The sequence below is a fragment of the Pseudoalteromonas simplex genome (assembly GCF_015278155.1).
In the GTDB taxonomy this organism is placed as follows: domain Bacteria; phylum Pseudomonadota; class Gammaproteobacteria; order Enterobacterales; family Alteromonadaceae; genus Pseudoalteromonas; species Pseudoalteromonas simplex.
Genome location: NZ_JADILN010000011.1, coordinates 57,672 through 113,662 on the forward strand (window position 1 = coordinate 57,672; position 55,991 = coordinate 113,662).

Sequence of the window (55,991 nt, forward strand, 5' to 3'; positions counted from 1 at the left end):
AATGCCCGTGTAAACAACCTATTAGACGAAGATTTCACCTCATATAGCACTAGCTATACCGACCTAAATGGCGATGGTGAGTACGAATACCTAACAGGTCGCGGTGTAGTTAGCGAAGTTACATTCACAGACGACTACAACGTTAAAGATAAAGGCCGTAACTTCTGGATTGGCGTTACCGCTTACTTCTAAGTAAACTCCCTGAAAATAGACAGCATGTAGTCATATGCTGTCTATTTTCCTTACCGTCCCTATTATTGCTCCTGTTATCAGTATTCTTTTTACTGTCACTAAATTGCCAACTTCACACATTAAGCTGATGGTACCTGCGTAAGCCTATTTGTCAGTCTATGGAACATATCCTTACAGCCAGCGGTATCTGTATTAGTTATCAAGATGAAGGCGATAAAAATGCGCCGGTGATCATCTTAATTATTGGCTTAGGTGCTCAATTTACCGTTTGGCCAGAGTCGCTATATTTTGGCTTGGTCGAAAAAGGCTTTCGGGTTATTCGTTTTGATAATCGTGATGCAGGGCTATCCTCATCGTTAGATGAGTTAGGCAAGCCGAGTCTCGTAAAGCATTGGCTTAGCCGCCGATTACCCATTCGCGCAAAACTGCCCTATTCGCTCGATGACATGGCTCGCGATGTAAAAGAATTAATGGATGCACTGGCTATCAAAAAAGCGCACTTAGTGGGGGCGTCGATGGGTGGCATGATTGCGCAAATTGCCGCGGCAAAGTATAAAAAACGTGTACTGAGCTTAACTTCAATTATGTCGAGTAGCTCGCCGTTATCGTTTTCGGGATCAAACATTAACCTTTTGGTAAAGCTCGCAAAAATACGCCCCCGAAGCAATAATAAAGAAGCCGCGATTGATTACAATGTTAGGCTCAACCAACTCATTGGCAGCCCAGCCTACCCACAAGATGAACACGCTTTATACGCCAACGCTGAACGCTATATTGAGCGGGCCCACACAAATCAAACAGGCTTTAAACGTCAGCTTGCAGCCATTGCCGCAACGCCTTATCGCGAGCAATTACTAAAAAAGATTAAAGCGCCCACGTTAGTAATTCACGGCAGTGCTGATCCTGTTATGCCGCTGTCTGCGGGTATTAACACCGCCCTGTTAATAAAGCGCAGTAAGTTAAGAGTCGTGCCCGGAATGGGCCATGATTTTCCACCCGCTTTAATGAAAAAAATGACTAAGTGGATAGCTAAACATGCCGCTAAAGTCAGCGCCAAAAAAGCCGCTAAAAAACCCTAAAAGCATGATAGAATTATCATACAATTTATAAGGTTAGCGTTTTATGTTACGTGTATTTTTTAGTCTATTTTTAATCATCCCTTGGTTAAGTTTTGCCGGTGTGTCACTGAGCGAGCAGCGCATTATTTATCAAGGCGAAATTAATGCCAAAAACAATCAACATGTTGCACAGCTTTTGGCTGAGCAGCAAAACATAAACAGCATACAAATCACCAGTGGTGGCGGAAACATTGATTTAGGTATGGATCTCGCCGAATTGATTTTGGCGCATAATTTAAAAGTTCATGTAAAACAATTTTGCTTTTCGTCGTGTGCTAATTACGTATTACTTGCAGGAAACCCTACCACCATAGCTAAGAACGCCATTGTCGGTTGGCACGGCGATGCCGCTTCAGCTCGCTGGCGAGATAGCGATATTGATGCCATGGTAAGCCATTTAAAAGAGCCAGAAAAAACAACCAAGTGGCAGGCTTTGCGCACTCAATACGATGAAATAATCGCAAAAGCCATGGCTCGTGAAAAAGCCTTTTATGCAAAACGCGGAGTTAATCATGACTTGCTAACGATTGGTTTATCTAAAGAGCTAAAACCTGCAGCTGTGGCACAAAAAGCCAGAGGCTGGAGCTACTCAAAAAAAGCACTCAATACACTGAATGTGAGTAATATTGAGTTTGCAGATTGGCAGCCCCGCTCAGCAAAGAACTTTCCGTTACTAATAATTAGTGACCTTGGGGATTAGCTTTTGTAATCACGGATATAACGGTAATCAAATTCGGTGTCATCTAGAATGTCGCAATAATCACGAAAATCATTACTCTGCATTTGCTGAATATCGATGATCACCGACTGCTCTGTTACGAGTTTTTTAAAGCTTTGCAATAGCGTACGTCCTTGCTTTGCATCTATATGGCAACCGAATTGATAAATGTCATATAGCCGAGCGAACTGATCACCGCTCTGCCTTGAGCTTGCCATGAGTGCTTCACCACGCTCAAAAGCAAGCATTCTTCCCAGAATAAATTGCGCTCTAGGTTCATTTTTATGTTCAACGAGATAACGTAAAATAGTTTCTGATTTAAATGTATCTTGTGGAAAATTCCCCTGATAAACGCCTCGCTCATCAAAGTGACGACCCGAATAGTAGGCAAAAGCATAGCTAAATGCTTTTTTGTCAGACAAGGTTGCAAGAAACTCATCATCTGTTGGAATATGTTTTGCTCTAAACTTAGCTGCTTGATGTTGCTCTTGCTCCACCTGTTTTTCAACAAACAAATACTGCTGGTGAGCAAATGCACCAACGGCGCCTGCAAAACTCAAACATGATGTAGCAATTAGGGTACTCGGTAATACTACCAACCAATGATTTTTAATTTTTTTATACCCTGCCAGCTCCCCCGATTCATACACCTCAGCAAATAACTTATGGTCAATAAATGGAATGCTTTTACGTGCAATAAATGCTGCTGACCAAGAGCCAAGTGCAAATAACAAAGCATAAATTGATAAAGACAATGTACCGCTGATCAAAACCTCTGAACTGAGCGCAACAGCGATTACAGATAGGTATGCAATAAGTGAAATAACTGAAAAGATACGATCATAGCCACGCCCATGAATACGAACGGCTAGGCCAACGAGTACGCCGCTAATCACTAACATTACTGGCCCAATAGCACTTTTAATTGAAAATACTGTGATCCATAAAATAATGATTGGGATACTCCAGCACGCTACGCCGATTGCGGCTGCAAGTGGACTTTGCTTAACTAGTTTTGCTTTAACTTGCTCTCGACTCTGCTCAGTAACAGACATATCAACTCCATTTTCGTTTTATTATTATTTTCCTGTGAAACAAAGTGATTCTAACTAGAACAGCTGATTATAAAAAGAGGAACAAAAATTTCGTGATACAAAAAAAGCCACCTCGCAGTGGCTATTTAAAATAGACTTTAATTAAACACTAAATTGATGCCATGGGCCTGTTATAGCAAGTGTTTTTGAAGGTGAGTAAACGTTCACAAACAAAGTGCTACCATCGGGTGAAAAACAGGCACCAGCCAGCTCAGTTTGCGCCACTAAGCGGGCAAAATTATAAACTTGGCCTTGGGGTGTCACACCACGAAGATGATTATCAACCACATCGGTGTATTGGTCTTCACAAACAATTAAGTGACCATTAGGTGATACGGTTAGGTTATCGCCAAAGTTGTAGAGAGTTTTGCTAGTACTTTCTACAAACAACGAGATCTTACCAGGTTGCTGTGCTTCTTTATCTGTGCCCTCAAATTCTGATGGCTGATATTTCATAACCTGACCAAGTTGTTTTTTACCACCATTGGTACAGCAAAAATAAAGCTCTTTATCACCCCAGTGAATACCTTCACCGCGAGCAAACAGTGCTGCACCTTGTTTGTATCCGCGCAGGCGTAGGTCGTCTTTCGGGCTTTCAGGATTATCTAGATTGACCCACTCAACCTCAAGCTCTTGATGTAGCCCCATGGCTTTATTATTCCAGTTACGGCTATCGAATTGTGGCTTACCTTTTACCACCATCGCTTGTAATTGCCCGCCTTTATGCAGCTTGCCATATTCATTTGGAATAAAACGATAAAAGACGCTATCACCTTTATCTTCAGTTAAATAAACAATGCCCGTACGCGGATCAACGGCAGCCGCTTCGTGGTTAAATCGACCCATGGCTTTTAATGGCTCAGGTTTAATTAAGCCTTTGCTATTTGCGGGTACTTCAAAAATATAACCATGATCTTGGTTAAATCCATCGGCTTTAGTATCTGTGGTTTCTTCGCACGTAAGCCAGGTGCCCCATGGCGTAATACCGCCAGAACAGTTACGAATAGTGCCGACCAATGACAAGTACTCTTGCTCTTTTTGATGGGTTTTTAAGTTATAAATGATATGACTTGTGCCACCCGGTAACGCCACACCGTCACTGTTAGTATCAAAAGCCAGAGGTGTTTTATGATTGGCAATACTTGCTTCAGCTTTCGCTAAGTCTTTTGGTTTCAGCTCATGGTTTCGCACTAATGCAACACGGTCATTACCAAGCGCTAGACAGCCCATGCCATCAGCTTTGTCCGGTACTGTAAACCCATCAGACATTTTCTCACCTAGGCTTGAAACTACTTGATAACTAAAGCCCTCGGGTAAGTCGAGCAATTTATCTGGATCAGGAATTAACGGACCAAAGCCCACAGCCGTTGTTTTTAAATCACCTAACGACACTTTACCTATGGCACTTTTTGATAATCCTAAAAAGGCTAATGTGCCCGCCCCTACTAAAAATTCTCGACGTGAAACCATGCTAACTCCAAGCTCAAAACCAGCTTTATCATACAAATAAAAAAGGCATTATATAGCAATGAAACTATAAAAAGTTACATTATCACAATATTCACGAAATTGTCATAAAGCACTACTCTTTGATGATTGCTAGTTGCTCATTAGGTAGCAGCACAATTAAGTAACCACGCTGCTCTAAGTTACAAAAATCAAATTCAAAACCGGCAATTTGTAAGTCACTAGCGCAATGAGTTAACGGTATATAAGCTGTTGCTGTTGCTTTAGTTAATTCACTATTAGCAAGTTTATAGCTGTAGTTCGTATTGCCGATAAAACTAACCAGCCTAACCACAGGGTAATCACCACTATCTACAGCCTCAGTGCGTGCTAAAAAAGCCAGTTTCAGCGTTTCGCCATCCATATAAATGATCACATAATTAGCTATATCACTAACAACCCACTTTTGTAGATGAGCTTTTATTTCAGCATCATAAAAAGCTGCAAAGCCAACCTTTCCGACCACAGAACGCTTAAAGTTAAGCTTTTCAAAACCACCGTAGCCATCGATTGATTGTTGGAAGTTCTGCTCCTTATAAATTGCGCTTGTTGGTGTGTTGTTTCGTAGGTTCATCATATAAAAATCAACCGGGTACTCGCTAAAGTTATAAACATAATAGTCACTTTCATAGACACCTTGGTATAAATCGTCTTCGTCAAACACTTCCTCTTCAGCGCTATTGCAACCAGTTAGTAAGAGTAAAATGCATAATCTCAGTAGATAATTCATTGCTCATCCCTTTTTCTAAAAACGATAATTTATAGTTGCAGTGAATTGCTGCTTGGCAGTTTCTCCCACGAGCGGGCTTTTTTTGATAGTTGAGTCAAGTTGCTCATACCGCAAGCTCGTAAAAACAGACCACTGCTCATTAAAAACATAAGTCAGGTTTAGCGAGGTGAATGGGTTAAGGGCTGCACTTGGCTGATATTCATATCTGCCAAACTCAGGGGCGATATTGCCATTAGCTATGCCATACAGGTATTGAGTGTATTTTTTATCTTGCCAATAAAAACCGAGATCAGCACTTAGCTGTAACCCTAATCCTTGGCCATAAATCGGTAGGTTATAGCGGGCAAGAAACGTAAGTCCATCGGAGTGATTCGAAATATCTTGCGCTAAACGAACAAAAAGCTGTTTATATTGCAGCTGAGTTCTGAAAGTTAGCTCACCTTTGCCGTCTTTATAGTCAGTGAAAACCTCATCATCCGACAACTCATCACTAAAGATTAAACTGCTATCGTAGGTTTCATCTCGGAGACTAAGCCCCATTGACGCTTCAAATTCTGCGCCTTGTAAAAAGGCATATTGCACTAAGCCATATTTAGGCCCTATGCGCCAGTTGCCTTTTCGGGCGTTGAAGTATGGCAAGACCATGGTTTGAATATCGTGATCTCGCCATGCTGTATCAATAGCCAATTGTGCAGCACCGACCTCCATTTGCCATTGCTGTGATTGCTCATCGGCCTTGGCATCATCAACAAATAATGCTGCTAAACAATAAGTTGCAATCAACAGATAAGAAAAAAGACTATTTCGCAGAAATTCATGTTTGGTCATGATAATGTCCCTATATTGGTGTTTTAATGCAGTTTAACGCCTCACCATTAGGACTGACTTGCTGCAAATGTCACATATTTAATCGTGACATTTGTCATATACATAAACGAATAATTGCGGATTAAACTAAGCGTATGAACAAACTCTTGCAAACGTTGATACATCGAAGCGATTTTATACTCTCAGCAATCACCTGGGGGTTTGTGTTTATTTATACTCTGCACGCTTGGTCGCAAAGAGCAGAGTCAGCGCAGCTAAGTTTTAGTACAATAAATACGTTTTTGATCAGTGTGTTATTTATAAGCTTTTTTGCTTTTTTAATTTATTTTGAGTTTTTCAGATCACGATTTAAGCACTATCAAACCCGTATTTTGAACTTCACTATCGCTAATGTTGTGCTATTGATGTGGCTATTTAATATTGGCTTTGTTGCAATTCTATTGATCATCTTCTTAGTTAAATTCAGCGATTACGAGCCAAACAAAGCCAGCCTCTATTTACTCATTTGCCTGCCTTTTTTGATGGCGCTGACGCTTCACTATGGCTTTGATAAGCAATTTGTATTGCTCAACGGGTTGGCTTTCACTTTATACAATAGCTTTGCCTATCGCTTTGCTACTCGGCTTATTTCTGAGCGTAAAGCCAAAGAACAAGCAGCCCATTTATTACGTGAATTAAAAGCAACTCAAGCGCTTTTAAACGATACCGCAACTCGCGATGAACGTATTCGTATTGCCAGAGATTTACATGATACCCTTGGCCACCACCTTACAGGACTCAGTATTCACTTAGAAGTCGCCAATCACTGTGCTAATCATGAAGCACCAAAACACATAACTAAAGCACAGCAAATTACCCGCTTGTTATTAAATGATGTGCGTGACTCTGTCTCGTCAATGCGAGAAAACCAAACCATTGATTTACATGCATCGCTTAATTCACTGTGCAGCCATGTTACAGGCTTAAATGTCACACTCAATTACGATGAAAATATAAAAATAAGTGATACGTTATTGGCACAAACGTTATTTCATACTGTGCAAGAAGCGATTACGAATTGTATTAAACACAGTGATGCGACCGAGCTGTCGGTAAGCTTAGACCTCCAAGCTGATTCAGTGCATCTCATTATTTATGATAACGGCGGCGAAATGCCCAAGCTGAACTTAGGCAATGGCTTAACAGGCATGCAAGAGCGCTTAGCTTTAGTGCGAGGGGCAATCGAGTTTGAACAAAATAATAATGGGTTTGCGATTGCTGCAACGTTACCTCATAAACTTAATCCACATACTTTGGCGTAAAAAATGATTAGGGTATTACTCGTTGATGACCAAACATTATTAAGAGAAGGCTTAAAAAGCTTACTCGCCCTTAAAGCAAGTATTCAAGTCGTGGCTGAGGCTGACAATGGCCAAACGGCTCTTGAGATGCTCAAGCAACATTCTATTGATGTTGTACTCCTTGATATTCGCATGCCTATTCTAGACGGTATTGGCGTACTGAAAAGTATGCAAGCACAACAGCTGAGGCAACCAGTACTGGTACTCACGACCTTTGATGATAGTGAACAAGTGCTAGAATGTATTCGCTATGGCGCTAAGGGTTATGCGTTAAAAGATATTAATTTAGAGCGCTTGGTCAGCGCCATCGAAACACTTGCTAAAGGTGGCTCAGCGCTAGCTCCTGCGATCACCGAGCGAATTTTGAATAAGCCCACTAAAACAACCGATACTTCTTTAGCAACTCCTGATAAATTAAGTAAAAGCGAGCTTAGAGTGCTCAATTTAATCGCTGCAGGCTATTCAAATAGTGAAATCGCCGAGGCACTTTATAAGTCTGAAGGGACTATCCGTAATCAAGTGTCTTTTATTCTCAGAAAGCTAGATGTACGTGATAGAACCCGTGCAGCATTAAAAGCAATTGATCTAGGCTTGATATAATTGCAAATCATTTTTAATCTCATTAAGCTTTAATCATACACATAAATCGCTTAAACTAAGGCTTAATTTTATTTCAAGAAGCAACCGCTATGTTCCTAAAATCAAAAACATTTATTGCATTTTCATTGGCGCTTTTAAGCTTTAGCCAACACGCCTTTAGCTTACAGTTTGGCAATCCAGTCGACAGTGACAAACTCATTAAAATTTCGACGGTTATGGCCTCACCTGACGATTACCTTGCAAGTCCAATTACCGTGGAAGGGACTATCACTGGGGTTTGCGAAAAACGTGGTTGTTGGATGACGCTTGCATCTGACAAACGCTTTGAAAACTTACGTATCAAAGTTGAAGATGGCGACATGGTATTCCCGATGACGGCTAAAGGCAGTAAAGCTATCGTAACTGGTAAGCTCGATAAAATTCAGCTTAGCCTTGGCCGCACTAAAGCGCTACTTGCTCACAAAGCGCAGCAAGCCGGCGAAAGCTTTGATGCAAACTCAGTGACTGAAGCAATGGCTATTTATCAGCTCGTACCGAGCGGAGTTGAAATCATTGAGTAATAAATCAAGTATCAACTGGTTTAAGTTAAACAGAAACTTACACCGCGATATTGGTTACTTTTGTGTTGGTTTAGTGATTATCTTTGCGGTTTCTGGCATTGCAGTGAACCACAAAGATGATTGGAACCCAAACTACAAAGTAAGCCACCAGAAAATCAGTGTGAACGATGAAACTTGGCAATTAGATAATGACGAGTTGTTGATTGAGCAAATTATCTCCCATGCTGATGTAAGCGAGCCGGTAAAGGCCTCTTATTGGGTGTCGCCGCAAGAGTTTAAGGTGTTTTTAAAAAACGGTAACAACCTCAGCCTTAAACTCAATCAAGATATCATAAGCTATGAAGCCATTGAGCCTCGTCATGTATTTCAAGCATTTAACCGTTTACACTTGAACGAGACAAACGAATCGTGGGTTATTTTTTCTGATATTTTTGCTGGGCTGCTGCTGTTTTTAGCAATCAGCGGCTTGTTTATGATCAAAGGTAAAAATAGCCCATGGGGCAGCCGCTCTGTATTAGTCATTAGCGGTATGCTGCTCCCCGCTGCTTATGTGTTTTTATAAGCTGAAGTTCCTGTTGCCATTCTCGTAAAGAGCAATGGCAAGATTATTTTCAATTAATTTAATCCTCACCCACTTTTTGACACAGTCTTTCTTAAAATAACTATTCGCAGAACCCTCCCTTTGCTTACGCATTTTATAGCAGCTCAAAGTGTGTTTACTTAGCTCTTAAAACCTCTCACCTACCTATTATTGTTTTTTTAAATGATGGCTTTATTGCTTTTATTTGTGAGCATTTTCATCGAAAAAGCAAAAAACGCTGTCAAATAGAACCTGAAAAAGGGACTAACTTAGTCATAATTTATGACTAAATTGCAATTATTTATTACTAGATAAATTTGAAAATAAAACACCTTCAACTTACAAAAAGTAATTAAATTGTAAAGCAAATTAATAATTTATTATTATTGATATTGATAATCACTATCATTACGATCACGATTCAAATTAACCAAGAAGGAATTGAGTCGTGAATCAATTAGCCCCCGTGCTTAATGCTCATTCATCAATAAACGTTGATGAACAGCCCCATGCGTTTATTTTTAACGAAAATAATTTACTCAAATATGAGATGGCTTCAATGCAAACAATGTCGCTCATCCATCAAGCGCTGCGTTCTGCAAAACAAGTTCATTCTGGCGTCTGCCACAAAGAGCTCAGTAAACAAATAGCCAGAGTAGAACTAAATCAACCTCTCAATAACGTTGAGCAAGCGCTAAATGAAGTAAAATCGTTGTATTTAGATCATGCTGTCTACTTTCATCATCCAAAGTATATTGCCCATCTAAACTGCCCCGTTGCTTACCCTGCGGTGATAGCCGAACAGTTATTAACTGCTATAAATTCTTCGTTAGACACCTGGGACCAAAGTGCTGGCGGGACGCTCATTGAGCAAAAGTTAATTGACTGGAGTATCGAACGCATTGGCTTAAGTGATACTGCCGATGGCATATTCACAAGTGGCGGCAGTCAATCTAATTTAATGGCATTGTTACTTGCTAGAGACCATGCAGCAGAGCGCTTATCAGGGCACCTTATTCGCGATTTTGGTTTAGGTCCAGATGCTCATCGCTACCGTATTTTTTGCTCTGAAGTCAGCCATTTTAGTATTCAAAAGTCAGCCGCTTTACTGGGTCTTGGCTATAACGCGGTTGTTCCGGTTACAGTTGATAAAGAGTTTAAAATGGACCTAGCCGCACTTGATGCAGCGATTGATGAATGTAAAGCACAAGGCAATATTCCGATAGCACTTGTTGCCACCGCAGGCACAACTGACTTTGGTTCAATAGACCCTATCGATAAGCTAAAAACGCGGTGCAAAGCTGATAATTTATGGCTTCATGTCGATGCCGCTTATGGCTGTGGACTACTTGCCGCTGACGATCACCGTCACTTACTCAATGGCATTGAACAGGCTGACTCGGTGACGTTAGATTACCACAAATCATTCTTACAACCTGTCAGTAGCAGTGCTTTTATTGTTGCTGATAAAAAGCAATTTAAACATTTAACTCATCATGCTGATTATTTAAATCCGTTTAACGACAACCCACAAGCAGCGCCAAACCTTGTTGATAAAAGCATTCAAACGACTCGCCGTTTTGATGCCTTAAAACTTTGGCTAACTTTACGCATTATGGGCCACGAACAAATTGGCAAAGTGTTTTCTTCTGTTATGGCACTAGCCCGTAGTAGTTATGTGGCACTCAAACAAGACCCTGAATTTGAGCTAATTCATCAACCTGAACTCAGTACCTTAGTGTTTCGCTTTAACGATAAAAACCTCAGTGATGAGCAATTAAACCTGCTTAATTATCAAATTAAAGATGAGCTATTCAAACAAGGTGAGTGTGCCATTGCTCGCACCAAATTTAGAGGTATCAACTACTTAAAGTTCACGCTACTTAATCCAAACACACAGATTGAAGACATTAAAAGTATTGCAGCTGATATTAAAGCCTGCGCCTACAGCATCAAGGCACGCCTAAAAGTTGAGGAAACTAGCCATGAATAAAGTATACGATTTAATTGCCGTGGGTCTTGGTCCGTTCAACCTCAGTTTGGCATGTTTAGCTGAGCCAATTGAAAAACTTGATTCGTTATTTTTAGAACAACGTGATGAATTTAATTGGCATCCAGGGCTGATGCTCGATGGCGTTACATTACAAACACCGTTTATGTCGGATTTAGTCACATTGGCAGATCCAACCAATCCATACAGCTTTTTAAACTATGCGAAACAACAAGGTAAGCTGTATCAGTTTTATATTCGAGAAAGTTTCTTTTTACTGCGCGAGCAATACAACCAGTATTGCCAATGGGCAGCAAGCCAATTAAGTAACATACAATTTGGTCATAAAGTCATTCATAGCCAATTTGATCACACTAAGCAGCTCTATGTACTCACTGTCGAATCTGCAAAGCAAACTAAAACGCTTTATTGTCGTCACTTGGTACTGGGCACAGGTCCCTCACCTTATTACCCACCCGCTGTTCAGGCAGAAGATACACAGCTCTGCCATGCCACTGAATATCTGTATAAACGAGATGAATTAGTAAATAGCAAGAGCATTACTGTAATTGGCTCAGGGCAAAGTGCTGCTGAAGTATTTTATGATTTGTTGTGTGATATTAAACAACATAACTACCAACTCAATTGGGTAACGCGAGCGCCGCGTTTCTTTCCTCTTGAGTACACGAAACTCACGCTAGAAATGACCTCTCCTGAGTATGTTGATTACTTTTATAACCTAGAACAGACCACCAAACAGGAGTTACTAGCCACGCAACGTAATTTATACAAAGGTATCAACTCAGAGTTAATTAATCAGATTTATGATCAGCTCTATCAACTTGATATTCAAGGTGTGAACCGTGCAAGGTTACTAACCAACAGCGAGCTCATTAAAAAACAAGGCAGTAAACTAGTTTTTAGACACAGTGAACAGCAGGCTGAATTTAGCTTACATAGTAATCAGGTCATCATGGCTACGGGCTTTAGTTATCAGCTACCCGATTTTCTAAGTGGCTTGATGAGCGAAATAAATTGGCTAGATAACGGGTGCTTTGCTGTTGAGCGAAATTATAGTATCGACAAGCTACAAAGGTTGTTTGTACAAAATGCTGAGCTGCACAGTCATGGTTTTGTAACGCCAGATCTGGGCATGGCCTGCTATCGAAACAGCCATATTCTGCGCTCAATCTTAGGTTATGCACCCTACCCTGTTGAAACACAAATTGCCTTTCAAGAGTTTGGTTTACCCGATGTTGTCAACGAAAAACAGAAGCAAATAGCATGAAACAACCCGCATTAAAGTCAAGCTTGGTGCTGCTGACGATTATATCTGTTGTTTGCGACACCATGATTTTGCCCTTTTACCCGCAGTTTTTTAGTGCCCAATTTGGTTTGCAATCAAGTAATCACATTGGTGCCTATATCGCTGTTTGCTGCATCACTGTGATGTGTGCTTTCCCTGTATGGGCGAAAATAGCGCAGCACGTGCACGAGCTGTATTTATGGGTGATCACCCAGATAATGGCTGGGCTATTGGGTGTTGCGTGCTTTTACAGCGAAAACGTGTGGAGCTTTTGGCTGTTATCACAGCTGATGCTGGTATTTAAAGCAAGTTACCTGCTTATTTACCCCTTTGTTCTAAGTATCGAAGAAAAACAACAGCACCTCGGTGTCGTTGCTTTATTTAGTGTGCTTTTACACTTTGGTGGTATTGGCGGTGCTTTATTAGGTGGCTTAATCATTCAAAGTATTGAGCCGCGCTTTTTATATTTAGTGATGGCTGCGGGCGACTGCTTACAGGTTATGCTCTGCTTGTATTTAATTTACTTATTAAAAGTAAGCTACAAGCCACGGGAATTAACCGCATCATCAGTAAAACGAAAGCGTTTCCCTGGCTACATTATTCGCTTAGGGGTTATATCTATGGGCGTGTACTTCAGCATGTTCTTAGCAACGCCATACTTTACGCTACTTTGGCAACAAGTAAGTGATTTCAGCAATGCACTGTTAGCTGGCGCTGTGTTTGCTATCCCTGCTTGGGTTGCACTTGTCATTTTGATTACAACCAAAAACAAACCTGCAACCAATCAACACAGTAAAACAATCGCCTATGCACTTGTATTAAGCTGTATCGGCCTATTTATACAACTTAGCTCACACTGGCAATGGCTTGTGTTCGGCCGTGTTGTATTTGCTATTGGGCTATTTTTACTGACCGTGCGTCTGCAAGTCATGTTGTTTGCAATGAGCGAACCACGCTTTTACTCAAGCGACTTTGCCAAGCTTCATTTTATGCAAAATATCGGCGTCATCTGCGCCTCATTTTTAGCGGGAGATTTAGTCTCTCGCTTTGAACTAAACACCCCATTACTGACGGGCTCTGTTGGCTTTGCCATCACTTTATGTTTGTTTTATCTGCTTTTTTTACGCAACAAACATACCTCAACAGACCCTATTCACAGTTATTAATTTTTAAGAGAACACGACTATGAAAAATATTACTGAAACTCATATTAAGCACGCTTTGCTTGGTGATGTAAAAATCAGAACATTAAACCCTGAACACGATCTAACGACGATTACCCCTTGGCTTAAACATCCCCAAGCTCAATTTTGGGGAGCAATGGAACATTCTCCCGAAGAGATTTTAGATTTTTATACAACACTTAATAAAGATGAGGCTCAACAAGCCTATTTGCTTGAAATAAACCAAACACCGATTGCTTTAATTGAGATTTACAAACCACACATACTAAAACTTGAGAACCACCTAGCGCTTAAAAACGGCGATTTAGGCATGCATATTTTACTCGCTCCAAAGCAGTTCTCTGTGGCAGGGTTTAGTCTTGCTGTTATGCAGTCGGTGTTAGAGTTTATGTTTAATACCCTCTCATGTGAGCGAGTGATTGTGGAGCCAGATGTAGCCAATCATAAAATTCATCGCCTTAACTTAAAGGCAGGTTTCAGCCATCATAAAGTTATTAAATTGAGTGAGAAAACTGCATTACTAGGTAGTTTAGAAAAAGATCATTTTAATTACTTACAGCATCTTTCGTCTCGCTTCGACACTTCACAGCAAGGTCCCGCAGTGCAACAAGCAACGCCATCTTGCAGTACCTCACATCTAGACCAACAAGCGTGGCAATACGCAAACCGTTTACTGATTGCCAAAATGCTCAGTGAGTTTTATCACGAACGACTATTTAGCTACGACAGTGAAAAACCAAACCATTACGTGTTGCATACCATGGGTGGGCAAAGCTATCAGTTTAAAGGTGAATCAATGCTGCTTAATCACCTACAAGTTGAGCCAAATAGCATTACTAAAATGGCGCTTAACCACAGCCAGCCATTAGACGCTATCGCGTTTGTACTTGAGTGTAATGACAAGTTAAACATAGATAAATCAATGCTTGGCACCTATCTCGAAGAACTCGCAAGTACACTCAGTGGCTTTGCATTTAAATTTAAAAATAATCGCTATAGCGCTCAGCAATTAGCAGACGCAGATTTTCAAGTGATCGAAACCCAAATGACCATGGGTCACCCAAGCTTTATTGCCAACAATGGCCGCATTGGTTTTAACTCACAAGATTTTCACCAATATACCCCAGAAGCCGCAAACCCATTTCAAATTATATGGCTTGCCTGTCACAAACAGCACACCACCTTTAAAAGTACCGATGATTATAAATACGAGAGCTTGATTGCCGATGAGCTTGATTTAGCTGAGCGTTTACGCTTTGAAAAAGCACTAACTGAGCAAGGTTTAAAGCCAAGTGACTATCTGTTATTTCCTATGCACCCATGGCAATGGTTTAACAAATTAGTCCATGTTTATAGCTATCACATCTCGCAAAAACATATTGTCTGTTTAGGCTACTCACAAGATAGTTATTTACCGCAGCAATCAATTCGTACCCTGTATAACATCAGCAAACCGCACAAATGCTATGTTAAAACCGCCTTATCGATTTTAAATATGGGCTTTATGCGGGGCTTATCGAGCGCCTATATGAAAGTAACTCCGGCAATAAATCAATGGTTGTTCGACTTAGTAAACCAAGATAGCTATTTAAAATCTCTGAAGTTTCAACCTTTAAGAGAAGTCGCAACCCTTGGCTTTGATGAGCAGTATTACACTCATCCAGCGCTTGGCGATAATCCTTATAAGAAAATGATGGCGGCTCTTTGGCGTGAAAATCCAGCTCAATACATGGACGAGAATGAAAGCCTTGCCACTATGGCAAGTCTGCTTCATATCGATAGCGAAGGCCGTTCATTTGTAAGCGCTAAAATTGCCAAGTCGGGGCTAAGTGCTGATAAGTGGCTAGCCCACTACTTACAGGCTTATATGACACCATTGCTACATTGTTTTTACCAGTATGATTTAGTCTTTATGCCACATGGTGAAAATCTCATCGTTCGATTTAACAATCATGTTCCGGTAGGCGTATTCATTAAAGACATTGGTGAAGAAATTGCCTTATTAAATAGTAATATCGAGCTGAATGATGAAATAAAGCGGATTAAGGTAACCATTCCAGAAGGCGTTGCCGTGTTGTCTATTTTTACTGATATTTTCGATTGCTTCTTCCGCTACCTTTCGGCAATTTTAGTAACTGATGGCCTTTTGACCGAACAACAGTTTTGGCAAGCCGTCGCCGATACAATTGTTCAGTATCAGGCGAGTCATCCCGCACTTAAAGACAAGTTTGCTGAACATGATTTATTTGCTGAGTCATTCCCATTGTCGTGCTTAAACCGCTTACAGCTGCGTAACAATCAACAAATGGTTGATATTACCGACCCAGCTTCAAGCTTGCAGTATGCAGGTGATTTACAAAACCCATTGGCGCAATATGCACTTGCAAACACAACAGCATAATAAGCTTGAGTTAGCCTTACGTCAGCAGTGCTCACTGCTGACGTTCTTAACTCCAACAATCGATGAACAATGGTTTAGCAGTCAATGTTTAACTAGCAAGCAATTAACCGATTTAGCTAACGCTATAAAATTAAGAGGAGCAAATGTTACTGAGGGATATGTCGCAATCAACCTCTATTTACAACTGAGCTGGCAAGTTATTTACTTATTAGTAGCCTGTGTAGAGCAGCTTGGTTGCATTCCTGATCTGGTCAATATTAAGCAGCGGGTAACAGGCTCACATATTTATGGTTTGGCTAATTTAAATATCATGGCTCAACAAGACTCTTTTAATAATGCAGATTTGATTGAACTGGCAGCCAATCATTTATTTGACCACCAGCAAGCTTGGTATAATAACGTGCCATTGCAATACAGGCTAAATAAAGGATTATTAAAACGTTTACAAAGTGATACTTTCCACGCAGCGTTAATCGCTTGCTGGCCAGACAAATCGATAAAATTTATAGCAAAGCGTTTTCAACCATGGCAAAAGCTATGTGGTAAACATCGCTTTAGTGATCAAAACAATACGCTGACATTTATGCGTAAAACCTGCTGCTTACACTACCAACTTGTAGCCGCTGATTATTGCGCTAACTGCCCGTTAAAAAAAAAAGGCACTAGCGCTTGCTAATGCCTTTTTCCAAACGTTTTCTATATAAAGGCTCTAAACCTATTCACTAAGCGCGTTCATCCTTCGGCGATTCCATCACTACATGAGTTGTAATGGTTCGTACTTGTGGGATTGAGCCAAGTACATCAGCATGAAATGCTTTATAGGACTTGAGATCCGCCGTCTCAACTCTCAACAAATATTCAAACGAGCCAGTTACATTGTGGCACTCTTTTACTTCATCAATAAACTCAAGAGCGTGTTCGAATGCTCGCTGAGAGACGGTTGAGTGCTCATTTAAACCAACCCCAACATAAGCGATAAACCCAAGGCCAACAGCCTGATTATTAATAACCGCCCGATACCCCGCAATAACCCCAAGCTTTTCTAGCTCTTGCACTCTACGAAGACATGCCGATGGCGATAAACCCACTTTATCTGCCAGCTCGGCATTAGCAATTCGGCCATTGCGTTTAAGCTCATGCAATATTCTGTCGTTAATTTTATCTTTTTTCATTTTTGATTGTGAACTTTAAATATACACAACAACATTAAGCGCAAAAATTGCGCGCATTACAACTTATAATTGCATCTTAATTCAAATGGAGAGATAGCGATGAGTTTTGAAATTTTAACAGCCTTGGCATTATTTGCTTTGGTATCATCAATTACCCCTGGGCCAAATAATTTAATGTTGATGAGCTCAGGTGCTAACTTTGGCTTTAAAAGAACCACACCACACTTACTTGGCGTAACGTTTGGCTTTATGTTGATGTTAGTTTTAGTCGGCCTTGGCATCATGCAGCTATTTGACTTGTTTCCACCAAGCTACTTGATATTAAAGGTATTTTGTATTGCTTACTTACTCTATCTGGCGTTTAAAATTGCCACAAGTAACGCACAACAAAAAGCCAGTAGTGAGAGTAAGCCGTTTACTTTTATTCAGGCTGCACTATTTCAATGGGTAAACCCAAAAGCGTGGGCAATGGCATTAAGCGCGGTAAGCTTATATGCCCCAGACAAAAACCTCACCTCAGTGTTAATCGTAAGCCTCGTATTTGGTTTAATTAACCTGCCATGTGTCAGCTCGTGGACTCTACTTGGCGAAAAGCTTCAACACTGGCTTGCCAGCCCAAAGCGCTTAAAAGCATTTAACTACCTAATGGCAATACTATTAATCGCTTCAGTGATGTTTAGTTTGTTTTAATTTGAGCAAGCTTTGCTTGCCTTATTTTTCACACGGCACTAAAAAGTCGACATGGTAATGCTCATCATGTCGCACCCAGGATGGTTTAGTCGAAAACTGAATATGCTCTTTTAAGTAGTCGGCATACTTGGTTTTATAAAGCCCAGCTTGCAGGCTTGGGTCAAAGATCACGCGCCAAAGATCGTAACCTTTTGCTGTTGCCGATTTATGCAGCTCAACAATATGAGCTGCTAAAGCAGTGTAATCAATCTTAAACTGTTCAAACCGGCCTTGTTTATCAAATTCAATATCGTAGCCAAAACGATTAAATACATGTGTTGGCAAATGAACTGATTGCCCCTTTTCGTTAATAACAGGTGTCATAAAATCAACCGACAAACCATTTTGATGGGTTTTATGCGGGCTAAATTTCCCGCCATTTTCTAAGCCCGTTTCAGCGTATTTGTATCGTTTATCAGGATAGGATTTCTGGAGCGCTTGGTAGGCATCAACAATGATGTTTTTTACCTGCGAATGAACATACGTACGCCCTGCCAGCTCTGCTATTTTGCTGTAACTGGTAAAGTTATCACCCTTGCTGGGTAGTTTTACTGCATTACGCACATAGCCATTGGCAGTCGTTCCACCACAGACGCTATTAGCCAAAACCGATCCAGAGCAAAATAATAAGGCTAAAACTAAACATGTTTTCATTGCAGTAGCTTCTTTAAAAGTTTAAAGCTTAGTGACCTGTGAATGAACGAAAAGTGAAAGCTTTGCATAGCTTTCAATAAGTTAGCTAATTTGATTGAAAAAAGTAAAAACTTTTTGGAATAAACCTTTCACCCACTCGTTACCTCTATGTCAATTCGCAAAAAAGAGGACGAGACAATGACAAACTTCAAACAATCACTTATCGCAATCTGTGTCGTAACTGCAACAGGCTTTTCAGCGGCTTCATCAGCAGCTGACGTGCAACTATCAGTCGCATCTGAGCAGCAAACAGCAAATAATAGTCAAGTTTCGACTGATTCAAACCAAGCAACGTCGAATACGACACTGATACAATCAACTCAAGTGTCAGGCTCGGCAACTACACAAAATTCATCAGTTGGTGTGAATACTGAAAGTTCAAATAGCGGCCAAGCAAATAATCAAACAACGCTTGAAAACGATGAACAGCAGCCTGCTGAAACAATGCCCGAGCTTGGTTTAACAAACTCAGTATCAAGCGCTTCTCAAGCAGCCAATACCGTAGCGCTAGCAGGTGAGTCAATGCTGTCAACTGCGACAACTGCTGTTAGTAATGTGGCCGTCGCGAACACAAATTCGAACACAACTAACGCAATGCAAAATCAATTGACTCAGCAAACAGATGTATTAGCGTATTTAGAGCCTAGTGAGCTAAGCTCTGCTGGTCTAAGTCAGGCCTCGCAAATCACTAATGACCTGCAATCATCACTGATTAGTAATGTACAACAAGCTGCAATGAGCTCTGTACAAAGTAGTGTTGAGCAAACCATTTCATCAACTGTTAGCAACAGCGTCAATCAACAAGTTGCTGAGCAAGTATCCGCAGCGACGACTACCGAAGTCGTTAATAACATTCAAAACAGCTTGAACTTAGGCCTTTAACCAATAGCGTGCCGGGTTATCCCCCGGCGCTCCTTTAGGAGATTATTATGCGTACAATTAATAAGCTCATCACCTTAAGTGCGTTAACCACAAGCATTCAAGTATTTGCTTCGGATGCAACTTTTCATGCTGATGCACAAATTGGCTTAACGACTAACTCCGATTTAGCCATTAAAGAGTTAGATGATATTTCTTCACAAAGTGATACGGGTTCAATACTTAAAGCTGGCGTTAGCGCTGAGTTACATGCAACTGACAACCTTAAGTTCACACCAAGTTATCGATACGAGCAAACCAATTATAATCAGCTTGACCAGTACGACTTGGCATTGCATCAATACAGCCTTGATTCTAGCTATAGCCTTTCTGGTACTGATGTAGGTATTCGTTATGACGGCGCTTTAGCAAAAGTAGCAAAAGAAACTTTTTTAACCTTGGATCAAGCAAGTTTGTATGTGGGCCATTACTTTAATCCAACAACCTATCTGCGTACTGCAATTAGGGCATCAGATAAACAATTCGCCACACAGTCAATGCGCGATGCAAAAGGGTTAGGGCTTGATTCAAACCTGTATTACTTTATTAATCAGGGTAAAACGATGCTTCTTTTAGGCGCTAGTTTAGATAGAGAAAGTGCTGATTCAGAGCAATTCAACTTTAAAAGTTGGGGCTTAAATACGGGCATCACTCATCGTTTTAAAGCGTTTGATATAAGCAATAAAGCAGGATTAAGCTGGCGCTATCAAGATAAAAACTACCAAGAAGTTATCAACCAACCACTTACACAAAGCGAGCCATCTCGGGATGAAAGTCGCAGTGTAGTCAGCGCATTTTGGCAGCTTTCTGTTTTTGACTCTTTGCAAATTGTTACTGAAGCAGAGTACGGCGATTATCAATCTAAGCTGGCAGCAAACACCTATACCCAAAGTATTGCTTCGCTGTCATTAAAAGCCAGCTTTTAATCGATTACGCCATGTCCAAACACCGCATCTTTGCCTACTTCACCTAAATCATTCGCTTGTTGCTGTAACGCCTGGTAAATGTTTTTAGGAGAAGCATTTGGCTTTGCCGCTAAGCATGCAGCCGCCGCTGAAATACGCGGCGCGGCAATAGAGGTTCCAGATTCCCGACCAAGATCCCCCCCAGCTTTTAACGTCATGACATTGACGCCTAATGCCGCAAAATCAATATAATCACCTTTATTTGACCAGCGATAAATTCGGTTTTGGCTATCTAGTGCCGTGACAGCAATGACATGTTGGTATGCCGCAGGATAAAGTGGCAGCGCAGCAGGTCCTTCATTGCCTGCAGCCGCCACTAAAGTTACTTGTTTAGCCGCTGTAGCATTGATTGCTGCCGCTAAAATAGCGTTGTCGGGCCCAGTAAAACTCATATTGATAACAGGCACCTCGTTAGCAACCAACCAATCAAGTGCTTCAACTATTGCAGCTAATGTCGCCCCTTGTGATAAATCAGACTGCTGATAAAACACCGCCGCGCTGTATAATGTTGCCTCAGTTAATAACGGCATGAGCTGCCCATACTTACCTACCAAAACGCCAGCAACCGCAGTGCCGTGCAAATCGGGTGAAACTAAGTCATTTGCAAGAAATGACTGCGTTTTTATCTGTGTGTTACTAAATCCCGGATGAGTCGTATCAATCGCACTATCAATCATGCCAATTTTCACAGGCCAGTCACACGTTGCTGTAAGCTTTGATGAAGACGCATCTTGTTGAGAACCATTTTGCGCTTGATAAATATGATTTCTGTCCAATAACGCTGCATCATCGAGTGAAAGTAAACGTTGCAAATGCGCTTTTGAATCGTAATTGGTCGGGACAACAAACCGCACTAATGACAAACCCAATGACGTGTATTGTTTAGTGACGATAATTTGCGCGCCAATTTGCAACAGTTTTTCTTGATGCTGTTCATTCGCCAGCATTATCCATTGCCTTTCAACTGCACGAAAACCATGCTCAACATCGACTTCAACAAATGCAGGAGCCTGTAACTGATTGAGTATCTCTAGCCTTTTGGGTAGCGAGGTCACAATGGCTGTTGCGTCGTCGATTAACTCATGTTTGCGTATGCTTTCTACTTGGCTGGTTATGCGCGGTTCAAGTTGATTAATAACAGGATCTACCTGTTCTATCACACCATTTATTGGCTTGATAATCGCAGCTGATAGCGTACTTGAAGTAAACAGCAAACTACTTAAAATGACTGATTTCAATTTCATGTTACAGTGACTTCTCATTTAGTTAGGTACTACTATAACGTTTCAGTGAAAGAAAAATTGCATTTATTGGGAATAAAACTTTTTCTTGCTCGTTATAGTAGTGTGAGTTGGCTGAATCATTGATGAGTTACTTCATTAATCGGCCCTTACCCTAACCAATAAGGGAAACTATGACAAATACAGTAACCAGTTTATTACCAGCGCTGCGACGTTTTGCATTTTCGCTTACCGGCAATCAAGCAGATGCCGATGATATTGTACAAATGACCATCGAGAAACTTTTACAAAAAGGCATGCCCGATGATATTGAACCACTAAAATGGGCTTTCAAGATCTGTCGCAATGTTTGGATCGACGTATACCGCTCGCAAAAAGTGCGCTTAAAGGCAGTTCAAAATACAGAACTTCAAGAACCCATCTGTGACGATGAACAAGAGAGTTTCGCAACCCAAGAGACTTTGCAGCGGGTAAATAACGCTTTAACAACCTTGCCAGATGAACAACGCGCTATTGTATCCCTCGTGGCAGTGCAAGGTATGGCTTACAAAGATGTTGCGCACACCCTCGAAATACCTGTTGGCACCGTGATGAGTAAATTGTCACGAGCCAGAGCTGCACTTTATCAATTAATTAAGCCTGATTTCACTAAGGAAAACGCATGAAGATTGATGACCAAACACTCAGTGCTTTTTTAGACAATGAATTACCAGCAAACGAAATGGACGCAATACGTAATGCAATTGCTGAAGATGAGCAACTCGCTTTACGCCTAGCTGAACTATCTGAAGTTGACATGCTAGTTAAACAACACGCAGCACAGATTGATGCAATGCCCTTGTCTGATGAACTTGCACAAACAATCGAGCAACATAATAAAGAGAATGTCGTTTCGCTATCCAAATGGCAGCAAATTAAACTAGCTGGTCGCAAACAAATGGCCGTTGCAGCAAGTATTGCGGTGCTTTTTACAGTCGCTATTGCTAGCTTTGTTCAACAACAAGGTTTGGAACAACCCATTGCCAACGCATTAGATCAACAACTGAGTGGCGACAACACACTATTAGATACAAACAGAAGCCTAACTGCACAGCTTAGCTTTGTTAATACTAATGGCGATTTTTGCCGCCAATACACGCTGTATTCTAAAACTACCCAGCAAACACATATTGCTTGTAAACAACAAGGAATTTGGCAGCTTCATGCATCGAGCGAGCAACGCGCAATGTCAAGCCAAAGCTATCGCTTAGCAAGTAAAACACCTGCGCTTGATAGTTACATCGACGAGCACATTCAAGGCCAACCGTTAGATCGTAACGCCGAACAACAAGCACTGACTAGCCATTGGCAATAAGCGAGACAATCATGAAACACGTATTATTAGCTTATATTGCCATTGTATTAATTGGCTGCACCAGCAGCCAACATTCGAATGATAAAAACATTCCTGGCCTAACAACTAAGCAGCTTGCAGATAATCAATATATCCTTCGATACGAGACTCGTCACGGTTCAAAGCGCTCAGCGCTTGAGCAAAGTATGCTGCAAGCCGCCAACATTACGATAGACACCGGTTATGACTGGTTTCTCGTTGCCGAGCAGGCAGTTGATGTTGAACGCACCAAGCCCACTAACAAACCACGTTTTGAGCAAAGAGCCCACTGCGGTTTATTAACCTGCACAAGTCAAACTTCGCCAGCACTGCATGAGTCAACGTTATTAGAGCGCACAATAGCCGTACAATTAACAATCATTTTAGGAAAAGGCATAAAACCAAGTGAAAAAGCGCATGATGCTTATACGCTAATTGAACAAGCTAATAATTCATAAAATTAATATTTAAAGGTAAAAATTATCCTCATTACATCTTTTTACCTACTGCTGAACTGCATAAGTAATTACACCGTTAATCACTAATACTTTGATCTCACTTAAGTGAAATTAACTAGATAAGCGCTAAACTTACCACAACTTGATTAATTGTAAGGATGTAGCCATGACACACCTAGTTAGTGATTTAATGACGCCAGACCCATTTGCTATTAGCGCGCAAAATACCCTGCATGATGCTCATAATCTAATGAAAGAGAAAAATGTTCGTCATATCCCTGTGATCAATGAGCATGGTGGTTTGGTTGGCATGTTAACACAAAAAATCATGATTGCTCAGGTAATGAATATCATGGCTAATTACAGTGCCAGCGCCCTCGAACGCAAGGAAAAGCAAACTAAAGTGGTTGATATTATGGCTACCGATTTTACCAGTATCTCGCCAGAGCAACCGCTACACGAAGTTGCTAAGTTTTTTGTTGAAAACCGTCATGGCTGCATGCCTGTGGTTGATAAAGATAACAACCTAGTGGGCATTCTAACCTCATCTGATTTTGTTCGTTTAGCGGCGGCTTTACTTTCTTAAGTCGTAACTTTGTATCTGCACACTGAATTTTTTACAGAAGGTGTGCAGAGTTTTCATACTTCTTCTTAGCTAGTATCACCCTCCCTCAAGACTTAAATAAAATTAATCTATTAAATTCAGAACCTTATAGTTTAAAAATTATTAGGCACAACGCTTGCTTCTGTGTAATTACACATGCTTTTTAGATTAAAAGCGAAAGGAAATTTACAGATAATCTCGGAGGAGTAATGAGTAATTCATCATCAAAAATCGCAGAATTTACAGCACCGGGTGTTAAAGACCAAGCTGCAGCGGACACGATTGCTATTCTAGACCAACGCATGGTCGCTTTAATCGATTTACACCTCACTTTAAAACACATTCATTGGAATGTTGTTGGTCCTAATTTTATTGGTGTACACGAAATGTTAGACCCACAAGTAAGCGCAGTGCAAGAGATGACTGACACGATTGCAGAGCGTATTGCAACCATGGGCGGCGTACCTGTTGGCACACCTCAATCAATTGTAGAACGCCGTACTTGGCAAGATTATTCAATTGGTAAAGGCTTAGTTACTGACCACCTAACAGCGCTTGATAAAGTGTATAACGGTGTTAATAAAGACCACCGTGCAGCTATCGATAAGCTTGGTGAGCTAGACCCAGTTTCTGAAGATATGATCACCGGCCAACTGGCTGATTTAGAACAATTCCAATGGTTTGTTCGTGCGCATATTGAATCGTCTACCGGCGAATTGAAAGGTTAAACCCCCTAGGTCTATCCGAAGACCCCTTGCCCAGCATTTGCTGGGCTTTTTTATGCTTTGTTACAACCAACCTTTATGTTTAAAGAACAAGTAAGGTGCAAAGCCAGACAGCAACATAATGCCAATTGCAAACGGGTAACCCCATGCCCATTGCAGTTCAGGCATGCTGTTAAAATTCATCCCATAAATACTGGCGACAACGGTTGGAGGTAAAAACACCACTGAGGCGATAGAGAAGGTTTTGATAATTTGGTTTTGTTCGATGTTAATAAAACCCTGAGTCGAGTCCATTAAGAAATTCACCTTATCAAACAAAAATGTACAGTGAGACATAAGGGTATCAATATCGAGTACAATTTCACGTAGTGATTCGCGGTCTTCTGTCGGCGCTCCTAGGTGGCGCAGTAAAAACGAAATATTCCGGCGCGTATCCATCAAACATAAACGCACCTTACCGTTATTATCTTCAAGGCGAGAAATTCGGCTAACGGCTTCTTCTAAGTCAGAGTCATCCTCTTCAAGTACATAGGCACTGAGTTTTTCTAACTGATGATGCATGTCTTCAAGCATATCAGCGTGGTTTTCGACTTTTTGGTCAAATAAAGTCACCAAAAGTTGCTTTGGATTATCACACGCCACTTGCCCTTTCCGAGCACGTAGTCGTAATAGACGAAAATCGGCTAGTTCATCATCGCGGATTGTCAGCAAACAGTTGTCTTGTAACAAACAAGCTACGGTTACCGTGTTAAAGCGCCCTTCGTTTGGTGACATGAAAAGCGCATGCACATGCAAGCCTTCATGGTCGATAAAGCAACGAGAAGAGGCCTCGATTTCTTCAACATCATCAGCGCCGGGTAAGGTGATATTAAGGGTGCTTGCCAGCGCTTGTCGTTCTTCTTCAGTCGGATTTATAGTATCAATCCAATGGGCATTCTTAATAGCGGTTGCAAGAGGCATATCAGCAGCTGGCTCTGTTTCTGTGATCACACCTTGGTCTATAGAAAAAAATCGTAACATGCGCCCTACCCTGAATAATCAATGTATAGCAAATACTATAGCTGTTCACGTTAATGAACAATGACAATGCTACTAATTACCGGGTAAAGCAGAAAAATAATTTAAACCTAACATCAATTGCTTATTTCGCTTTTTTGAAGCGCACCACAAGCATACCTATCAAGATGATGCCAAGGCCTAATAAGCAGGGTACAAAAGCACTTTGCAGGGCAACATCAAACGCTAAAAAGTCGGGGGAACCGGTTTGCCAAAGCGTCCATTCATACCCGAGTTTTGATGCAATATGTTCACCGCCGCTACTAACTACGATGATTGCATCATTGTTATCTGGGTTAATACGAAGCGTGCTATTTATTGCCGGTTCATTTGCGCCGTCATGGCCAAACACAAAATCTCCCGATGCTGTTGGCGCATAAAGCATGGTACCTAGCCCCCAAATTGGTGCGCCTAAGCTAATAGCCAATGGCTCTCGCATGGTACTGATCATTTGCGGGCTTAACTGCCCTGTTTGAGGTGATGTTAATGCTTGCACTAAAGCGATTAAGTCATGGCTACTTGCCAGTAAGCCTGTTGCCGCTGCCGATGCGTATTGAAAATGCCCAGCAGCTTGCCCGCTTTTATCATAAGCAGGTGCGATATTGTCTAACTCAGTGAGTACATCGTAACTGGCATCAGTCATATTAACTGGCTTAAAGACGTTATCAGCCATCCAAGTTGCAAAGCGTTGATTCGTTTTCTCTTCTACCAGCAGCTCCAGCATCAAATAGCCGCCCCCAGAATACTGAAAATCGCCCACAGGCTTGGTGACTTTAATTTCACGCACACCCGTTGATGATATCGGCTTGTTTAGTGACTCAAGCAAGCTTGGTACAGTTTCATTTAGCTCAATATCAGCAAAGCCTAAACCATCACCAAGCCCCGCAGTATGAGATAACAGATGAGCAAGGCTAACAGTTTGATTATCAAACTCTGATTCAGGTAACTGCCAGCCCGTCAGTTGCTCATTAATCGCGCGTTCTAAACGAATTTGTTGTTGCTCAGCCAGAGTAATCACGCCATAGGCGGTAATAAATTTACTCAGTGATGCCACGGGGAACAGAGTATTGGCGGTTATTTCATCTTTGCTTTTTGAGTAATCTTGAAAAACCACTTGGCCATTTTCAATCAAAACATAAGCGATGTTTACGTGTTTGTTAGCAATCAGCACCTGACTATTAGCAATAAACTGCTCAGTGTTGCCAGTTTCGGCAATGGGTTTTAAAAACCAACCACTGACACCACCATATACGCAGGTAGCAGCCCAAACAAATGACAAAAATAGCGTTAACAGAATCGTTTTAAACCAGCTCATACCCTATTCCTTATGTTACAAAGCGTTGTTAAATCACTTCAATTTGCTCAGGTTTTTTGATAAAGAACACCATTAAAATTAATAATGCTGCAGGGAATAAAAACACATTCAAATAAGCAAAAATCACCGTTAGCTGTAAGATGCACATCAGCAACAATAGGATAGAAAACACCGTTAGCAGCGATGACATACCATGGCGTTTTGTCAGTAATAATGCGGCTGTGATCAAACCCACTAACGCATACAAGCCTAAACTCCCAGCCGAGACCACCATGGCAATAATTGAAATACTTTCTACGACATCATTCGATGCTTTATCACCTGCAACAGCAAGATAAACATCACATAACACAGTGGCATGAAAAGCTAATACCAACACCGCCAACACACATAACAAGATGCGTACACCTTCAACATCAAACATATCTTTTAGTGCCTTGCGTAAACTCAGGTAAACGTAAATTTCAAGTGCACCGATGAGCACGAACACAAAGTCTGAAAAACTTAAGCTTTGTAAATCAAGCTTAAGCGCCTCTCCTAAGCCATCAAGTGTTTCGCCAAAAACTGAGATCCAGTACATGGGAAAAATGACAGCAAGTAATCCTGCTGCTATGCCGGGTAGTAAATAGTCACGGTTGAGCATATGCCCTCCAAAATCCTGTTGCGTTGTAAAGTTATTCGCTATCGCGTTCGTACACCAAAATATCGCCGGGTTGGCAATTAAGCTCTTCACAAATAGCTTCAAGGGTACTAAAGCGGATCGCTTTCACTTTTCCGTTTTTTAGCAATGATAAATTGGTCATAGAAATATCAATGCGCTGAGATAGCTCTTTCAGCTGCATTTTGTTCTTTGCCAATTCTATATCTAGGTTGATTCGTATTTTCATAGTCTAAAAAGTACACAGCGGATTTATGATTGTCAAACTTTATTTTACGATTATCATAAAATAAAGAATGAAAAACATAATGGAACATACTATTTAATTTGGTAATATTTTTACCACACCAACAATCAATTGATTGTGATAACTATTTTCATTTGCATTTAATTAATTATAATAGGGCTACTATCATTCAAGTGAGTGCAAATATGAAATACTTAAGCGTCATGTTATTACTGCTTTCAAGCTCAGTCTTCGCTGAGCAACGAATAGTAAGTGCCGGAGGAACATTAACAGAAATTATATTCGCGTTAGGTCAGCAGCAAGAGCTAGTAGGTGTTGATCAATCGAGTATGTATCCAAAAGCGGCCACAGAGTTACCTCAGGTTGGGTATTACCGCGATCTTGCTGCGGAAGGTGTACTTTCTTTACGCCCAACGGCACTTTTTGCACTTGAAGGAACTGGCAGACCTGAAGTATTGAAACAAATCAGTTCGACTGGTGTAACGTTAAAAACCTACCCTAAGCCAGACTCTATCAGTGAGCTAAATAGCTTAATTACTAATTTAGGTAATGAATTAGGTGCGCAAGAGCAAGCACGTGCTTTAAATCAAAAAATCCAAAATAGCTTACCTGAAAAATCTTCGCTTACTGGTAAAAAAGCACTTTTTCTATTATCGGCCAATGATAGAGGCTTAGTTGCTGCCGGTACTGATACCGTGCCGCAAATGTTGTTTGAATATACTGGAATTAAAAACTTAGCGCAGACTCACTCAGGCTTTAAACCATTAAATAGAGAGATCCTTGCCGTAGAGCAACCCGATTTTATTATTGCACCTGCTCATGTCGTTTACTCATTAGGTGGTAAAGATGCATTTTGTAAGCTGCCCGCTTTATCTTTATTAAAAGCAGCACAAAACTGTAAGTTACTGGTTATGGATAGTTTATTATCATTGGGGTTAACACCAAGAATAGCTATTGCCATTGAGCAAGTTAGTGAATATCGCAATAAGCTATGAACGGTTCAATTACTTTACCAATAGAGCTAAGAACAAGGCTTTTTCCTAATAAATGGATAGTCCTTTGCGTTCTGAGTATTGCCGCCTTATCTTTACTAAGTATTGGATTTGGCCCCGCCGGCTGGGACTGGCGTTTAGCTATTGCTTGGCTTGCGCCAGAGCACTTTACACAGTTTGACCCGTTACAAATTAATGTTGTTACGCAAATTCGTTTACCACGTTTTATGTTAGCAGTAATGATTGGTTTAGTGCTGGCTCAAACTGGCACGGCAACTCAAGCCCTGTGCCGTAATCCACTTGCCGACCCATCTATTATTGGTATTAGCTCAGGCGCTGCAGTTATTGCAGTGGCATTTATCGCACTGGGTGCGAAATTTGATTTTCAAGCCGATAAATATTTACCTTATGCCGCATTTTTAGGTGCATTGTCTGTCACGATTTTTGTTTACCTTATCGCTAAACAGGCCGGTCAAGTTAATGTGACGACCTTGATTTTGGTCGGTGTAGCAGTAAACGCTCTTGCCTTTGCATTAATAGGGTTATTAAGTTTTTATGCTGATGACAGTGCGCTGAGGTTAATAAACTATTGGACTATGGGCTCACTTGGCGGTGCTACGTGGGCTAATTTAAATCAAGCATTACCACTGTTACTTATCAGTGCAATTGGCCTGTGGTATTTAAAAGAACCTATGAATTGTTTACTGCTAGGTGAATCACAAGCTCAGTATTTAGGAATAAACACGCAGACCCTTAAATTTCAAATCATTATTTTAGTTGCATTAGGTGTGGGAGCAAGTGTCGCAATGACAGGCTTAATCGGGTTTGTTGGTTTGGTTGTTCCGCATATTGCAAGGCTTATGGTGGGTCCCCATTTACGGGTTATGATGCCTTTGTGTATGTTGCTTGGCATTATCGTTTTATTACTCTCTGATTGGCTCGCACGCACATTAGTCATGCCAGCAGAACTTCCTATTGGGATTATCACCGCCCTACTTGGTGCGCCTTTGTTTATCTACCTTATTTTAAAAAGTAAGCAAGGAGGCGCAATTGCTTAGTTTTAATAACTTAAGTGTTAATTACGGCGAAAAAGCCATCTTGCAAGATTTAACTGGTGAGATTAAAGCAGGTCAATGTGTGGGCTTAATTGGTGAAAATGGAGCTGGAAAATCCACCTTGCTCCACACTCTAGCCGGAAGTCATCCTTATCAAGGTGAAATACTGCTCCACAACCACCCCTTAGCAAAATTTAGCCAAGCTAAACTGGCCCATCAACGTGCCGTTGTTATGCAGTCTCAGCAGCTAGGTTTTGCATTCACAGTGCAAGAGCTTGTCGCAATGGGGCGCTACCCTTACAAAGAAACAACGCAGCACTGTGCTAAAAAAGTAGCTCAATACATTGATTTTATGGAGCTGGGTCACTTGAGAGATCGTCGTGCCACGGCTTTATCGGGCGGCGAGTTACAACGAGTGAATATGGCGCGTTGTTTAGCGCAACTCGATGCATTTAGTGATGATGCTCAGCCGAAGCTCATGTTATTAGATGAGCCAACTTCAGCGCTCGATATGCGCCACCAGCATGCTTTATTGGGTTGTGTTAACAAGTTTGTTGAGCAAGGCAATGCCGCCATTATTGCAATCCACGACTTAAATTTAGCAAGTCTTTATACCAGCGACATTATTATGTTGCATCAAAAACACATTTTGGCGTCTGGCAGAACATCAGATGTCCTCACTGAACATAATTTAAAACACATTTACGCCATGCCTTTGTATGTTAAGTCACATCCACTGCATGACGCCCCAATGATTTATTCTCAACGTCAGGAGTTTTCATGAGAACACAAGCCGTCAACGACGCCAAGCAATTGGTATACAAAAAAAATAGCGGAGTAATGTCTACCCTTTCATATAATTTACGCGGCTATCCATTTGGCTCTGTAACTCCTTACATGTGTGATGAGCAAGGAAAACTGTATTTTTTTATCAGCGATATTGCTCAACACACTAAAAACCTAGTTCACGACAAGCGCATGAGCCTAACAATATTTGATGCAGCGCAAACAGGCGATCAAAACGAACATGGTCGAGTAACCATCGTGGGTGATGGCTCATTAGTTCCAGCAGAACATGCTGAAGTATTACTCAACAAATATATTGCTTTATACCCAGAAGCTGACTCTTATCGTAGCGCTCATGACTTTAACTTATGGCAATTAGACCCTGTTCGCATTCGCTATATAGGCGGCTTTGGCAAGATTTTTTGGATTGAAAAAGATGAATGGCTTACATCAGAAAAAGCATGGGATGACAACCAAGAGCTGCATATGATCAATCATATGAACGAAGACCACAAAGATGCAATGTCCTTAATTCTAAACCATCACTACCACGTTGACGACACAGCACCCGTTATGAATGGTTTGCTACCGCAAGGCTGCTACATCAGAAGCCATAATAAGAACTACTACATCCCTTTTAATGAGGTATGTGATAACCCTCAAGCAGTACGAAAAGCACTTGTTCAACTAACTAAAGATGCACGTGCCACTGTATAAATATGTTCATTTAAGGAGAATACCATGAAGAAAATTTTAGGCTCTATTTTGTTTATTCTTACAGCTTCAGCAAATGCTAATGAATGTGAACTAACAATTGAATCAAACGATATGATGCAGTTTTCAACTAAGTCATTAACAGCCCCAAAAAGCTGTAAAGAAGTGACGGTAACACTAAAACATACTGGCAAATTACCAAAAAATGCCATGGGCCATAACTGGGTGCTTTCTAAACAAGCAGATATTCCAGATATCGCCAGCGATGGCATGGGCGCAGGGCTTGACAAAAATTACCTAAAAGAAGGTGATAGTCGTGTACTTGCTGCAACTAAAATTATAGGGGGTGGCGAACAAACCAGCGTAACCTTCGCAAGCAACCTTTTAAAAGAGGGCGAAAATTATGCATTTTTCTGCTCATACCCTGGTCACTACGCAATTATGCAAGGGACGTTTACCTTAATTTAAACCTTATATTTTCACCAATAGATAGCCAGCTAGTTTGCTGGCTTTCTTGACTTAAGTTAATCCCTATTCACCCCAATAGCAGATTTTAATATTGCCGATAGAATACCCAATAAAAATATACCACCAATTGTTAACTGATGTGTTTTGTAACATTTATCTCGTTTCCTTTTGATTTTAAATCACCTAATCTGGGCACATATCTGCAAGGAGAGAACAATGAAAGACTTACAAAAATTAGTGGGTAATTTAAATAAATCAGGCGCGCTGAATGGCTTTTTGGGTGGTGTTGCCGGCGGTGGGCTAACGAGCTTGATGGGCGGAAAAAGTAAAAAGAGCAGTAAAAAAGCCGTTAAATACGGAGCATTGGCTGCTGTAGGTGGTCTTGCCTGGAAAGCCTATAAACAATATTCAGAGCAAAAATCAGCCCCAGTTCAGCAAACTAGTTCACGTGGTTTTGATTTTACTCCCGCCACGCTGCCTGAGCAGTCATTCACTGATGCAATCGACGATAATCACAGTGATGGGCAATTATTACTCATGCGCGCTATGATTGCAGCTGCCTATGCTGATGGCCACATTGATGAAACCGAAAGACAAAAAATCTTCGCACAAGTAGAAACAATGCAATTGTCAGTGCAAGAAAAAGCCATGCTGTTTGATGAGCTAAGAAAACCAATGCAACTATCAGAGTTAGTTGCCGCTGTGCCAAACGCACAAATGGGTATTGAAGTATATGCAGCCAGTGCCAGTGCAATTGATTTGAACCAAACAGTTTCTAAACACTACTTAGACACATTGGCCAATCAGTTATGCATTCCTAGCGAACTGGTAATGAGTATTCATAGAGAACTTAACACTATTAGCTAAACCATTAACATTATTAGTTATTAGATACAAAAGAACGCCAGCAAAAATTAAACTTAGTTCTGTTTATATGGATATTTTGCAAGTGACGTACAGCAGCGTCATCGCACAAAATAAAATATCAAAATACAATCAAAAAAAATGGCCACAATTAACATGTGGCCATTGAAACGCTAAAATACTATAGAGCTTATTGCAGCCACTAATTCACTTTATTGTATTAGTGCTATTTCTTTGAATATCACGAATCCCTTGCTTACCTTCTTTTTCCAAAGCAGCAATTTGTTCAGGTGTACGACACACGCGAGTAGCAATATTGCTGCCAGTCGGTTTTTCCATTTTACAAATTAAGCCATCGTTACTTGCTTGTTCTTTACCTGAGTTTGCGCATCCAGATAAAGCTAAACCAACCAAGGCCAACATTAAAAACCTCATAAACAAACTTCCTTTTAAAACTAACTAAAACTAATAGATAATCATGAAAACGAGCCGCCACTATAGCAATTCATTATCAATATGAAAAACGCTAATGTGCTTTTTTAGTCCCATAACGGATCATATCTTTACCGTTTTCATAAACATCATTACTTACGTAACGACCCAGTAGCAGCTTATGACTATCATCAAGCACCGCAACAAATGGGCGACCATCACTATTGTTTGTAGCAAGTGCAACTCCGGCTACGTTCTCAAGCCCTAAACCGCCATTTTCAACTAGGCGTAAAAACGTTTCTAACTCATCTAATGTTTCAATTACATCGTTATCGTTAATCATCTCAAATACTCAGTGTTGCAAATGCGCGTAGCATAGCAGGATTCAAAATAAGGTGCTAATTGGCGTGTCTAAGAAACTCTATAAAATGTCGTTTTTTTGCAATATTAAACAATGCATAAGCACTAAGCTCGTTGAAAATATTATTTAAGGATCATTTATGAAACGAGCTAACTATTTTTCTTTACAACCACTGCTAATAAAGCACCTAATGGAACAAGAGCAACTTATAAAACAGGCTGCCGAAACGACTTTCAGCTTAAAAACATGGGAGCTTATTAAATTAAGAGTGTCGCAACTTAATCAATGTGCTTTTTGTATTGCGATGCACACACAACAAGCAAAAGACTATGGTGAAACTACGAACCGTATTATTGGTTTATGTGCTTGGAAAGATATGCCCTTTTACACTAACCAAGAACAACTTGCGCTAACTTTGTCAGAAAAATTGACACAAGCACAGCCAATTGATGATACTTTCTACCAATCGCTAGTTAAAGAATTTACAGACGAAGGGTTAGTCGCTCTCACAATCGCTATTAATGCTATAAATAGTTGGAACCGTATTGTGAAAATGTTTAAACCTGAAGTGGAGTTTAATGAGTAACCACCTTACCTTAGAACTGATGACCCCTAAAGGTGATATTGCCCAAAGTATTCAAGCTATTTGGTTTGCCAAGGCGAATTTTCAAGGGGAGCAATGGCTTGCTTGTGACGGAGCTACAGGTGTTATATTTCCTGTTGCAGGTGAGCTACTGCTTGATGACCATCAGTTGCTCCCCCCTTATGCATTCCAACAAACATCTACACATGCTTCTAAACTTACTTTTTCAGAAAATGCTGTGTTCTGTGGTATTCGTTTTAACCCGACCGTATTACCTGAACTTGAACGCTCTGCACACCCTATCGTCGCAAAGAGCTCATTAAATGCTATAGCAAAAACCTTGCAACAGAGTGCCAACCTCGAAAAGTTTGTGACCTTGGTCAAATCGTATTTCACTAGCCAGCACAGATTAAATCAACATAATAAACACTCAAAACATTTAATCCGTAATCTCATTGAGTTAACGCCTCTCGAAACGGCTTATCAGCGTGCCCCACTGAGCCAACGTCAGCTTGAAAGGCAGGTTAAGGAGCAATGTGGTGTCACACCTAAATATTTTGAACGTATTTACCGAGTAAAACTGGCTAAACAAGCAATTAAGGAGAACCCTGAGCAAAGCTTTGCAGATATTGCTGTAGAGTGTGGCTTTACCGATCAGCCCCATTTAATCAAAGAGTTCAAAGCAATAATGCACGTCACCCCGGCAAAATACCGCAAGTTATTAAAAGACGCTCAAACTAAACAAACAAAACTCATTTTGCGTTAGTCATCTTCAAAACGCAGAATATCACCTGGCTGACAACCTAAGTGCTTACAAATTGCATCTAAGGTTGTAAAGCGTACAGCTTTAGCTCGCCCAGCCCTAAGAACGGATAAGTTTTGTGGCGTAATACCTATCGCTTCAGCTAATTCTGTAGATTTCATTTTTCGCTTAGCTAACACAACATCTAAATCAATAATAATCGCCATTAAATCACTAACTCTTGCTCTTCTTGTAGTTGCTGTGCTTGGCCCATAATCCAACCAATAACATAAATAATCAACCCCACCACTAAACCTATAATATCAGTATCTTGTATCGTCACGACTCTTCCCATATCAGTTCCTGTTGCAAAATTAAGAAGAGTTATAAGTAGTGGTGGATAGCATACAACTAGTGCAAATTGCGCTAATAATACGCCACCTAACCATTTAAAACATTGGATATTTTCAATAGTGAAAAAAGATCCACATCGGTAAAGCAGAAATAACCGAATCAAAATTATATTGATAAGAAAAAACGGCAGCAATTGCACAAGACCCAGCCATAAAACACTATCAAAGCCATGCTCACCCAATGTCTGAGCGATTCCTTGCCAAGATCCACTGACTTCAAGGCCAATCCACATATGCGCACCGTTACTTTGCGTAAAACTTAACACATCACTGTCACTGAAAAGGACAATAATACTTGTTACTAACAAACTAATCAGCGTAAAAAGTAGCAAGCTTAAGATCAGCGTACTCATCCACACTATTTTTTTCATGACGATTTACTCAGTGTTATTTGTTTTAAAAGTTGCTCATAGTGAGTCGCTATTTGCTTACCTGTCAACGCATTTGAATGATGCTTACCTTTTGCAATGTAAAGCTGCTTTTGCTGAGATTTTGCATGTTGATATAAATCTTCCGCTAACTCAGGTGGCGTTTGTGTGTCTTTTTCACCGGTGATTATTAATAGCGGTGCTTGGTAAACTTGTAATACTTTTAAATTATCAACTTGATTAATCTCTTCACTAAATTCAACACTAACAAACGGTTTAGCAAACCACGGAATTCGTGCTGCTGTCATCTGCTCAACATTTGTCACACTGCCTTCGAGTACGAGAGCATCGACGTTGCGCTGACTGGCAACATAACCTGCGATCATACTTCCTAAAGAATGACCATGGATCACCACAGGCAAAGTACTTAGATCGGCTCTGCTTTTCACATAATCAAACACCAGTAATGCATCAGCTTTTAGGTTAGCCACACTGGGTACTCCAGAACTCAGCCCATAACCGCGATGGTCCATCATTAGAATATTTACCTGAAAAGGTAAAAGTAGCTTGGCAGGATCCCCGCCTGCGGCACTAACGCGAAACTGGTTGCCACCAAAGTAAATAACTGTTGCGCGTGCATCTGCAACTTTAATTAGGGTGCCCTTAAGAGTGATGCCTTCATCGGTGGATAAAGTTACTTCTTGCTTTTTGGCTGTCGCATCAACATTTTGTATATCCTGCATCGTTATTTTTTTATCCGGATACAAAAAGTGAGACTCCTCAACTTTAATTGTCGTACAACCAGTTAATAACAACACAATCAGCGAAACGATTGCTATAGAACCAAATTTCATTTTCACGATCCTTCTAGTAAAAAAACTAATATGGCACTGAAAAAGTTAAAAAACAAACCAAAATTACCGAAAAACGATAATTAATTAACTCATATCGAACATTTAAAGTCCTTCCTTTGAGGTAAAGTATTGAGCAAAAGCGCTACCTCTGTTCATTCATTATTTCTCTAATTCTGTTTTGAGCGATTTTATTTGCGCTCAGCTTTTATCCATAGGATAGTTAACTCAAGCCTACAAAACCTGCTGTAACTAAATAGGATAATCATGAAAAAAGTTTTACTTGCCACTAGCTTAATCGCCTCGTCATTTACTGCATTTGCAGCCAATTTAACCGTTGAAGAACTGCGTATTGAAAAAGCCAGCAAAGCCATGCCAAAGGTGTTGAGTGCTTTTTCTGATGAAGTAAATCAATTTGAAAAACAATGGCAAGCTGCCACCAGTTATCAGCAAGCAAGTGACCTTATTGATGATTACGCCAAACAATTATGGCGCGATGCCAAAGCGCGTATAATTAAAACCAACAGCTTCGACGACCGAGAGCTGTATTGGGCACGTTTACTTTCAAGCAAGATTATTCGCACCAGCAAACCTCAGTTTGCAATGACCGACAGTGAACAAACCGCGTTATTAACCATGCTTGAAAATGGCAGCCGAGGCCGAACCGACCTTGATTACAGTAAAAAAACCGATAAACGCATTTTAATTACAGGTTTTGATCCATTCTTATTAGATAGAAATATTAATCAAAGTAACCCATCAGGTGTTGCGGCATTATTACTTGATGGCCAAGTGATTAATTACAATGGCATTAGCGCAGAGATCAATACGGTGATGGTGCCAGTACGCTACGAAGACTTTGATCAAGGTATTATCGAATCATTACTTGCGCCCTATTACGCACTTAACAATGTCGATATGATTGCCACTATCAGTATGGGCAGCAAAGACTTTGACCTTGAACGCTTTCCGGGTAAACGCCGTAGTGTAACGGCGCCCGATAACGCCAATATTGTGTATGGCGGCACAGCCACTGCACCGAAAATTTCGAGCCTTAACGACCGCCCACTTCCGGGCAATGAGTTTGTCACTTTTAGCTTACCAGTTAAGCAGATGCAAAAAGCCAAAGGGCCATTCCCAATCAACGACAATCATAAAGTCGTTACGCTTGAAAAAGCATTTGAGCCACAATCTCTTAAAGAATTAGAAGGTGCGATTGCTGTCAAAGGTGGTGGTGGCGGCTACTTATCAAATGAAATTTCGTATCGTAGTATTCGACTGCGTGATGAGCTTAATTCAGACATCCCTACAGGGCATATTCACACCCCACGTATTCAGCAATTTGAGCCCGAGACAGAAGCTAAAATTGTTAAGCAAATTAAAGCGATGCTGGAGCAAAGCTTAGTTGCAATTTAAAACGTTAAGCTCAGCTATTTAGTAATAGCTGAGCTTTTTCCAACTCACAATAAGTATTTATTGTGGGCCTGTTCCGCCATTCACTTTACTGCCCAAAGAATTTGGATCATCTAATCGATATGGATAGAGTTGAACATCACCAAATACCGCTGCTCCGCTATCACGATATTGATCAGTTGCTGATCTTCCAGTGTAAACATTTCCTGAGGCACTAAAATAACCAGAGCCTTGATTCCAGTGCGGTTTCGCTGAATTTTCAAAGTAATTATTTTCCACTAAAACCTCAGCGCCATTCCCCGCACTAATTGAGAAATAAGTAATGTTCTTCCAGTAATTATTAAACATATGCACGCGTGAATTATAGCCATCCACTTTAGGGTTTCGCCCTGCTGCTGTATCCCAAAAATTGTGATGTGCTGTTATTTGAGAGTTTCTAAATAAATGGGTATACCAATGCTGGTTGGCGCAAACTTGAGGGTTATATCCATAAAAACGGTTCCAACTTAAGGTAACGTTTTGACTATTGTCTACATCAATATATCCATCACTTATTTTATTAAATGCCATGTGATCAACCCATACATGACTACTATCATCTATTGAAATAGCATCACCTGCTTCAACAAGCGCAGGGTTAATATCCTCAAGCATAATGTTCTTAATAATAATATTTCGCTGCTTGCTAATAACGAGGCTGGCACCAATTATTTTCGAATTTTTACCCAACCCTTGCAGTGTTTTATTTGATTGCACAATGATACGTCTATCATTACGGGTAACATTCACGGTTGAGTTTGAGCTGCTCCCCAGCTCACTACAGCTTTGATTACCAACAGGTATTCTGTACCACGTTTTACCGTAATCTCCCCATTGGCCACAATCAAGTGGACAAGCCGGTACCGTTCTGTTCGCAGTTCGACAATCAATCACTGTGTTATCAGGAACTTGAATAACCGCAGCAGAGCCAGAACTCAATGCAGTACTTAAATCATCACAGCTATATATTGTGATGGCAGTGTTATTACCACCACCGGTCGTTGTGCTCAATCCATCTTGGCCTGCTTGAGATGCAAAACCTATTAAGTCACTAGGAGTGGTTCCTGTAGTCCCACAGTCGCCATTTACTGGATTAATAAACCATCTTTGTGAACTGATCCCAGCATCATCATTTTGATAAACATTTGCAGTATTATTTGAGCCTGCAACTGTCAAAGATTTACCGGTTAACTTATTAACGATATTGAAGCCGCCCGATGAAGATGCTTTTAACAACCAACGTTGATTTGCTCCTTGCCAATCATCATAAGCAATTATATTTGCACCATTTGATTGCGATGAGTTCAACACATCAAGAACTTTATTATTAAATTTAGAGCGAATAATCCAATAGCCATCTGCTTCTTGAATAAGCTGAAACTTTTGGTTATTTCCACCCCAGTATTCGTAGCTAATAATATTCGGGGCTGAGCTAGAATCACTGGTATTTACATCAAGTGCAAGGCCAGACCCCCTATTAATTACAGAGTATACATTGCCAGATTCTGGCATAGCACTACATTCTCGTGCCTGTAAGGTATGTTGAGTAAAGCACAAAAGTACTATTAATGTTTTCACTAACAACTTAGTTGAGCTGTAAATCTTCAAGACTATCTTCCTTAACTATTTATAATATTAAATTACCTATAGAGATAGACTACCCATATGTACCCAAAAACACAATTAATGTTTATTTTTTGTAAAACAATTAATAAAACCATCTGAAAACTACATGGCTACAACTCCCGACAAAGTCTGTGTTATTTAAAGCAAAAAACTTAATAGCTGATTTTATCGCTAGCCATACTAAAGTTTGATACATAAAAATTGTAAAACTCTTGTTTATATCTAAACTTTAAGTATGAAAAATCATTAGGCCAATTATATGAAAGGTATCGTCTTTACCGAGTTTTTAGAAATGGTCGAAAATGAGTTTTCTTATGAGGTCGCAGACAAAATCATTGAAGAAAACTCACTTACTTCAAACGGCGCTTACACTAGCGTTGGAAACTACGACAATAAAGAGCTGTTAATGTTGGTCAGCTCATTAAGCAATCACATAAATAAGCCCGTTGATGAACTAGTTCATGCTTATGGTAAGTATTTGTTAAAGCGTTTTTTTGTTTTATTTCCACACTTTTTTGATAGTGTCGAAAGTACTTTTGAATTCCTTGATACCATTGACCAACACGTACATATTGAGGTTAAAAAGCTCTACAACGACGCTGAATTACCAAGCTTTGAAACTAAACGAATTAGCCAGAGCGAAATGCAAATGTTTTATCGCTCTGGTAACCCATTTGCATGTCTAGCTGAGGGCTTAATTGAGGGCGCATGCGAACATTTCAATGAAGTTATTACCGTTAAAAGCGAGATTGAGGATAACTATCAATCTGCCACTTTTACTCTAACAAAAGAAGCTTAATGTGGATGAAGAACTCTACAAACGTAGAATAGAACGAGAGCGCCAGGCTCGAAAAGAAGCCGAAGCGCTTTTAGAACAGAAGTCCTTAGAGTTATATGAAGCCAATATGACGCTAAAACATGCTGCCGAAAATCTAGAACAAGAAGTCATCATTCGCACCCAGGATTTAAATAAAGCCAAAGAGTTAGCCGATGCCGCCAACCAAGCTAAATCGATGTTTTTAGCGAATATGAGTCACGAAATCCGCACGCCAATGAATGCAATTCTAGGCATGGCCCACCTCGCCCTTGATACAGAATTAACCGACAAACAATATGATTACATTGAAAAAATCCAACTCTCGGCCAAATCACTGCTTGGTATTATCAATGACATTCTCGACTTTTCTAAAATAGAAGCCAATAAGCTCGAACTTGAAAACAGTGATTTTAATCTAAACAACTTTCTCGCTAACCTAGCTAATTTAGCCAGTAGCTTAATTGAGAAAAATAACATCGAAGTCATTTTTGAAATTGACGATGATATTCCTGAATTTTTAATCGGTGATGCACTTAGGCTCAATCAAGTTTTGTTAAATTTACTGAGCAATGCTATTAAGTTTTCAAACCAGCAAAATGTCACGCTAAAAATGACAAAAGAGTCACAAACCGATACCTCTATTTGTATTAAATTTCAGGTCATTGACCAAGGCATTGGTATGTCTCAAGAGCAAGTAAATACTGTGTTTAAGCCTTTTTCACAAGCCGATGTTTCAACAACACGTAAGTTTGGCGGTACAGGTCTAGGTCTTGTTATCAGTAAAAAGATCATCGAGCTTATGGGTGGTCACATTGAGGTAAAAAGCCAATTAAACAAAGGGAGTTGCTTTAGTTTTGATGTGTCATTTGCGCTATCGGGTATGCAAAGCTGCCACGACACAAACATTTTCAAACATAAGCGAGCTCTTATTATTGAGCAAAGCGGCCAACCTGAAGCTATTCTCCAAAGCATGCTCAACACATTAAGCATCAATGTAAAAACTATTGATTGCATGGATGAAAAACTCTCTGAGGTCGATATTAGCCATAGTTACGACTTTATTTTTTTAGATTGGCACGTTTTAAACTGTGAACAAAATAACATTTTAGAAAACCTCAAAAAACAGCTTTCTATCGACATTAAAAAAACCATTATTCTCGCATCTTTTGAAAACCAACAAGTTAAAGACACGCTAAGTACGCTAGATAAAACCGTTGAAGAAATACTTTTAAAGCCGATTATAAAAGGGAACCTGTTGAAAACCCTTGAGCATGTGATGGGGATCGCTACTAAAAAGGAAAACAAAGTAGATAACACCTGTTTTAAAACGCTCGCGGGCTCAAAAATACTTCTCGTTGAAGACAACCCGCTAAACCAACAAGTCGCATCGCAAATATTGCGTTCAAATGGCTTTATTGTTGATATCGCCGAAGACGGCATTGCAGCGATTGAAGCTGTTGAGAAAAACACTTTCGATTGCATTTTAATGGACTGTCAAATGCCAAGAATGGATGGTTATACCGCCGCGAATAAAATTAAACAGCAATCAAAGTTTGCCCATATTCCAATCATCGCCATGACCGCCAACACCATGGAAGCCGACCTAACTAAAGCAAAAGAATCTGGCATGCAAGGCTACATCGCCAAGCCAATAGAAGTACAAACCATGTTTGAGGTCATTGCTGAGCATTTAACGCAAAAGCAGCTGTAATTTCTAGTCAGTAAGCTCTATGATTTTTTGTTCACCTATTGAGTTGTTCTGCTTACGAAACTCGTTAGGGTTAACCCCAACGATGCTTTTAAAAACACGGTTGAAGGTTGCAAGCGAAGAAAAACCACTTTCCATTGCAATACTAAGTATACTCCAATGACTTGCTTCGTCTTTTAGTAACAACCCTTGCGCATGCTGTATTCGGTACTGATTAATAAATAAATTAAAATTTGTAGCTTTAAAGTGGTAACGAATTGCCCGGCTGATCTTATACTCAGGTACTACTAATGCTTGGGCAAAATCAGAAATTTTCAAATTAGTTTGCAAATAAACCTGCTTATTGATGAGTGCTTCTATGCCAGTAATAAGCTCAGCCTCTACCTCATTATTTTCAGATTGTTCAGCCTGATTGGTAGCTTTCACTACCTTTTCAGAGTTCACCACTTTGCTATCAACAGCTTCAGGCACGCTGTTGTGGGCACGTTTTTGCAAGAACATTACTAGCTGCATGGCAAATACAATCAACAATGCAGATGAGGTAATTATAAGCGGCTCAAATTGTCGAAACTCGCTCTCACTGAATAAAAATTTAGGCAAAATGCTGGCATTAAATACAGCTAAGAAGTAGCAACTAGCAAAAATCTTTGCCTGCAACTTTTGCGTTTGTGTTTTACCTTTATAACTCCGTAATGCTTCCCAAAAAGACAACACCAGAATACTTGAAGAGAGCAGTACCGTTATTTCGGCCATACCTTGCTTTAAACGCCACATAAATTGGCTATCAGGGAAAAGCTCTACATCAATACTCACCAAATAATGCCACGTCTGGTTAAACATAATTAACCCCGCAATAGCAGTTGCCACTGCAATATGCACCTTAGAAATAGGCTTTTGCTCTCGAAATAAAGTCCGTGAGATAAGCCAAGCCATATTACAAGTTGCGCAGGTAAATAAGCCAATTAAATAACTGTAAACACCAATACTGGGCGCACTAATTTTTTGCACCCCAACCATGCAAAGCGAGCCACAAAATACAGCAAACAGATAATGAATAAGTTGCTTATCTTTTTTCATGCCATTTAGCAGCATGAGCCCCATACAAACGAAAACGAGTAAGTAATAAGGGGATGTATTTTGCATAACTCTTCATGCCTTAAATTGGGGGATTGATGAATTTTTTACCAATCAGATAAGTGTACTTTTTCAAAATCAACATAGCAAAAAGAGTTTGTTAGTGAATGTGTCAAACCCTGTGTGAGTTCTCATAAATAATCACAATATTTTATTGATCAAATTTCGAATTTGAGAAGAGTTTCTTCTCTAGCCCTTTATATTTGCGGTATTAGAAAAATATAATGGATTTGATGATGTTTAACAAAAATAGCAAACTCACGCCTTTAAAGGCGCTCGAATACAGTAAAAAGCTTTGGTTTAGTAGCCTGATAATGGCGCAAACTTGCTTTGTGATTTACCTCATTCTTGGTTATGGAATGACAGGGTTAACAACAGGTCTATCAGGTTGGAACCGACTTAATAACACCGCTTATGTTGCCAATGATGCAACGGGGAATTTGATGTATGCAGTGCATGTATTATTTGCTGTCGTGATGATCCTTGGCGGAAGCTTACAGCTGATTGAAAAACTGAGAACAAAATACCGAACATTTCATCGCTATAATGGCCGTGTATTTGTTTTTTTAGCTTGCTGTATTTCATTTGCTGGCATGTATTTAATGATAGTAAGAGGAACGGTTGGTAATACCTTGATGCATGCGCTGACAATGTTTGGCGGCATAGTGGTTATCGTATCAAGTCTATTTGCGGTTAAAACCGCAAGGGCTCGTAACTTCAACGCCCATCAAGTATGGGCCATACGCTTATATCTTGCCGCTAACGGTGTGTTGTTTTTTAGATTATTAATATTTGCATGGTTTTTAGTATTTGGCACTTTAGGCGTCGATACCGCTACATTCACGGGGCCTGCCGTGCTTGCCGTTAGCCTTTGCTCTTACTTAGTCCCCCTTTTAATAGCCGAACTTGTCCGCTATGCAGCTCGAACGAATATTACCTTTATCACTATCGGCACCGCCTGTTTGATGACGCTAATATCAATCGTGTTCTTAATCGGCTTATTTGGGGTGACTATGGCAAACTGGTACCCAGCTATTGTTAGCTAACTAAACCTCATACAATAAAGCCACCTGAGTAGGTGGCTTTGTAAGCGAATTTTGAATCACTGTAAATTAATACAATTCAAATAGCGGACGACCATTTTCGTCGTATTTTACTTCCATCACACGAGCGTGGCGGTTTGGATCGTAAAGTGGATCTTTTACTATTTCCTCAAGTGGACGAGTGTCTGTTTTTGGCACCACACTTGGTTCACCAACTGCGTGCTCATAGTCTCGGGCATGGTAAATACACAGTGGTGTTTCACCATCTTCAGCTACTGTAAAACAGTTATGACCTGGACCAAAAATTTTCTTATCAACACTTGTTTCAAGTACTGGCATACGTGTTTTGGTCCACGAATTACGATCAAGTAAATCGCTGTTTTCATCCGCTTCCATATAGCCCATACAGTAACATGCACCTGTTGCGCTTGCAGAGAAAGCAATGAAGATTTTACCGTTATTTTTAAGTACTGCCGGGCCTTCGTTTACCCAAAAGTCGACACGCTCCCAATCGTAATCAGGTGTCGTCAGCATAAACTGTGCTGTTTTTAGCTTAATAGGAGATTCCATCTGTGCTAAATACAAGTTGGATGCCGCAAATTGACCACCCGTTTTCTCTGCCCAGCAGAAGTAGCGCTTACCGTTATTTTCAAAAATAGTGGCATCTAAAGAAAAATCAGTGAACGACTTTTCATCGCCCTCAGCCGCTTGCATCATGCCAAGCTCAACCCATTCATCATTTAACGGATCTTGGCCTTTACACTCAAGCACATACGGGCGTAATGCCCAAATATCACTTTCTTCACTCGCTGCAAAATAGATATACCATTTGCCATCGAGGTAATGAATTTCAGGTGCCCAGATATGACGACTCATCGGGCCGCTGTCATGTTTGAACCAAATATCAAAGGTTTCAGCGTCTTTTAGGCCCTCTAATGTCGCAGCCCTACGAAGTTCAATGCGATCATAAGTTGGTACAGAACCGGTAAAATAATAAAAACCATCGCTGTGCTTATGCACAAATGGATCGGCACGCTGCTCTACTAACGGACTATTTGTTTGTAATGTCATCTTGAAACCTGATCGTTAAATTTTAATTTGTATTATTTTATTACTTTTTGGTAAGAATACAAATATAACATTATTTTTATCAGACAGTAATCATAAACCTTTCATACCTTCAAACAGCACATTTGCATTATTGACTTCACGGCTCGTTTCAGAAAGTCCTACCTTTGTGGCGCCACCCACTAGCCAAATTTGACCGTTTAACGTAACAGCCCCTAAACCGTGGCGTGGCGTTTGCCACTCGAAAGATTTGCGCCATTGCTGCTTAGACAAATCATAGCTAAAAACCTCACGATCAACTCCTTTGCTATGTTCACCGCCAAACACAGTGATAGCATTATCAATAACCGCTGCCGCATGCCCTGCTCGTGCTTTAGGGAGTGCTGCATGTGCTTGCCATGTGTTTGTATCGGGTAAGTATTCGAGCATGTCTGAGATAGGCTCACCGCCAACGGTTCTGCCACCTAGCACAAACCAACGACCGTTAACTTGAGCACTCGCCGCACTGTTTCTAGCTGAAGGTAAAGGAGCCGCTTCTGTAAATGTGAAGCTATTAGGATCAAAGACTAAATGCTCACTCACATCTAAACTATGTTGCCATTGTCCATTTTTCTCACTGCTTGGGCTGCGACCGCCAGCTAAATGCACTTTACCATTAAGCACGGCGCCCACCGTTTCGCTTAATGCAAAAGGCAAACTCGCCACCTTTTGCCATGCTTTAGCACCTTTATCTAGCATTAGCACATCACGGCTATTGTTCCATTGGCCTTGGCTATTAACAAAACCTCCAAAAGCAAATAGTCTGTTTTCTACTGCGATTAAATACGTGTGATGACGCCCTTCAGGCAAACTCGGGGCTGATTGCCAACTTGCATACTCAGGCGACCAAAAATGAACTTTTGCGGTCATCTTACCTGCAGATCCTGGCAGCTCGGTAGAGATACCCCCTGCAACCCAAATCTGTTGATTCATGACTGTAGGGTAGATTTCTTGTATAGCCTCAGGGAGCTTTGGTGCTAACAGCTCTTTTGCCGATAACGTATAAGGCAAACACGCCATAAAAAGCGGCAACAGTTTGGTTAAACGCATATAAATCCTTAATAAGCAGTTAATTAGCTAAAGACTAAGCTAGCTGTACCTATTCGTACACTGCCAAATAGTCTTACTCGAACAACGATTACTATTCCTAAACGACACTAAATTGATATATTATAACAAAACATTTAACGTATTTTGTTTAATCTTATTAAGGGTCACTACCATGAGCAAACTCCCCGTCACCGTGCTCTCTGGCTTTTTAGGTGCAGGTAAAACCACTGTGCTCAGCCATATTTTAAATAACCGTGAAGACAAAAAAGTGGCTGTAATCGTCAATGATATGAGCGAAATAAACATCGATGCAGCAACAGTTAAAAACGATGTTTCGCTTAGCCGCGGCGAAGAAAAACTAGTAGAAATGAGCAATGGCTGTATCTGCTGTACATTGCGTGAAGACTTACTCATTGAAGTACGCGCTTTAGCGCAAACAGGCCAATTTGATTATTTGGTTATTGAGTCAACCGGTATTTCAGAGCCCCTTCCTGTTGCCGAAACATTTACCTTTGCCGATGAAGATGGCGTGTCACTGTCTGATGTTGCAAGGCTTGATACCATGGTCACGGTCGTTGATGCCGTTAATTTTTTAAACGACTTTAACGAAGCCAAATTCTTACAAGAAACCAACGAACACTTAGGTGATGAAGATGAGCGAAGCGTAGCCGACTTACTTATTGATCAAGTTGAGTTTGCTGATGTCATTTTAATTAGTAAAACAGACCTAATTAGTGCCGATGAACTTGAGAGTTTAAAAGCCATTTTAAACTCATTAAATACCTCTGCAGAACTGATTGCCATTGAAAATGGCCAAGTTGATATCAATACAATTTTGGGCACGGGCCTGTTTAACTTTGAAAAAGCTCAGCAAGCACCTGGCTGGCTAAAAGAACTGCGCGGCGAACATACCCCAGAAACCGAAGAATACGGTATTAGCAGCTTTACTTACGGGGCCCGCCGCCCTTTTCACCCTGAAAAATTTTATAACTTTATTCATAACAATCAGCGCGAAGGCAAATTACTTCGTTCCAAAGGCTACTTTTGGTTAGCCTCTCGACCACAATTTGCTTGCCAATGGAATCAAGCTGGCGGCATAGCCCGCTATGGTTTTGGCGGGGTATTTTGGAAAGCCTTACCGAAAGATCAGTGGCCAACAGATAGCGACTACTTAGATTCAATTAACCAAGTATGGCAAGAGCCCTTTGGTGATATGCGCCAAGAGCTGGTTTTCATTGGTCAAAACCTCAATCAAGCAGCGATCATTCAAGCTCTCGATAACTGCTTACTTAGCGACGATGAACTATTAGCAGGCAAAGCGCTTTGGCAAACCCTGCCCGATCCATTTCCTGTCTGGGAGGAAGCATAATGACAGCCTACGCATTAGAACATGACACTGATAACCTACCAACAGCGGCCGCAACAGCGTTAAGCCCTGTGGTGTTTTCACAAATTTATAAACCTGAGCATAACATTGCAATTTGGCAGCGTAACTTAGCTGAACAGCTGCAATCAGAAGTAGCTGAGAGTATTACAGCCAACCCAGAACTCAGCATTAACGCTGTGATCAATCAAAACAGCATTGTGGCTGACATTGATAAAGCCCTTGAAAAACTACCTCAAGCAAAAGAGCTTAAAGCCGACCTCGCTCAGCTTGTTGATATGTTTTGTTATTTATTTGAGTTAAAGCGAACCGGATTACGCCTAAGAGTTCTTGAACGTGCCATGTGCCCACGTTTTCATGTTGATAAAGTCCCTTGCCGGTTAGTCAGCACATATTATGGTAGTGGTTCGCAGTGGTTGCAAAATGCAGGACTTGATCGCACCAAACTTGGCGCTGGTCATCAAGGATTAAGCGATGAAGAATCAGGATTAATGACAGCAAATGCTAAAATTCACTCTCTAAATGTGGGTGATGTAGCCTTATTAAAAGGCGAAACTTGGCAAGATAACGAAGGCAAAGGCCTTGTGCACCGCTCACCAGCACTCGCTGCTGGCGAAAAACGACTACTTGTAACCCTTGACTTTATTGCTTAATTCGAGCGTACCTGTTGCGTCTATTGATTTTAATAGGCGCTATTTCATTCAAGAATACACAACAACTGCTCATGGCTTTAAATTAACGAAAAGCATACTAAGCGCACTTGCAATTGCTGATAGAGCAAACATCCTTAGTAACAAAATTAAGACATTCCCTGCACCACCAGCAAAAGTGCCTTTAAAGCTTAATGGATAGCCATGAAAAACCATTAAATATAATACGTTAAAAAGCCCTACCCGCATCCCGTCAATTTCATGGGTATCACCATTTTTTAAGTGAATTTCACACACATGCAAAGTAGGTAATCTAATTCGGGGTTCGCCAAACTTTCGTTTTCGTTTTAGATCCATCGTATAGTGAAATAACACCTCTGCGATTTCATTTTTAGCAATTGTGATGGGACGATTTTGGTGCTTTTTAAACGTCAACTTATCAACTTTAAGCTCATCCTTGCTTATGCTCATTGCCCATTTAGAACCAAAGCCATACTTCTTGTAAGTCATGATGCGTTTGGTAATAAACACCAATAAAAAGCTTGTAAGGCAAATTAAAAAAGCCAACCATGGTTTAACAGCATCTACTAAATAAAAACTAGATAGTGAAATTGCGCATACCATAAGCGCAAAAATCACTTCGGCCCATCCTGATAACGTCGCTAAGCCTGGCAAAGACTCTAGTTCTGTTAATGAATCTTCGGTTAGTGATGACTTTCCTTTAAAGGCTGCATATCGAAACCATTTTTTATCATTTAAATCCAGTTCCAGTGAGTGCTTAGCCATAGAACCCATAAACATCCCTTTTAAAATAAAGCTTAATAAGAACAACCTTCATTGTTCCTTAAACTTATACACAACCCGACCTTACGAGTAAATACTCAAAGAACTAATAAGTTAGGTTTAACTTGGCATATAATATGTTAAGTAATTAATCAAAAACGAGCTAAACTACGTATATTAAAGAAATTAATTTGTGTGAGTTAATATGGAGCGCATTTTTCAAAATAGCCGGTTTTTAGTTATTATCGCGATTCTCACCACGGCCATTTCATCGTTACTCGTTTACATTGCCTGTGTGAATATCGTTTTCAATGTTGTTAAAGTCACCATCACCGCGCTACCTGACTCAGCAAAAGGAGGGAAAGAGTTAATTGTCGAGCTTTTAAAAATTCTCGACCTATTACTCATCGGTATTACTCTTCAAGTCATTACCATCAGTCTGTACCGGCTATTTATATCGCCCTCAACAACAAAAAGCAGCCAGTTTTTGGCCGCCTTTCATATCGAAGATTTTCATGACTTAAAAATTACTTTAGTGCAGGTAACATCTGTGATTTTGGTGATTCTGTTTTTAGAACACGCCGTTGAGTTTGGCGGCACAATAGAAACCCTCTACCTTGGTATTTCTATTGCGATTGTGGTTGCCGCCTCGACCTTTGCATGGCGCTCAATGAAATAGTGAACACTCACATACGTTAGTTTATTTTTCAGGGTAACGTAGCTTATATTGCTCTTTCATCGCGGCATTAAACCGCTCAAATAAACTGCCCTTTTGGGGTTCTTTAGCCAGTTCGAGCAAATCAATTTTTAAGTGGTTATGTTCATTAAATTGGCTAGCAAATGTGCCCATCATTGCTGATTCAAACTTACCATCAGTGAGCAGTTCAAGTACCTGATTACCAAATTGAAACGCCTCGTACTCATTAAGTAGTGTTAAAAAATCACTAAATGATGCGCCCGATAAGTTACTCTGCGTTTTAAATGCACTTAAGTAACCTTTTGCTAATAAGTTTTGCTCTTTAAAGGCTAGCTGAAATTGGTATGCATGGCGGGTTTCGTGTAATAAAAACGCTAATGGCGCATAAACTTCCATCTCTTTGAGCTTATCTGGGTTTAAATAAACTAATCCTGCACCTGGGTAACGTACATCAAACACAAAATTAACTGCTCTTTGCGGATACAAGGTGTTATTTATCACCAAGGTTGGTGCTGTAATAGCAAAGCTTTTAATTTCAATTGCAAACACCTCTGGTAGTAAAGCCATTCGCTGCTCAAACGATAGCGCTTCCCAGTTCATTAACTTTTTATAAAGCGCTTTATTTTGCTTTAAGGCGTTGACCAGTTTTTCTGCATCAAGTTGTCTTTGCTTATGTGCTTGCTCTAACCAAGGAATATTAGATTCACTGAGCGCGTATGCTGTTGGCGTTTGTTTTTGCAATGCTTCATTAGCATAAAACTTTGCAGGTTCTGCATAGACAAAGCAAGATAAAGCTAAATAAGCGCTTGAAAATAAATGGGTAAGTTTCATGGTGTGATTTTTATCGATAATTTATTGCCTAGATTTTACTAGCTTATGCAATAGAATTAAACGTCTTCAATTTTTTAAAAAGGCGTAACAGCTTATGTTACGCCTTTAAATTTAAGCCCTAAAGTGCAAGCGCTAATATTTGCTTAACTTTCGCTAAATCAATATCACCGTGTTCACCTAGCGTAGTTAACTCATTCTTTTCTAAGTTATTAACAACCGCGTCGATTGCTTGTTCATCAAGGTCATAATCAGCAAGGCGTGTTTTCACAGCCATTGCTTCGAAGAAGTCTTGCACTGCTTTAATCGTTTTATCGATTTGTTCAGCTTCATCGCTATAATTAAAACCAAACACTCGCTCACCAAGCTGCTGAATTTTAATAGACTTCTGCTCTTTTTGAACATGCATTAGCGCAGGTAAAACAATCGCTAGTGTTTGTGCGTGATCAAGATTATAAAGTGCTGTTAATTCATGACCAATCATATGTGTAGACCAATCTTGCGGTACACCCTGACCAATCAAACCATTCAGTGCCATTGTAGCCGACCACATAACATTGGCTCTTACATCATAGTTTTGCGGTTCGCTCAGCGCTTTAGGTCCTTCGCTGATCAAAGTTTGTAAAATACCTTCTGCAAAGCGGTCTTGTAATGGCGCATTTACTGGGTAAGTTAAGTACTGCTCAATAACGTGTACAAATGCATCTACAACACCATTACTTACTTGGCGCTCTGGTAACGAAAAAGTATATTCAGGATCAAGTACTGCAAAAACTGGTTGCACACTCGGTGATGAAAAAGCACGTTTCTGCGACGTCTCTTTTTTAGTAACCACTGAGTTGCCGTTACTCTCAGAGCCAGTTGCAGGTAAAGTTAATACTGCACCAATAGGAAGCGGGTTACTAAACTCAGCACCTTTAACAAGGATATCCCACGGCTCACCTGCAAAGTTATAAGCTGCTGCAACAAACTTAGCGCCATCAATAACACTGCCACCACCAACAGCTAAAATAAAGTTAACATTATGCTCTTTAGCACTTGCCACAGCTTGCATCAGTGTTTCGTATGTTGGGTTAGGTTCAACACCACCAAACTCTATAACATCAACATCGGCTAACGCACTCATTGCTTGGTCGTAAACGCCGTTTTTCTTTATTGAGCCACCACCAAAAAGTAATAGTACTTTAGCGTTTTCTGGTAAACGTGACGTGATCTCACTCATTTGACCTTTACCAAACAAAATTTCGGTTTGATTTTTATAAATAAAGTTCAACATTTAAATGCCCCTTAAATTAGGTTTAAATTGCTAATTAGCTAATTAGCTAATTTACTTAGCTAACATTTCTAAAAGCTTTTCTGCTAATAATTTATCTGAAAACGGGTTTTGCCCCGTAATGAGTTCGCGGTCAACAACCACGTTTGGCTGCCACTCACTAGCGAATGCCATATTTCCACCGGCTTTTTCCATTGCCATAGCAGGATAGAACTTAAGCTTTTTACCTTCTAAACTGCTTTCAAAAACACGCTCTTCAGGGTCTGAAAAAATAGTCATTTTATAGCCGTCATAAATCCAGTTGTTGGCCACTGCCTTTTCGCCATCTTTTATCGCTTGATAATAAGAACTTGGCTGAACTTGAGCCGACAACAAGGTAATTGGGCCATGGCAAATTGCCGCTGTTGGTTTACCTTGCTCATTAAAGTGACGCAAAATTTCACCCACTTCTGGGTTGTTTGCTAAATCAATTAAAGGTGCATGGCCTCCAGGGATAAACACAGCCTCATATTGGCTTAAGTCACCCGCTAAAATTTCGCTCAAACTCGCGGTATCATTGATATCAGGAAGTGATGCTACAAAACGCTGAATGCTCTGCATTTTAGCTTCATCACCATCAAAGTAATCGGTGCTCACTGATTTTTTATCTACTTGAGGCGCATTACCTTTAGGTGTTGCAAGTACAAGCTCATAACCCGCATCAACTAATGCTTTTGCAGGCACACCAAACTCATTTAGGTAGTAGCCTGTTTCAATGCTCTGGCCGTCAGCTAAATCCATAGTTGTTTCACTTGATAAAATAACCAACACTTCGCCTTCACCCGCCACTGCAAACATCGACATAGTTGATGCAGCAACAAGCGTTAGTCGCTGTAATATCTTTTTCATAATTCGTCCTCTTAGAAAGTGAAGCTATCATAGTTGGTTTGCGGGGCGAGTAGAATTCGGATAAATTAAGAGGAGCAATCAGAATATTTATGGCTCGTACAGTTACATGTCTTATCTCACGCAATTAAAAACCTTTGTTGAAGTTTATCGTTGTAAAAATATTACGAAGGCTGCGGCTAATTTAGGCTTATCTCAGCCTTCAGTGACTTCTCATATTCAAGCAATGGAAACTGTAGTTGGTAAATCTTTATTTGAGCGCAAAGCCCGCGGTGTTACCCCCACTGCAGCAGCACATGATTTAGCGCTGCAGGTTTCTGGTCATATTGATATATTAGAGCAAAAGATCATGTCGATACGGGCACGTTCTGATGCCGCACATGGCACTGTTAATATTGCAGGACCTGCCGAATATATTAGTAGTGTATCGGGGCCACAAATTGCCAACTTACTGCAATCTGGCAATGTAAATCTTGTTCTGCATATTGGTAATAAAGTGAGAATTTTTGATGCCTTGCAATCAGGTACTGCAGATATTGCTATTGCCGCATCAGCGCCTGATCCAGCACTATTTGATAGCCTTGTGCTCGACAAAGAAAAGCTCATTTTGGTGATGAACCGTTTACATGGCCGAGAAATCAAAGACAGCGCCATTACCGCAGATTTACTCTCAAGCTACAATGTCGTTGCTTATGATGAAGAACTGCCTTTGATAAGACAATACTTTGAAGCTGTATTCAACGCAAAATGCCACTCAAACGTCATTGCTATTTGCCCAGATATACGTGCTATTAGCAATATTATTCGTTCAGGTATTGGTTATTCTGTATTACCCGATTACCTTTGTCGCGATCAGATAAAAGCCGGGGAGCTTGTGCAACTAGGGCCCGAAGGCCCAGAAAACATAATTTACTTAGTTTGGAACAAAGGGGCATTAAAACACCCCCGTATTGCATTTGCCAAAGATGTTATTTCGGCCTTTGCAAATATTAATTACTTTGCAAACTAAGCAAGGCTTGCTTTGCGTCTAGCAGTTTTACTCGTGGGGCAAGCGCATTTAGTGCGATTAAATGTAGCATTTCAGATACTGTGGTACACACATCTGTTAAAACTGCCACATCGTACTCTTTAGCTTGCTCTGAGATAGCTGTATGAGTTACACAGTTTTGCGTCATCATACCTGCGATCAAAAGTTTTTTAATACCATGCTGCTTTAAAACATCTTCTAAATTAGTTTGATGAAAGCTGTCTGCATAGTGTTTTACAACCACAGGGGCTTCTGGTGCTGCATTTAAAATATCAGGATGAATATCAACACCTTCTGTACCTTCATTAAAAAATGGCGCTAAACCCTGAGAAGGATCAGCAACATGCTGAATATGAATAGGTAAAACCCCGCGCTCTGTGGCTTGTTTTATCACATCGACGAGCTGATCTTTTACTTGTTTAGCCTGCCATAAAGGAAACGCGCCATCCTCAAAGTAATCACTCTGTAAGTCGATAATTAGTAATGCTGTGTTTGTCATTGTATAAACCCTTTTTCATTGTATTGACGCCTAGTTTGCTGAATTTTTAACGTATCAAACAGTGACCCAAACACCATTTATCGATAATATTGGGCCAAAGTGTTTGATAAGGCTTTACCATGAATGTTGCAGTATTCGCATTTCCAAATATCAGTCCATTTCATCTTGCAGTACCATGTATGGTGTTTGGTGAAGGCGCTCGCTCAGCTGGTATCAAAGAATTTAACTTAGCGGTGTGCAGCGAAAGTAAAGCTGTAATGCCCTCAAGCGCGGGGTTTGATATTCAAGCGCATCACTCAATAACAAAGTTTGATCAGGCAGATATTATAATTATTCCGTCTTGGCCATCACCTGAAACAGCCCCCTCTAAAGAATTAGCAACCAGTTTGCTAAACGCGCATAGCCGTGGCGCTATAATTGTAGGGCTTTGTTTAGGCGCTTATGCGTTAGCGCACATTGGGCTTTTAGATAATATTGAAGCAACTACCCACTGGGCATACAGCGATGACTTCAAAGCGCGCTTTGCAAAAGTGAAGCTTAACAATCAAGTGCTTTACCTTGAACATAATCGGCTATATACATCGGCAGGAACAGCGGCAGCCATTGATTGTTGCTTATATTTAGTTCGCAAATTTTTAGGAAGCGAGCAAACTAATGCTATTGCCAGAATGATGGTAACTGCGCCGTATCGCACTGGCGGGCAAACACAATTTATTGCCCTACCCGTCCCGCAAAATGTTGCTGATGAGCGTTTAGCAAGCTTGCTTGAACAGATGCAAAAAAACTTAGCTAGCAACCATACGATTGATACACTCGCAGAGCAAATGCACATGAGCCGACGCACCTTTACCCGCCACTTTCAATCGCTTACTGGACAGAGCGTTGGGCAGTGGCTGTTAAATCAACGTTTAAACCACGCGCAGCGACTTCTTGAGTCAACTGATTTACCACTAGAACATTTAGCCGAGCAATGCGGCTTTGGCTCATCTGTTACTTTACGTCACCATTTTCGCTCTCAGTTTGGTTTATCACCGCGAGATTGGCGTAATGCATTCCGCCAAGCATGAAGCTTAGGTATAATTAGTTTTTCGACTCGATT

General features: G+C 40.5%; 62 protein-coding genes (1 of these 62 only partly in view). 37 read left to right on the forward strand and 25 right to left on the reverse strand.

Features of this window, described 5'->3' with window-relative positions:
- The 3 genes from IRQ78_RS17030 to IRQ78_RS17040 form a co-directional block, all read left to right on the forward strand.
- Window positions 1-192, forward strand: the end of a protein-coding gene (locus IRQ78_RS17030) for a TonB-dependent receptor domain-containing protein (protein ID WP_194442743.1). It extends 2,178 nt beyond the left edge of the window; only the last 192 of its 2,370 coding nucleotides appear in the window; its start codon lies off the left edge, out of view; the stop codon is at window positions 190-192.
- 158 nt (window positions 193-350) lie between these two features.
- Window positions 351-1,271, forward strand: coding sequence for an alpha/beta fold hydrolase (locus IRQ78_RS17035; protein WP_194442744.1), 921 nt, complete (start codon window positions 351-353; stop codon window positions 1,269-1,271).
- A gap of 43 nt (window positions 1,272-1,314) precedes the next feature.
- Window positions 1,315-2,010 (forward strand): ATP-dependent Clp protease proteolytic subunit, encoded by a 696-nt coding sequence (locus IRQ78_RS17040; RefSeq protein WP_194442745.1) that lies wholly within the window; start codon window positions 1,315-1,317, stop codon window positions 2,008-2,010.
- Here the strand turns inward: IRQ78_RS17040 and IRQ78_RS17045 are convergent.
- The 4 genes from IRQ78_RS17045 to IRQ78_RS17060 form a co-directional block, all read right to left on the reverse strand.
- On the reverse strand, window positions 2,007-3,083 hold the full coding sequence (locus tag IRQ78_RS17045) for a hypothetical protein (RefSeq protein ID WP_187489949.1): 1,077 nt from the start codon (window positions 3,081-3,083) through the stop codon (window positions 2,007-2,009). The two genes, IRQ78_RS17040 and IRQ78_RS17045, sit on opposite strands and share 4 nt — an antisense overlap.
- A gap of 141 nt (window positions 3,084-3,224) precedes the next feature.
- Entirely contained in the window at window positions 3,225-4,592 is a 1,368-nt protein-coding gene (locus IRQ78_RS17050) for an alkaline phosphatase PhoX (RefSeq protein ID WP_194442746.1), read from the reverse strand.
- 112 nt (window positions 4,593-4,704) lie between these two features.
- Window positions 4,705-5,358, reverse strand: a complete 654-nt coding sequence (locus IRQ78_RS17055; protein ID WP_194442747.1) for a hypothetical protein — start codon at window positions 5,356-5,358, stop codon at window positions 4,705-4,707.
- Window positions 5,359-5,373: 15 nt separating this feature from the next.
- On the reverse strand, window positions 5,374-6,186 hold the full coding sequence (locus IRQ78_RS17060; RefSeq protein ID WP_194442748.1) for a MipA/OmpV family protein: 813 nt from the start codon (window positions 6,184-6,186) through the stop codon (window positions 5,374-5,376).
- A 203-nt stretch (window positions 6,187-6,389) separates the two neighbouring features.
- On the opposite strand from IRQ78_RS17060, the gene IRQ78_RS17065 reads away from it, so the two are divergent.
- From IRQ78_RS17065 to IRQ78_RS17105, 9 genes are all read left to right on the forward strand, one after another.
- Window positions 6,390-7,487 carry a sensor histidine kinase gene (locus IRQ78_RS17065; RefSeq protein ID WP_194442749.1) on the forward strand — a complete coding sequence of 366 codons (1,098 nt, stop codon included), beginning with the start codon at window positions 6,390-6,392 and terminating at the stop codon, window positions 7,485-7,487.
- A gap of 3 nt (window positions 7,488-7,490) precedes the next feature.
- Window positions 7,491-8,126: a response regulator gene (locus IRQ78_RS17070; RefSeq protein WP_054551862.1), complete on the forward strand. Its 636-nt coding sequence runs from the start codon at window positions 7,491-7,493 to the stop codon at window positions 8,124-8,126.
- A gap of 89 nt (window positions 8,127-8,215) precedes the next feature.
- Window positions 8,216-8,686 (forward strand): DUF4920 domain-containing protein, encoded by a 471-nt coding sequence (locus IRQ78_RS17075; RefSeq protein ID WP_054560702.1) that lies wholly within the window; start codon window positions 8,216-8,218, stop codon window positions 8,684-8,686.
- Window positions 8,679-9,248: a PepSY-associated TM helix domain-containing protein gene (locus IRQ78_RS17080; protein ID WP_194442750.1), complete on the forward strand. Its 570-nt coding sequence runs from the start codon at window positions 8,679-8,681 to the stop codon at window positions 9,246-9,248. Before IRQ78_RS17075 ends, IRQ78_RS17080 begins: the two co-directional genes overlap by 8 nt.
- A 466-nt stretch (window positions 9,249-9,714) precedes the next feature.
- Entirely contained in the window at window positions 9,715-11,259 is a 1,545-nt protein-coding gene (locus tag IRQ78_RS17085) for a pyridoxal phosphate-dependent decarboxylase family protein (protein WP_323741634.1), read from the forward strand.
- Window positions 11,252-12,544, forward strand: coding sequence for a lysine N(6)-hydroxylase/L-ornithine N(5)-oxygenase family protein (locus IRQ78_RS17090; RefSeq protein ID WP_194442751.1), 1,293 nt, complete (start codon window positions 11,252-11,254; stop codon window positions 12,542-12,544). The genes IRQ78_RS17085 and IRQ78_RS17090 overlap by 8 nt, the downstream gene beginning before the upstream one ends.
- On the forward strand, window positions 12,541-13,728 hold the full coding sequence (locus IRQ78_RS17095) for an MFS transporter (protein WP_194442752.1): 1,188 nt from the start codon (window positions 12,541-12,543) through the stop codon (window positions 13,726-13,728). The genes IRQ78_RS17090 and IRQ78_RS17095 overlap by 4 nt, the downstream gene beginning before the upstream one ends.
- Window positions 13,729-13,747: 19 nt before the next feature.
- Window positions 13,748-16,147 (forward strand): GNAT family N-acetyltransferase, encoded by a 2,400-nt coding sequence (locus IRQ78_RS17100; protein WP_194442753.1) that lies wholly within the window; start codon window positions 13,748-13,750, stop codon window positions 16,145-16,147.
- On the forward strand, window positions 16,122-16,823 hold the full coding sequence (locus IRQ78_RS17105) for a (2Fe-2S)-binding protein (protein WP_194442754.1): 702 nt from the start codon (window positions 16,122-16,124) through the stop codon (window positions 16,821-16,823). Before IRQ78_RS17100 ends, IRQ78_RS17105 begins: the two co-directional genes overlap by 26 nt.
- Before the next feature lie 46 nt (window positions 16,824-16,869).
- On the opposite strand, the gene IRQ78_RS17110 is transcribed toward IRQ78_RS17105, so the two are convergent.
- Window positions 16,870-17,319, reverse strand: coding sequence for an Lrp/AsnC family transcriptional regulator (locus IRQ78_RS17110; protein ID WP_054551870.1), 450 nt, complete (start codon window positions 17,317-17,319; stop codon window positions 16,870-16,872).
- Between the two features lie 99 nt (window positions 17,320-17,418).
- On the opposite strand from IRQ78_RS17110, the gene IRQ78_RS17115 reads away from it, so the two are divergent.
- On the forward strand, window positions 17,419-18,009 hold the full coding sequence (locus tag IRQ78_RS17115; RefSeq protein ID WP_194442755.1) for a LysE family translocator: 591 nt from the start codon (window positions 17,419-17,421) through the stop codon (window positions 18,007-18,009).
- Between the two features lie 21 nt (window positions 18,010-18,030).
- Here the strand turns inward: IRQ78_RS17115 and IRQ78_RS17120 are convergent, their stop codons facing one another.
- Window positions 18,031-18,654 carry a penicillin-insensitive murein endopeptidase gene (locus IRQ78_RS17120; RefSeq protein WP_323741636.1) on the reverse strand — a complete coding sequence of 208 codons (624 nt, stop codon included), beginning with the start codon at window positions 18,652-18,654 and terminating at the stop codon, window positions 18,031-18,033.
- Window positions 18,655-18,879: 225 nt separating this feature from the next.
- Between IRQ78_RS17120 and IRQ78_RS17125 the strand changes: the two genes are divergently transcribed.
- Both IRQ78_RS17125 and IRQ78_RS17130 read left to right on the forward strand, forming a co-directional pair.
- Window positions 18,880-19,623: a hypothetical protein gene (locus IRQ78_RS17125; protein ID WP_194442757.1), complete on the forward strand. Its 744-nt coding sequence runs from the start codon at window positions 18,880-18,882 to the stop codon at window positions 19,621-19,623.
- 47 nt (window positions 19,624-19,670) lie between these two features.
- The gene (locus tag IRQ78_RS17130) at window positions 19,671-20,585 is read left to right on the forward strand and encodes a surface lipoprotein assembly modifier (protein ID WP_194442758.1); all 915 of its coding nucleotides are present in this window, start codon (window positions 19,671-19,673) and stop codon (window positions 20,583-20,585) included.
- Here IRQ78_RS17130 and IRQ78_RS17135 read toward each other — a convergent pair.
- Complete coding sequence (locus IRQ78_RS17135) at window positions 20,582-21,868, reverse strand: S8 family serine peptidase (protein ID WP_228482668.1); 1,287 nt, start codon at window positions 21,866-21,868, stop codon at window positions 20,582-20,584. The genes IRQ78_RS17130 and IRQ78_RS17135 overlap by 4 nt on opposite strands.
- A gap of 170 nt (window positions 21,869-22,038) precedes the next feature.
- Between IRQ78_RS17135 and IRQ78_RS17140 the strand changes: the two genes are divergently transcribed.
- The 5 genes from IRQ78_RS17140 to dps all read left to right on the forward strand — a co-directional run bounded on the left by IRQ78_RS17140 (window position 22,039) and on the right by dps (window position 25,027).
- Window positions 22,039-22,530 (forward strand): RNA polymerase sigma factor, encoded by a 492-nt coding sequence (locus IRQ78_RS17140; protein ID WP_194442760.1) that lies wholly within the window; start codon window positions 22,039-22,041, stop codon window positions 22,528-22,530.
- Window positions 22,527-23,219, forward strand: coding sequence for an anti-sigma factor (locus tag IRQ78_RS17145; protein WP_194442761.1), 693 nt, complete (start codon window positions 22,527-22,529; stop codon window positions 23,217-23,219). The genes IRQ78_RS17140 and IRQ78_RS17145 overlap by 4 nt, the downstream gene beginning before the upstream one ends.
- A gap of 11 nt (window positions 23,220-23,230) precedes the next feature.
- On the forward strand, window positions 23,231-23,695 hold the full coding sequence (locus IRQ78_RS17150) for a CC0125/CC1285 family lipoprotein (protein WP_194442762.1): 465 nt from the start codon (window positions 23,231-23,233) through the stop codon (window positions 23,693-23,695).
- Between the two features lie 166 nt (window positions 23,696-23,861).
- Window positions 23,862-24,281, forward strand: coding sequence for a CBS domain-containing protein (locus IRQ78_RS17155; RefSeq protein ID WP_054551886.1), 420 nt, complete (start codon window positions 23,862-23,864; stop codon window positions 24,279-24,281).
- Window positions 24,282-24,508: 227 nt separating this feature from the next.
- Window positions 24,509-25,027 carry a DNA starvation/stationary phase protection protein Dps gene (dps, locus tag IRQ78_RS17160; protein WP_054551887.1) on the forward strand — a complete coding sequence of 173 codons (519 nt, stop codon included), beginning with the start codon at window positions 24,509-24,511 and terminating at the stop codon, window positions 25,025-25,027.
- Window positions 25,028-25,087: 60 nt separating this feature from the next.
- On the opposite strand, the gene corA is transcribed toward dps, so the two are convergent.
- The 4 genes from corA to IRQ78_RS17180 all read right to left on the reverse strand — a co-directional run bounded on the left by corA (window position 25,088) and on the right by IRQ78_RS17180 (window position 28,282).
- Window positions 25,088-26,044, reverse strand: a complete 957-nt coding sequence (gene corA / locus IRQ78_RS17165; RefSeq protein ID WP_054551888.1) for a magnesium/cobalt transporter CorA — start codon at window positions 26,042-26,044, stop codon at window positions 25,088-25,090.
- 121 nt (window positions 26,045-26,165) lie between these two features.
- Complete coding sequence (locus IRQ78_RS17170; protein WP_194442763.1) at window positions 26,166-27,395, reverse strand: serine hydrolase domain-containing protein; 1,230 nt, start codon at window positions 27,393-27,395, stop codon at window positions 26,166-26,168.
- Window positions 27,396-27,423: 28 nt separating this feature from the next.
- Window positions 27,424-28,038: a hypothetical protein gene (locus IRQ78_RS17175; RefSeq protein ID WP_194442764.1), complete on the reverse strand. Its 615-nt coding sequence runs from the start codon at window positions 28,036-28,038 to the stop codon at window positions 27,424-27,426.
- A 31-nt stretch (window positions 28,039-28,069) separates the two neighbouring features.
- Window positions 28,070-28,282 carry a helix-turn-helix domain-containing protein gene (locus IRQ78_RS17180; protein WP_054560716.1) on the reverse strand — a complete coding sequence of 71 codons (213 nt, stop codon included), beginning with the start codon at window positions 28,280-28,282 and terminating at the stop codon, window positions 28,070-28,072.
- Window positions 28,283-28,485: 203 nt separating this feature from the next.
- On the opposite strand from IRQ78_RS17180, the gene IRQ78_RS17185 reads away from it, so the two are divergent.
- From IRQ78_RS17185 to IRQ78_RS17210, 6 genes are all read left to right on the forward strand, one after another.
- Window positions 28,486-29,295: a heme/hemin ABC transporter substrate-binding protein gene (locus IRQ78_RS17185; protein WP_054551890.1), complete on the forward strand. Its 810-nt coding sequence runs from the start codon at window positions 28,486-28,488 to the stop codon at window positions 29,293-29,295.
- Window positions 29,292-30,350 carry a FecCD family ABC transporter permease gene (locus IRQ78_RS17190; RefSeq protein WP_194442765.1) on the forward strand — a complete coding sequence of 353 codons (1,059 nt, stop codon included), beginning with the start codon at window positions 29,292-29,294 and terminating at the stop codon, window positions 30,348-30,350. The genes IRQ78_RS17185 and IRQ78_RS17190 overlap by 4 nt, the downstream gene beginning before the upstream one ends.
- Window positions 30,343-31,131, forward strand: a complete 789-nt coding sequence (locus IRQ78_RS17195) for a heme ABC transporter ATP-binding protein (RefSeq protein ID WP_194442766.1) — start codon at window positions 30,343-30,345, stop codon at window positions 31,129-31,131. Before IRQ78_RS17190 ends, IRQ78_RS17195 begins: the two co-directional genes overlap by 8 nt.
- Window positions 31,128-31,850 (forward strand): HugZ family pyridoxamine 5'-phosphate oxidase, encoded by a 723-nt coding sequence (locus tag IRQ78_RS17200; RefSeq protein ID WP_138599885.1) that lies wholly within the window; start codon window positions 31,128-31,130, stop codon window positions 31,848-31,850. The genes IRQ78_RS17195 and IRQ78_RS17200 overlap by 4 nt, the downstream gene beginning before the upstream one ends.
- A 24-nt stretch (window positions 31,851-31,874) precedes the next feature.
- Window positions 31,875-32,315 (forward strand): azurin, encoded by a 441-nt coding sequence (gene azu, locus IRQ78_RS17205; RefSeq protein ID WP_194442767.1) that lies wholly within the window; start codon window positions 31,875-31,877, stop codon window positions 32,313-32,315.
- 216 nt (window positions 32,316-32,531) lie between these two features.
- Complete coding sequence (locus IRQ78_RS17210; protein ID WP_166339189.1) at window positions 32,532-33,182, forward strand: tellurite resistance TerB family protein; 651 nt, start codon at window positions 32,532-32,534, stop codon at window positions 33,180-33,182.
- A 204-nt stretch (window positions 33,183-33,386) separates the two neighbouring features.
- Here IRQ78_RS17210 and IRQ78_RS17215 read toward each other — a convergent pair whose 3' ends face one another.
- Both IRQ78_RS17215 and IRQ78_RS17220 read right to left on the reverse strand, forming a co-directional pair.
- Window positions 33,387-33,614 (reverse strand): hypothetical protein, encoded by a 228-nt coding sequence (locus tag IRQ78_RS17215; protein ID WP_187489968.1) that lies wholly within the window; start codon window positions 33,612-33,614, stop codon window positions 33,387-33,389.
- A 91-nt stretch (window positions 33,615-33,705) separates the two neighbouring features.
- Window positions 33,706-33,954: a hypothetical protein gene (locus IRQ78_RS17220; RefSeq protein ID WP_054551897.1), complete on the reverse strand. Its 249-nt coding sequence runs from the start codon at window positions 33,952-33,954 to the stop codon at window positions 33,706-33,708.
- A gap of 157 nt (window positions 33,955-34,111) precedes the next feature.
- Between IRQ78_RS17220 and IRQ78_RS17225 the strand changes: the two genes are divergently transcribed.
- Window positions 34,112-34,558, forward strand: a complete 447-nt coding sequence (locus IRQ78_RS17225; protein ID WP_138599883.1) for a carboxymuconolactone decarboxylase family protein — start codon at window positions 34,112-34,114, stop codon at window positions 34,556-34,558.
- Complete coding sequence (locus IRQ78_RS17230; RefSeq protein ID WP_054551899.1) at window positions 34,551-35,321, forward strand: AraC family transcriptional regulator; 771 nt, start codon at window positions 34,551-34,553, stop codon at window positions 35,319-35,321. The genes IRQ78_RS17225 and IRQ78_RS17230 overlap by 8 nt, the downstream gene beginning before the upstream one ends.
- Here the strand turns inward: IRQ78_RS17230 and IRQ78_RS17235 are convergent.
- From IRQ78_RS17235 to IRQ78_RS17245, 3 genes are read right to left on the reverse strand one after another with little or no spacing between them, the layout of a single operon-like run.
- Window positions 35,318-35,524 carry a helix-turn-helix domain-containing protein gene (locus IRQ78_RS17235; protein ID WP_054551900.1) on the reverse strand — a complete coding sequence of 69 codons (207 nt, stop codon included), beginning with the start codon at window positions 35,522-35,524 and terminating at the stop codon, window positions 35,318-35,320. The genes IRQ78_RS17230 and IRQ78_RS17235 overlap by 4 nt on opposite strands.
- Window positions 35,524-36,081, reverse strand: a complete 558-nt coding sequence (locus IRQ78_RS17240; RefSeq protein ID WP_166339193.1) for a DUF2975 domain-containing protein — start codon at window positions 36,079-36,081, stop codon at window positions 35,524-35,526. Before IRQ78_RS17240 ends, IRQ78_RS17235 begins: the two co-directional genes overlap by 1 nt.
- Window positions 36,078-36,932, reverse strand: coding sequence for an alpha/beta hydrolase (locus IRQ78_RS17245; RefSeq protein ID WP_228482669.1), 855 nt, complete (start codon window positions 36,930-36,932; stop codon window positions 36,078-36,080). The genes IRQ78_RS17240 and IRQ78_RS17245 overlap by 4 nt, the downstream gene beginning before the upstream one ends.
- A 264-nt stretch (window positions 36,933-37,196) precedes the next feature.
- Here IRQ78_RS17245 and IRQ78_RS17250 point away from each other — a divergent pair, with 264 nt between their 5' ends.
- Window positions 37,197-38,345, forward strand: coding sequence for a hypothetical protein (locus IRQ78_RS17250; RefSeq protein ID WP_054551903.1), 1,149 nt, complete (start codon window positions 37,197-37,199; stop codon window positions 38,343-38,345).
- Window positions 38,346-38,402: 57 nt separating this feature from the next.
- Here the strand turns inward: IRQ78_RS17250 and IRQ78_RS17255 are convergent, their stop codons facing one another.
- Entirely contained in the window at window positions 38,403-39,989 is a 1,587-nt protein-coding gene (locus tag IRQ78_RS17255) for an RICIN domain-containing protein (RefSeq protein ID WP_194442768.1), read from the reverse strand.
- A gap of 277 nt (window positions 39,990-40,266) precedes the next feature.
- On the opposite strand from IRQ78_RS17255, the gene IRQ78_RS17260 reads away from it, so the two are divergent.
- Together IRQ78_RS17260 and IRQ78_RS17265 are read left to right on the forward strand one after the other, a co-directional pair.
- Window positions 40,267-40,806 (forward strand): heme NO-binding domain-containing protein, encoded by a 540-nt coding sequence (locus IRQ78_RS17260; protein WP_194442769.1) that lies wholly within the window; start codon window positions 40,267-40,269, stop codon window positions 40,804-40,806.
- A 1-nt stretch (window position 40,807) separates the two neighbouring features.
- The gene (locus IRQ78_RS17265; protein ID WP_194442770.1) at window positions 40,808-42,535 is read left to right on the forward strand and encodes a response regulator; all 1,728 of its coding nucleotides are present in this window, start codon (window positions 40,808-40,810) and stop codon (window positions 42,533-42,535) included.
- Between the two features lie 3 nt (window positions 42,536-42,538).
- Here IRQ78_RS17265 and IRQ78_RS17270 read toward each other — a convergent pair whose 3' ends face one another.
- The gene (locus IRQ78_RS17270) at window positions 42,539-43,675 is read right to left on the reverse strand and encodes a helix-turn-helix domain-containing protein (RefSeq protein WP_228482670.1); all 1,137 of its coding nucleotides are present in this window, start codon (window positions 43,673-43,675) and stop codon (window positions 42,539-42,541) included.
- 224 nt (window positions 43,676-43,899) lie between these two features.
- Between IRQ78_RS17270 and IRQ78_RS17275 the strand changes: the two genes are divergently transcribed.
- Window positions 43,900-44,712: a DUF2306 domain-containing protein gene (locus IRQ78_RS17275; protein ID WP_228482671.1), complete on the forward strand. Its 813-nt coding sequence runs from the start codon at window positions 43,900-43,902 to the stop codon at window positions 44,710-44,712.
- Window positions 44,713-44,778: 66 nt separating this feature from the next.
- Here IRQ78_RS17275 and IRQ78_RS17280 read toward each other — a convergent pair whose 3' ends face one another.
- Together IRQ78_RS17280 and IRQ78_RS17285 are read right to left on the reverse strand one after the other, a co-directional pair.
- Window positions 44,779-45,780 (reverse strand): family 43 glycosylhydrolase, encoded by a 1,002-nt coding sequence (locus IRQ78_RS17280; RefSeq protein WP_138619656.1) that lies wholly within the window; start codon window positions 45,778-45,780, stop codon window positions 44,779-44,781.
- A gap of 90 nt (window positions 45,781-45,870) precedes the next feature.
- Window positions 45,871-46,866: a Kelch repeat-containing protein gene (locus tag IRQ78_RS17285; protein WP_194442772.1), complete on the reverse strand. Its 996-nt coding sequence runs from the start codon at window positions 46,864-46,866 to the stop codon at window positions 45,871-45,873.
- A gap of 172 nt (window positions 46,867-47,038) precedes the next feature.
- Between IRQ78_RS17285 and zigA the strand changes: the two genes are divergently transcribed.
- Entirely contained in the window at window positions 47,039-48,235 is a 1,197-nt protein-coding gene (zigA, locus tag IRQ78_RS17290; RefSeq protein ID WP_166339207.1) for a zinc metallochaperone GTPase ZigA, read from the forward strand.
- Complete coding sequence (locus IRQ78_RS17295) at window positions 48,235-48,903, forward strand: DUF1826 domain-containing protein (RefSeq protein WP_194442773.1); 669 nt, start codon at window positions 48,235-48,237, stop codon at window positions 48,901-48,903. The genes zigA and IRQ78_RS17295 overlap by 1 nt, the downstream gene beginning before the upstream one ends.
- A 69-nt stretch (window positions 48,904-48,972) precedes the next feature.
- Here IRQ78_RS17295 and IRQ78_RS17300 read toward each other — a convergent pair whose 3' ends face one another.
- A complete protein-coding gene (locus IRQ78_RS17300; protein ID WP_194442774.1) occupies window positions 48,973-49,731 on the reverse strand; it encodes a hypothetical protein in 759 nt (252 codons plus the stop codon).
- A gap of 157 nt (window positions 49,732-49,888) precedes the next feature.
- Between IRQ78_RS17300 and IRQ78_RS17305 the strand changes: the two genes are divergently transcribed.
- Window positions 49,889-50,362 (forward strand): YqhA family protein, encoded by a 474-nt coding sequence (locus tag IRQ78_RS17305; RefSeq protein WP_054551913.1) that lies wholly within the window; start codon window positions 49,889-49,891, stop codon window positions 50,360-50,362.
- 21 nt (window positions 50,363-50,383) lie between these two features.
- On the opposite strand, the gene IRQ78_RS17310 is transcribed toward IRQ78_RS17305, so the two are convergent.
- The 3 genes from IRQ78_RS17310 to IRQ78_RS17320 all read right to left on the reverse strand — a co-directional run bounded on the left by IRQ78_RS17310 (window position 50,384) and on the right by IRQ78_RS17320 (window position 53,369).
- A complete protein-coding gene (locus IRQ78_RS17310) occupies window positions 50,384-51,211 on the reverse strand; it encodes a hypothetical protein (protein WP_194442775.1) in 828 nt (275 codons plus the stop codon).
- A gap of 118 nt (window positions 51,212-51,329) precedes the next feature.
- Entirely contained in the window at window positions 51,330-52,484 is a 1,155-nt protein-coding gene (locus IRQ78_RS17315; RefSeq protein ID WP_054551915.1) for an iron-containing alcohol dehydrogenase, read from the reverse strand.
- A 51-nt stretch (window positions 52,485-52,535) separates the two neighbouring features.
- Window positions 52,536-53,369, reverse strand: a complete 834-nt coding sequence (locus tag IRQ78_RS17320) for a type 1 glutamine amidotransferase domain-containing protein (RefSeq protein ID WP_194442776.1) — start codon at window positions 53,367-53,369, stop codon at window positions 52,536-52,538.
- A gap of 106 nt (window positions 53,370-53,475) precedes the next feature.
- On the opposite strand from IRQ78_RS17320, the gene IRQ78_RS17325 reads away from it, so the two are divergent.
- On the forward strand, window positions 53,476-54,375 hold the full coding sequence (locus IRQ78_RS17325; protein WP_054551917.1) for a LysR family transcriptional regulator: 900 nt from the start codon (window positions 53,476-53,478) through the stop codon (window positions 54,373-54,375).
- Here IRQ78_RS17325 and IRQ78_RS17330 read toward each other — a convergent pair.
- On the reverse strand, window positions 54,356-54,892 hold the full coding sequence (locus IRQ78_RS17330) for a cysteine hydrolase family protein (RefSeq protein WP_166339219.1): 537 nt from the start codon (window positions 54,890-54,892) through the stop codon (window positions 54,356-54,358). The genes IRQ78_RS17325 and IRQ78_RS17330 overlap by 20 nt on opposite strands.
- A gap of 119 nt (window positions 54,893-55,011) precedes the next feature.
- On the opposite strand from IRQ78_RS17330, the gene IRQ78_RS17335 reads away from it, so the two are divergent.
- Window positions 55,012-55,959, forward strand: a complete 948-nt coding sequence (locus IRQ78_RS17335) for a GlxA family transcriptional regulator (protein WP_054551919.1) — start codon at window positions 55,012-55,014, stop codon at window positions 55,957-55,959.
- The last annotated feature ends 32 nt before the right edge of the window (window positions 55,960-55,991 follow it).

Bases quoted from the DNA above. Each gene is read 5' to 3' on its own strand.
- IRQ78_RS17035 (WP_194442744.1), top strand. From the start codon at position 351: ATGGAACATATCCTTACAGCCAGCGGTATCTGTATTAGTTATCAAGAT.
- IRQ78_RS17040 (WP_194442745.1), top strand. From the start codon at position 1,315: ATGTTACGTGTATTTTTTAGTCTATTTTTAATCATCCCTTGGTTAAGT.
- IRQ78_RS17045 (WP_187489949.1), bottom strand. From the start codon at position 3,083: ATGTCTGTTACTGAGCAGAGTCGAGAGCAAGTTAAAGCAAAACTAGTT.
- IRQ78_RS17050 (WP_194442746.1), bottom strand. From the start codon at position 4,592: ATGGTTTCACGTCGAGAATTTTTAGTAGGGGCGGGCACATTAGCCTTT.
- IRQ78_RS17055 (WP_194442747.1), bottom strand. From the start codon at position 5,358: ATGAATTATCTACTGAGATTATGCATTTTACTCTTACTAACTGGTTGC.
- IRQ78_RS17060 (WP_194442748.1), bottom strand. From the start codon at position 6,186: ATGACCAAACATGAATTTCTGCGAAATAGTCTTTTTTCTTATCTGTTG.
- IRQ78_RS17070 (WP_054551862.1), top strand. From the start codon at position 7,491: ATGATTAGGGTATTACTCGTTGATGACCAAACATTATTAAGAGAAGGC.
- IRQ78_RS17075 (WP_054560702.1), top strand. From the start codon at position 8,216: ATGTTCCTAAAATCAAAAACATTTATTGCATTTTCATTGGCGCTTTTA.
- IRQ78_RS17090 (WP_194442751.1), top strand. From the start codon at position 11,252: ATGAATAAAGTATACGATTTAATTGCCGTGGGTCTTGGTCCGTTCAAC.
- IRQ78_RS17095 (WP_194442752.1), top strand. From the start codon at position 12,541: ATGAAACAACCCGCATTAAAGTCAAGCTTGGTGCTGCTGACGATTATA.
- IRQ78_RS17100 (WP_194442753.1), top strand. From the start codon at position 13,748: ATGAAAAATATTACTGAAACTCATATTAAGCACGCTTTGCTTGGTGAT.
- IRQ78_RS17105 (WP_194442754.1), top strand. From the start codon at position 16,122: ATGCACTTGCAAACACAACAGCATAATAAGCTTGAGTTAGCCTTACGT.
- IRQ78_RS17110 (WP_054551870.1), bottom strand. From the start codon at position 17,319: ATGAAAAAAGATAAAATTAACGACAGAATATTGCATGAGCTTAAACGC.
- IRQ78_RS17115 (WP_194442755.1), top strand. From the start codon at position 17,419: ATGAGTTTTGAAATTTTAACAGCCTTGGCATTATTTGCTTTGGTATCA.
- IRQ78_RS17125 (WP_194442757.1), top strand. From the start codon at position 18,880: ATGACAAACTTCAAACAATCACTTATCGCAATCTGTGTCGTAACTGCA.
- IRQ78_RS17130 (WP_194442758.1), top strand. From the start codon at position 19,671: ATGCGTACAATTAATAAGCTCATCACCTTAAGTGCGTTAACCACAAGC.
- IRQ78_RS17135 (WP_228482668.1), bottom strand. From the start codon at position 21,868: ATGAAATTGAAATCAGTCATTTTAAGTAGTTTGCTGTTTACTTCAAGT.
- IRQ78_RS17140 (WP_194442760.1), top strand. From the start codon at position 22,039: ATGACAAATACAGTAACCAGTTTATTACCAGCGCTGCGACGTTTTGCA.
- IRQ78_RS17145 (WP_194442761.1), top strand. From the start codon at position 22,527: ATGAAGATTGATGACCAAACACTCAGTGCTTTTTTAGACAATGAATTA.
- IRQ78_RS17150 (WP_194442762.1), top strand. From the start codon at position 23,231: ATGAAACACGTATTATTAGCTTATATTGCCATTGTATTAATTGGCTGC.
- IRQ78_RS17155 (WP_054551886.1), top strand. From the start codon at position 23,862: ATGACACACCTAGTTAGTGATTTAATGACGCCAGACCCATTTGCTATT.
- dps (WP_054551887.1), top strand. From the start codon at position 24,509: ATGAGTAATTCATCATCAAAAATCGCAGAATTTACAGCACCGGGTGTT.
- corA (WP_054551888.1), bottom strand. From the start codon at position 26,044: ATGTTACGATTTTTTTCTATAGACCAAGGTGTGATCACAGAAACAGAG.
- IRQ78_RS17170 (WP_194442763.1), bottom strand. From the start codon at position 27,395: ATGAGCTGGTTTAAAACGATTCTGTTAACGCTATTTTTGTCATTTGTT.
- IRQ78_RS17175 (WP_194442764.1), bottom strand. From the start codon at position 28,038: ATGCTCAACCGTGACTATTTACTACCCGGCATAGCAGCAGGATTACTT.
- IRQ78_RS17180 (WP_054560716.1), bottom strand. From the start codon at position 28,282: ATGAAAATACGAATCAACCTAGATATAGAATTGGCAAAGAACAAAATG.
- IRQ78_RS17185 (WP_054551890.1), top strand. From the start codon at position 28,486: ATGAAATACTTAAGCGTCATGTTATTACTGCTTTCAAGCTCAGTCTTC.
- IRQ78_RS17190 (WP_194442765.1), top strand. From the start codon at position 29,292: ATGAACGGTTCAATTACTTTACCAATAGAGCTAAGAACAAGGCTTTTT.
- IRQ78_RS17200 (WP_138599885.1), top strand. From the start codon at position 31,128: ATGAGAACACAAGCCGTCAACGACGCCAAGCAATTGGTATACAAAAAA.
- azu (WP_194442767.1), top strand. From the start codon at position 31,875: ATGAAGAAAATTTTAGGCTCTATTTTGTTTATTCTTACAGCTTCAGCA.
- IRQ78_RS17210 (WP_166339189.1), top strand. From the start codon at position 32,532: ATGAAAGACTTACAAAAATTAGTGGGTAATTTAAATAAATCAGGCGCG.
- IRQ78_RS17215 (WP_187489968.1), bottom strand. From the start codon at position 33,614: ATGAGGTTTTTAATGTTGGCCTTGGTTGGTTTAGCTTTATCTGGATGC.
- IRQ78_RS17220 (WP_054551897.1), bottom strand. From the start codon at position 33,954: ATGATTAACGATAACGATGTAATTGAAACATTAGATGAGTTAGAAACG.
- IRQ78_RS17225 (WP_138599883.1), top strand. From the start codon at position 34,112: ATGAAACGAGCTAACTATTTTTCTTTACAACCACTGCTAATAAAGCAC.
- IRQ78_RS17230 (WP_054551899.1), top strand. From the start codon at position 34,551: ATGAGTAACCACCTTACCTTAGAACTGATGACCCCTAAAGGTGATATT.
- IRQ78_RS17235 (WP_054551900.1), bottom strand. From the start codon at position 35,524: ATGGCGATTATTATTGATTTAGATGTTGTGTTAGCTAAGCGAAAAATG.
- IRQ78_RS17240 (WP_166339193.1), bottom strand. From the start codon at position 36,081: ATGAAAAAAATAGTGTGGATGAGTACGCTGATCTTAAGCTTGCTACTT.
- IRQ78_RS17245 (WP_228482669.1), bottom strand. From the start codon at position 36,932: ATGAAATTTGGTTCTATAGCAATCGTTTCGCTGATTGTGTTGTTATTA.
- IRQ78_RS17250 (WP_054551903.1), top strand. From the start codon at position 37,197: ATGAAAAAAGTTTTACTTGCCACTAGCTTAATCGCCTCGTCATTTACT.
- IRQ78_RS17260 (WP_194442769.1), top strand. From the start codon at position 40,267: ATGAAAGGTATCGTCTTTACCGAGTTTTTAGAAATGGTCGAAAATGAG.
- IRQ78_RS17270 (WP_228482670.1), bottom strand. From the start codon at position 43,675: ATGCAAAATACATCCCCTTATTACTTACTCGTTTTCGTTTGTATGGGG.
- IRQ78_RS17275 (WP_228482671.1), top strand. From the start codon at position 43,900: ATGATGTTTAACAAAAATAGCAAACTCACGCCTTTAAAGGCGCTCGAA.
- IRQ78_RS17280 (WP_138619656.1), bottom strand. From the start codon at position 45,780: ATGACATTACAAACAAATAGTCCGTTAGTAGAGCAGCGTGCCGATCCA.
- IRQ78_RS17285 (WP_194442772.1), bottom strand. From the start codon at position 46,866: ATGCGTTTAACCAAACTGTTGCCGCTTTTTATGGCGTGTTTGCCTTAT.
- zigA (WP_166339207.1), top strand. From the start codon at position 47,039: ATGAGCAAACTCCCCGTCACCGTGCTCTCTGGCTTTTTAGGTGCAGGT.
- IRQ78_RS17295 (WP_194442773.1), top strand. From the start codon at position 48,235: ATGACAGCCTACGCATTAGAACATGACACTGATAACCTACCAACAGCG.
- IRQ78_RS17305 (WP_054551913.1), top strand. From the start codon at position 49,889: ATGGAGCGCATTTTTCAAAATAGCCGGTTTTTAGTTATTATCGCGATT.
- IRQ78_RS17310 (WP_194442775.1), bottom strand. From the start codon at position 51,211: ATGAAACTTACCCATTTATTTTCAAGCGCTTATTTAGCTTTATCTTGC.
- IRQ78_RS17315 (WP_054551915.1), bottom strand. From the start codon at position 52,484: ATGTTGAACTTTATTTATAAAAATCAAACCGAAATTTTGTTTGGTAAA.
- IRQ78_RS17320 (WP_194442776.1), bottom strand. From the start codon at position 53,369: ATGAAAAAGATATTACAGCGACTAACGCTTGTTGCTGCATCAACTATG.
- IRQ78_RS17325 (WP_054551917.1), top strand. From the start codon at position 53,476: ATGTCTTATCTCACGCAATTAAAAACCTTTGTTGAAGTTTATCGTTGT.
- IRQ78_RS17330 (WP_166339219.1), bottom strand. From the start codon at position 54,892: ATGACAAACACAGCATTACTAATTATCGACTTACAGAGTGATTACTTT.
- IRQ78_RS17335 (WP_054551919.1), top strand. From the start codon at position 55,012: ATGAATGTTGCAGTATTCGCATTTCCAAATATCAGTCCATTTCATCTT.